Here is a 46366-nt window from a genome sequence, read left to right as displayed (position 1 = left end):
GGGGCGCGGTAGCGCAGATTCTTCGACCGGCGTCGCCGCCGGTGGCTCGAACGTGCACTGAGCTTGTCGCGGATCTGCCCGCCTCGGTGATCAAGTTGGAACGAGTACATGCCGGTGCGACTCCCGCCATGTTCCGCGAACACGGCGATGCCGGTGTGCTTCGAGCCGGGGTCGATGCCGATCTCAACGCCCTGGAGTGTGGAGTCGGTGGCGGCGCGGTCGCGCAACCGGATAACGAACGGTGTGTGGCGGTGAACCACGGCACGACCCGAGCGGAGGAGTTTCCGCGCGTAGGCCGGGCTCGTGGGCTGTAACGGGTGGCCGTGCTTGTCCAGGACGAACACGACCGGGTGGGCTGAACTGCCCGCTCCCTTCCCAGCCGAAGCCGGGTTGGGGTGACGCCGCTGGTTCCGGGTGCCGAAACCGGCGATCTCCCCTCGCCCATGTTCCACGCCGGTTACCGCACCGCTGCCGGTGCGACGCCGGTGCCCCGTTTCGTGCCCACCCTCGGGCTTGTCTGCTGACACCGGTTCCAGAGCAGTGGGCTGAGGAAGCACCCGCTGGTGGGTCTGCTGGCCTACGTGAAACGTAGTCAATCGAATGCACCTCCTTCAGGCGATCGGCTAGGGCTGGTCAACGCGGGGGCTATCGGTGCGCGGCGGGCACCGATAGCCCCGGCCTTCAGGCCGGGTCGTTGACTGCGAACGTTCCTTCCTGGCTCCCGGCGTCCGCCCCGAATACGACGAACGGCTCGCATTGGTCTCCCGTCCTGCCGGAGACACCCACACGAGCCGCCGACCCCTCCTTACGGCACCGGACCGGCCAGGGCTATGGCCCTCATCACCCATGTCTCCAATGCGCGATCCGGAGATGCCAAAGCACATCTCACAGCTCCCGGCTTACGTTTGCAACCCGTTCAGCCCTATCGAGAAGGTCTAACCATGTGTGACAGTCCAACTCCACAATGAGGCGCCCCTCCGACCGCGGGCCCGCGCACTACTCAATCCATGGGATCTGAACTGCTAAAACATAATCACTATCGGCGGATGCCACCTAAGCGATCGCTGGCCACGCGACCTTCACCCCACAGCCCCCAAGCCCTCAAAAGCGACATTCCATCACAAAGAATTCTTGATTGTGATCACACCATATACGGAACTAGTCGATAACCGAAGCCAGCGCAATTGCAGTGCAGGAACACACCACACCGCCGACTCCTCCCCGCACTCCGTCTCTGCTAGCGCCCATCGGTTTCTCCTGACCCACGGACGGAGGGGTCGGGGTGCATGGTCACGTGCCATAACGGCTGACGGCCATCTCACATCCCGCTAGGTGGCCTGTCGCCACCGTGAGGTGAGGGCCCGCGATGACGATGGAGTGGGCCGGCGAAGGAGGCACACGGCGCCGATCGCCCCGGCGATCACGGATGTTCAGCCAACGCCGGCGATCGTCACGGCAGTCCTCACCACAGCGCTGAGGTTTTCCCCTCCAGGCGGGCGGCCATCAGAGCTGCTGGTCAGCGGCCATCGCGGGCGCGGTGATCTCGGGAACGGTCTGATATGAGACGGCCCGTCAAGGTTTTGCCGTCACCGTGTGTCTGGGCGGCGCGGGAGTAGGTGGAGCCTCGGTAGGTGGGAGGGGTCAGCAGGAGCTACGGCGCTGGCAGGGTCAGGCGGAGCTTGAGGGAATCGGAGGGCTCGGAGGGGTGGGGACAAGCCACGGCACAAGGCTGGGTGGGAGTGCGCGTGGGTTGGGTTAGAGGTGTTTGCGGAGGAAGGCGATGTCGTCGGCTTGGCCTTCGGAGGGGGTTTCGACCACGATGGGGGCGTTGGCAGTGCGGCAGATGGTGAGAATCTGGTCGGGGTCTATTTGGCCGGTGCCCAGGTTGGTGTGGCGGTCGGCGCCTGAGTCGAAGCTGTCGCGGGAATCGTTGCAGTGGATCAGGTCGATTCGGCCGGTGATGGCCAGCACGCGGTCGACGATGCCGATGAGGTCCTCGCCGCCGGCGTGGGCGTGACAGGTGTCCAGGCAGAAACCGATCTTGGAAGGGTCTTGGGCGCCCGCGGTCGCCGCGTCCCAGAGGCGGGCGATGGTGTCCAACCGCCGGGTCATGGCGTTCCCGCCACCGGCGGTGTTCTCGATCAGCACCGGAATCGGGCAGTCCATCCGCTCGAACACCTTGCGCCAGTTGTCGAACCCGATCTGAGGATCGTCGTCCTTGTTGAGATGCCCGCCATGCACGATGAGCCCCTTGGCCCCCAGCGACGCCGCCGCCTTCAACTGCCCCTCCAGCAGCTTCCGGCTGGGCATCCTGATCCGGTTGTTGGCCGTAGCCACATTGATCAGATACGGCGCATGGATGTAGACATCCACCTCGGAATCCCGGATCGCATCCGCGCTGGCCGGCATCACCGGGCCCTTCCACCCCTGCGGATCGCCGAGGAAGAACTGCACCACATCGGCGTCTCGCGCGGCGGCGTGGGCCAGCGGATCATCCTGATCGACGTGAGCTCCGATACGCACCATGAAACCGAGCGTATCCGAGCCCTCCGACAGTCTCCCTGCTTTCCCCATCCAGAGGGTGCAGGACAGATTTGTAGGTAAGATCACGTCCGGGGTTGGGGTGGCCTGGCTATCCGGCCCTGGTCTGATTGTTGATCTTGTTGTAGGCGGCGTCCCAGGAGCCGCTGGCGTCCTGGCAGCGGAGTTCGGCGATGGCGTGGGCGCCGGGGACGGCCCAGCGCATGCCGGATTGTTTGAGGCGGGCGCCGATGACGCTCTTGCAGGCGCCCTCGACGGCGCCGGAGCCGATGGACATCCCCAGGTCACGGAAGTGGGCGTAGTTCATTCGGTGGGCGTTGGCCTCGAAATAGCCGATCTTGGTGTCGAGTTCGGTGGCCTTGACGCCGATCAGCGGGTAGGCGCGGGCGGCGTCGATGATGGCGGTGATGTCGCCGTCGTCGAGTTCTTTGAGCCGGTCGGCGCGCCATCGGGCCGGGTCGGGGGTGATGAAGGCCAGGTGGTCGGCCAGATCGTGCAGGTGCTCGCGGGCGTGGTAGAGATCGACGATCTGCGTGGCTTCGCCGAAACGCTCACCTGCCAGGTTCCAGATCCATTTCGCGCCGTCGCCGATGACGATGAGCTGGCGGATGTGGTCGGCGCCGCGGCGGCGGGCTTCGGCGGCCACCAGCGGGGCGAAGTCGGCGGCCGGGTCGAAGGTGGCGACATAACTGGAGGAGTCGCCGTCACGGACGGGGCGGCCGTCGTCGTCGCAGCGGGTCTGGGTGAACAGGCAGGCCAGTTTGATCTCGCGGGTGCGGGCGCGGCCGTCGGCGCCTTTACCGGCGCGGTCGGTCACCTGGTCGGGGCGCATCGGCACGCCGGTGCCGTCGATTTCGATGTAGAGCTTGTCCGGCAGGTCGCCGGCGGGGGGCGGCAGCGGCGTCAACCGGCCGCGGTTGATCGCCTGGGCCTCGGCCACGTTGATCTCGGCGAGCCGGGTGCCGTCGGCCTCGGCGCTGCGGGCCAGCCGGCGCGCGTTCAAGTGCAGACCGGCGCACTGGTTGACCAGCGCGGTGGCCCTGGCGAACGGTAATGCGGCCCCGGCATGGGCCATCATCGCCCGCAGCCCCGGGGTCAGCGAGGCTCCGGCGATGCCCAACTCGGTATCGCGGGGAACCACGCCGCACCCGCACGCCGGGCAGTGGTAGTAGGCCCGCGGCAGGGTGATCGACCCGAGCACGGTATCGATCTTTTTGTCCCGGTAGGAGACGAACTGGGCATCATGCCCCGCGCCGCAGTCGACGACCTGCCCGCGATGCCCGGCATCGGCGGCCAGCAGCCCTTGCAACAGCTCGGCTCCCAGGGACAGCATCGCGGTGCGGATCGCAATCTCCAACTCCACTGCGCCATCGGCGCCGCTGGCGGCAGCGGCCAGCTCGGCCAGGCGGTCCACCTCGGCAGCGAACACCTGTTTGATCGAGGTCAGGAGCCCCCTTTTTCGCCCTGCGGCTCGGGCGGAGCGACCCCGCTCTGGTCCGGAACGGGCCGGGCCTCGCAGATCTTCTCATTGACCTCCACGATCTGGTCGGCCAATGCGGCAAACTGGGCATACCGGTCCAGCTCGGATCGCACTTTGCCCAGCTCATCGGCCGACAGCTGGCGGCCTCGGCTGCGGCCACCGACCGTGCGGGTCCACAGGAACCTCGGCCCGTGACCGGGGTGATCCGGCTGCGCGCACGCGCAGTTCGGTTTGCCGCACCGGCGGTAGTTCTCACTCACCGAGCCCCGGCGAAAGTCGCCGACCTGCGCCAGCTCGGCATACAGTCCGGCTCGCTGGGTCTCCAGGTCCTCCAGTGGGGGGATGGTCATCACGTCTCCGAATCTGGTTGTCTGATCCATAACCAGACTAACGCGTGACCAGGACCGATCACAGGAACCTACGATCGTGTCCTACACCCCCATCCAGACCGCCCGGACAAAGGGCGGCGGAACCCTATGCCTCCTTCAAGAGCGTTTCAAGGTTTCTTCGCCGGGCAGTCGCTGGGGCGGCTGACACGCCCTGCCACCCGCGTGTCGCGACAGAAGGAGATCACATGAACCAACGGATCGGGAGAGCCATCGTGCTGATCTACATACTGGTCGGCATATATGTCGCTTGGATCTACGACTACCTCACCCCCAGGCTCCTGCGCGACATCGCAGAGGCCCTGCTCTCGATCTTCCTGTGGTTCCTCGTCCTCCTAGGAGTAAATCTCAACCTCGGAAGATGAAACCGACCAAGCCAAGCATCACTACATAACGACCACCCACCACCGATGGGCGGGCATCGCGCTGCTCCGCGAGCACCCGCCCATCGCGGTTACCGGACCAGCCCAATAGGGCGTGAGGGCACGGGTATCAGACATTCCACCAGTGCCTATGCGCACCAGCCCAGCAGGGGCGTACAAGCAGAGGTACCGGATCACCCGAAAGGTCCCCCGAACATGGGTACAGACCACGCGGGACGTACGAGCATGTCGTGAGATGAATCAGCAGCCGCGCTCGTCGCTCAGCTGCCGTACCTGCTCCGCCGGAGTTAGGAGAAGCCGCCGTGGGCGATGCCCAGGACGGCGCCGACGAAGGACCCGACGACGCCCATGATGATGAGGCTGCGTTGCGGCGTGGTGACGGAGACATACTGGGAGAACAAGCCGCCGGCGAAGCCGATGATGCCGAGTGCGGTGGCGACGGCGTGGGCGCTGACGATGAAACCCAGGATGAATGCCACGATTCCCACGAGCAAGGTTCCGACCGCGAGGATGTTTTCCATGGTGTGGGGTCTGCCGTCGGTGTTGAGGGTGAAACGGAAGGGCTCGCTCTCGATCGGGCCAAGCATGTGTGGCATACCTGCCACCCCCTCTCCCCGCTAAGGATTCCCGGGTCGGCCGGCGCACAATCCCGGCCCTGGTAGCCTTATTCGGCTGCATCTGGTAAGCGCGTGTGATCACCCGCGCGAACCGCAGCGTCCTCCTGTCACGGCAAGGCGTCGTGACCGCAAGAGTCCAGAGGAGGTTGGATTCCGCATGCGTCGTTACGAGATGATGGTCATCCTTGACCCGTCCCTCGATGAGCGCACCGTGCAGCCCTCGCTCGACCAGTTCCTGACGGTCGTGCGCAACGATGGCGGCACCGTGGAGAAGGTAGACGTCTGGGGCCGCCGTCGGCTGTCCTACGACATCGAGAAGAAGTCCGAGGGCATCTACGCCGTCGTCGACCTCACCGCCGAGCCTGCCACGATCAAGGAGCTGGACCGTCAGCTCAACCTGAACGAGGGCATCCTTCGCACCAAGGTTCTCCGTCCCGAGCTTCACTGACGAACATTGGTCCCGGACGGCTGAAGGGGAGTAGACAGGGAGTTACGGGAAGCCCCGATTTTGTCGGAGGCAGGTCGTACTCTGAGCCCCTGAAGAACCGGGATAGGAAGGCGAAAGCGACCGATGGCAGCAGGCGACACAACAATCACGATCGTCGGCAACCTTGTCGACGACCCGGAGCTGCGCTTCACCCCGACGGGGCAGGCCGTGGCCCGGTTCCGCATCGCATCCACTCCGCGGTTCCTCGACAAGACGACCAATGAGTGGAAAGACGGCGAAGGTCTGTTCCTGACCTGCAACGTGTGGCGGCAGGCGGCGGAGAACGTCGCCGAGAGCCTGCAGCGTGGCATGCGGGTCATCGTGCAGGGACGGCTGCGCCAACGGTCGTATGAGACCAAGGAAGGCGAGAAGCGCACCGTCTACGAGGTCGAGGTCGACGAAGTCGGCCCCTCGCTGCGCAACGCCACCGCGAAGGTGAACAAGACCGCGCGGCAGGGCGGCGGTGGCGGGGGCGGCGGTTTCGGCGGCGGCCCGGCCAACGACCCGTGGGCGTCCGCGTCTCCGGCCCCGCCGAGTGGCGGCGGTTTCGGCGGCGGCCAGGGCGGCGGCGGGGGTTACCAAGGCGGCGGTGGTGGCGGTTACGGCGGCCAGCAGGGCGGCGGCGGTGGCTTCGGCGGCGGCGGGGACTTCAGCGACGAACCGCCCTTCTAGCTTTCACCCACACATCCATAACCGAGCGACCATTCCCGCGTTGAGCGGGGCTCTGAAAGGAGCACCACGATGGCCAAGCCGGCACTGCGCAAGCCTAAGAAGAAGGTTTGCCTGTTCTGCCACGACAAGATCTCCTACGTCGACTACAAGGACACGGCGCTGCTGCGGAAGTTCATCTCCGACCGCGGCAAGATCCGTGCCCGCCGGGTGACGGGCAACTGCACCCAGCACCAGCGCGACGTGGCGACCGCTATCAAGAACGCCCGTGAGATGGCCTTGCTGCCATACACGAGCACCGCGCGCTAAGGAAAGGGGACTCAGCCATGAAGCTCATTCTCACCACTGAGGTCTCCGGTCTCGGCGCTCCGGGTGACATCGTCGAGGTCAAGGACGGCTACGGCCGTAACTACCTGATCCCGCGCAGCTTCGCGATCCGCTGGACGCGAGGCGCCGAGTCGCAGATCGCCTCCATCAAGAAGGCCCGCGACGCCCGCGAGATCCGTGACCTCGGCACCGCCAAGGAGGTCGCCGGCCAGCTCGGCGCGCTCAAGGTGAAGCTGAAGACCAAGGCGGGCGACTCGGGCCGGCTGTTCGGCTCGGTCACCACCGGTGACATCGCCGACGCCGTCAAGGCCGCCGGCGGCCCGCTGCTGGACCGTCGCCGCATCGAGATCGGCAACCCGATCAAGAGCACCGGCTCGCACAAGGTCAGCGTCAAGCTGCACCCCGAGGTCTCCGCGACCCTCGACATCGAGGTCCTCGCCATCTGATCTCCGGCGCGAACGATGGCCCCTCGCCGAAACGAGGGGCCATCGTCATGTCCGGGACTGGTGTTTGGGCGGTTGCGGGCGCCGGTGGCGGCCGATGGTGGGGGCCAGGGCGCTGTGCCGTCGGCCGTACAACTGGTAGACGAGCACGCCGACGGCCATCCAGAGCACGAAATACAGCCAGGTGATGACCTGCAGGTTCAGCATCAGCCATAACGTCGCCACGATGGACAGAGCCGGGACCAGCGGGGACATCGGGACTTTGAAGCCGCGGGGGAGGTCGGGCATGCTCCGCCGCATACTGATCACACCGGCTGACACGATCATGAACGCGAACAGCGTACCGATCACGACGAGCTGTTCCAGGGTGAGGACCGGGCCGAACTCGGCCAGCAGGATCGCGATCGCGCCGATGACCAGGGTCGCCGTTGCGGGGGTGCGGTGCGAGCCGCTGAGCCGCGCCAGCTGGGTGGGCAGCAGGCCGTCGCGGGCCATCGCGAACACCACCCGGGTCTGGCCGACCAGCAGCACGAACACCACGGTGGTGAGCCCGAGCACGGCGGTGATGTTGATCACGTGCACCATGAAGGTCTCGCCGACCAGCCGGAAGGCGTCCGCGAGCGGCGCCCCCTGCGTGATCTTTGAGTACGTCACCATTCCGATCATGACCACCGCCACCGCGATGTAGATCACGGTCGCCGTGGCCAGGGCCCGGATCATGCCCTGCGGAACGGTCCGAGTCGCGTCCTTGGTCTCCTCCGCCGCCGTGGTGACGATGTCGAATCCGAGGTAGGCGAAGGCGATGGCCGGTGTCGCCGCCAGGATCCCGAACCAGCCGAACGCGTGGGTCTCGCCGATGAGCAGGCCGAAGACCGTCGAGTGCAGCGTGTCCGCGTCGGTCACCAGCGGGGCGGGGTCGACCGGGATCTGGGCGATGTTGCTGGGGCTGAAGTGCAGCGCGCCGATGATGATGACCGCCGAGATGCCCACGAGCTTGGCGGAGACCATGACCCACAGGGCACGCAGGCCGACTTTCGCGTTGAACGCCACGATTCCGGTGAGCGTGGTCAGGATGAGCAGGGTGAACAGGTCGAAGCCTTCGGGGCGGCTCAGCAGCGGGGGCACGGCGATGCCGAGTTCGGTGAGCATCTGAGCGAAGTACAGCGACCAGACGCGGGCCACCACGGCGGCCGCGAGCTCCATCTCCAGGATCAGCGACCAGCCGATGATCCAGGCCCAGACCTCGCCGAAAATAACGTAGGTGTAGGTGTACGCGCTGCCGGAGACCGGCATCGTGGAACAGAGTTCGGCGTAGCAGATCGCGGCCAGCAGGCTGGTAATTCCGGCGATCATGAAAGAGAGGATGACGCCGGGACCGGCCATACTGGCGGCCTGTCTGCCGGCGATGCTGAATATGCCCGCACCGATCATGACGCCCAAACCAAGCACGATCAGGTCATTGCGGGTGTAGATCTCCCGCAGGCCTGCCGTACGCAGCACGGTGGCCTCCGTCGCGGGCATGCGACGGAGCACGGAGGTCGATGTGGGCTGGCGTACAGACGTCACGACAGGCCAATCGTCAGAGGCAAGACCGTAGGCAACAGTGCCTCATCTCACTACCGCCGACAAGGGCCCAAATGACTACCCTCCCGTCATTTATTGGACATGTTATGAAGTTGAAGTGTTTGCCCTGGTCTGGACGCTTGGTCGGCCATACTGACCGGCTATGGTTGAACCTTTAATGCTCATGAATGGCCGAGCCGGATTCCATTTATTCACAGCTACGGTCGGCTGTTTGTGCGGTTTCGGCCCTCGGCCCGATGGTCAGGCTCCGCTCACCAGCCAGGCGTCGCCCCGCGCGCGCAGGCCCAGCGTGGCCAGCCGGGCCAGCATCCAGACCCCGATGGCCAGCCACAGCCCGACCAGACTGCCCGCCAGCAGGGCGAACGGCAGGTACGCGAGGGTGGTGACCGCGGCGGCCCAGGCCAGATACCGCTGATCGCCCGCACCGATGAGCACCCCGTCGAGCACGAAGACCACGCCCGCGATCGGCTGGAACAGCGCGACCGTCCACAACACCGCGTCGATCTGCGCGGCCACCGCCGATTCCGCGGCGAAGATCCCCGGAATGAACGGGCGACAGCCGATCACGGCCAGGCCCAGCACCACGCCGCTGACGACGCCCCACATCACCATGCGCCCGGTCACCCGCCGCGCTCCCAGCACGTCGCCGGCGCCGAGCAGCTTCCCGGTGAGCGCCTGACCCGCGATGGCGATCGCGTCGAGCGCGAAGGCCAGCAACGTCCACACCTGCGTGGTGATCCCGTGCGCGGCGACCTCGGCGATACCCAGCCTGGCCGCGATCACGGTCGCCGTGACCAGCACGATCCTCAGGCAAACGGTGCGAATCAGCAGCGCGATCCCCGCGGTTCCCGACGCCTTGATGCCCGCCGGATCCGGCCGCAGCGAAGCCCGTACCCGCCGCGCGCCCCGCACCACCACGATCAGGTACGCCCCCGCGGCCAGCGACTGGGCGGCCACCGTGCCCCAAGCCGACCCCGCGAGCCCCCACCCGAGCCCGAGCACGAACCAGGCGTTCAACGCGGCGTTGAGCGCGAACCCGCCGACCGAGACCGCGAGCGGGGTGACCGTGTCCTGTAACCCGCGCAGCACCCCGGTCCCCGCGAGCACGATCAGCATCGCCGGCGTCCCGACCAGACTGATCCGCAGGTACGTGATCGCGTCGGCGGTCACCTCCGGCGGCGCGTCGATCAGCCCCACCAGCCCCGGCGCCAGCGGCCAGCAGACGACCACCACGCCCACCCCGATCGCCGCCGCCAGCCACACCCCATCCATCCCGCGCTGTACGGCCTGCCGATGGTTGCCCGCCCCCACCTGCCTGGCGACCGCTGCCGTGGTGCCGTACGCCAGGAAGACGCACAGGTTCACGATCGTGGCCAAGATCGTCCCCGCCACGCTGAGCGCCCCCAGCGCGCTCGTCCCCAGCCGTCCCACGATCGCGTAGTCGGTCAGCAGGAACAGCGGTTCGGCGACCAGCGCCGCGAAGGCCGGCACGGCAAGCCGGAGGATCTCCCGGTCGGTGGTCCGGCCTTCACCATGGGTAAGTGGCATGGACCCATTATGCTGATTACCGCAAGATCATCCGTACTAGGGATATACGGGACATTTCGGACCGATTCCCATCGGTGCCTCGACTTTCTTTTCTCCACAGCCGGTGGATATTGTTTCCGCAGGTCACAGTGATTATCCACAGCCTGTGGACAGGTTATCCCCAGGCTCGTCCCCAGGCTTCCCACACCCTGGCGGCAGAAGTGCACACCTTATCCACAGGTCTGTCGACAGGCTTCGTTGCCGGTTGCCCCCACAACCCGGGAAACTGTCGTCCCGGTCCTCTACAACTGGGGGTGGTGCGGCCGGAGTGGAGGGGGACGCATGACCGATCGAATAGCCGGGCACCACGACGGCACACTACGAGATCCCGCCGCGAGGGGTGGCTCTCGTCGCCGCCCCCGAGGGCGTCGGTGCGGTGTTGGTCTGGGGATGGCCGGTTGGCGGCGTGAGCGGCCGCAGCCGGTGTTGGGTGTCGGGTTGCGATGAGCGTTGTCGATTTTTCGGGTGGGCCGTCTGAGCCTTCGTTCGAGCGGACTCCGCCGAACAACATCGAGGCCGAGCAGTCGGTCCTGGGCGGCATGCTCATCTCCAAGGACGCGATCGCCGATGTGGTCGAGGTGCTGCGGTCCGACGACTTCTACCGGCCTGCCCATCAGATCGTCTACGAGATCATCACTGATCTTTACGGGCGGGGGGATCCGGCCGACGCGGTCACGGTCTTCGATGAATTGCAGCGGCGGGGTGATGTGGCGAAGGTCGGGGGTGGGGCATATCTGCACACCCTGACCGTTGTGGTGCCGACGGCGGCCAATGCCGGGTATTACGCCAAGATCGTTCGTGAGCAGGCGGTGCTCCGGCGATTGATCGAGGCGGGGACCCGAATCGTCTCCTACGGTTACGGCGGCCAGAACGAGGAAGTCGACGATCTCGTTGATCGGGCTCAGGCCGAGATCTACAAGGTCACCGAAAGGCGTACCTCGGAGGACTATCTGCCGCTTTCGGAGATCATGCCGGCCGCTCTGGACGAGATCGAGGCCATCGGAAGCCGCGGCGGCCAGATGGTCGGAGTGCCGACCGGCTTCCAGGACCTGGACGCTCTAACCAACGGGCTCCACCCAGGACAGATGATCGTCGTCGCCGCCCGTCCCGCCATCGGCAAGGCGCTCGCCCTCGACACGCCACTGCCCACACCTGACGGCTGGACCACGATGGGCGAGGTCAACGTCGGCGACTGGTTGATCGGCGCCGACGGCCAGCCGGCCCGCGTCGTCGCGGCGACGGACGTGATGCACGGCCGCCCCTGCTATGAGATCGAGTTCAGCGACGGCACGGTGATCGTCGCCGACGCCGCTCACCAGTGGCTGACCGAGACCCGTGCGTCCCGCCGGTCGGCCCAACAGGCCGCCACCGGTCACGTCCGCCATCGCAACGAGCGGACGTTCGCGTCAGTGAAGACGACCGAGCAGATCGCCGCGACCCTGCGTTGCGAGACGGCCGACCGGCGTTTGAACCACGCGGTTCCCGTGGCCAAGACCGCAGCCTTTCCGGAAAGGGAGCTTCCCTTCCCTCCATATGCGCTTGGCGCATGGCTCGGCGACGGGCACAGTGCGGGGGCCCGGCTCACGAGCGCGGATCCCGAGATCATCGCGGAGATCGAGGCAGAAGGCCTGATAGTAACGAAGCAGGCTGGAACGCTGCTCTACTCGATCCGGCTGCCACAGGAAGATCCGATCCCAGCCCGCGCTTGCGCCGTCTGCGGTAAGTCATTCGTCCCGCGGACATCCCAGGTTCGTTCGTGCGGGCGAACCTGCGGAGGGAAGGCGAGATTCCTCTCCGACCCCGTACCCGAGCCGACATGTCCTGACTGCGGGAGTCCTTCTGCGGGTCTGAGGCAGTGCCAGGAGTGCAGGAATCATCACGGGACCGCTCAGGCGATTCTGCGGAGCATGGGTGTTCTGACCGACAAGCACATCCCTCAGGACTACCTGCGCGCCTCTGAAGACCAGCGCCGGGCCCTGCTCGCTGGGCTGCTCGACACGGATGGTTATGTCAATCCCAGTGGGACCGTCCAGTTCGCCGTCACCAGCGAGCGGCTCGCTGAGGGTGCTTGGGAACTGATCCTTAGCCTCGGATATAAGGCCACCTGGACTGAGAAGCCCGTCTCGGGTCGATCCGTGGGGACCTCCACCGCTTACGTGATCACATTTACGCCCGCTGACAAGGTGTTTCGGCTTCCTCGCAAGGTTGCCCGGCAGACCACTCGCGATCACCCGACGACGCGCCTGCGGTACGTCACCGATGTGCGGCGTGTGGAAAGCCGGCCGGTCCGTTGCGTGGAGATCGACAACGCCGACCATATGTACCTTGCGGGCAAGACGTGGATTCCGACGCACAACTCGACCCTCGGGCTGGATTTCGCCCGTTCTGCGGCGATCAAGCATGGCCTGACCACGGTGATCTTCTCGCTGGAAATGTCGCGTAACGAGATCACGATGCGCCTGCTGTCGGCTGAGGCGCGGGTTGCCCTGCACACCATGCGTTCCGGTCTGATGAATGACGACGACTGGACTCGGATGGCGCGGCGCATGGGTGAGGTCGCCGAGGCACCCCTGTTCATCGATGACTCGCCCAACATGTCGATGATGGAGATCCGGGCCAAGTGCCGCCGCCTCAAGCAGCGCCACGACCTGAAGTTCGTCATCGTGGACTACCTCCAGCTGATGAGCTCCCCCAAGAAGACCGAGAGCCGCCAGCAGGAGGTCTCCGAACTGTCCCGAGCGCTCAAGCTGCTCGCCAAGGAGCTGGAGGTCCCCGTGATCGCCATCTCCCAGCTCAACCGAGGCCCCGAACAGCGAACCGACAAACGCCCGGCCGTCTCCGACCTCCGTGAGTCCGGCTGCCTCACCGCGAACACCCGAATCCTCCGCGCCGACACCGGCGCCGAAACCACCCTCCGCGACCTCCTCGACTCCGACACCCGCGACATCCCCGTCTGGTCCCTCGACGACCGCCTCAAACTCGTCCCCCGCACCCTGACCCACGTCTTCCCCAGCGGCATCAAACCCGTCTACCGCGTCCGCCTCCGCTCCGGCCGCGAACTCGAGGCCACCGCAAACCACCCCTTCCTCACCTACGACGGCTGGCACGCCGTAGGCGACCTGGCCCCCGGCACCCGAGTAGCCGTTCCTCGCCACGTCCCTCCCCCGCTGAAGACCACGGGGCATGTCCCTTCTCAGGGGATAGATCTCCCACGCCTCCTCAACGCGACTTCCCTACCAGACGCCGTATTCGGCCTACGCAAGACCCAACTCGCCTTACTTCTGAGGCAACTGTGGGCGAGCAATGGCGAGATCCACTGGGAGGCGAACGCTGGGCTCCCGCGCGAGGGAGAAGCCTCCGCCGCAATAGGCGCAAGACCGGTATATGGGGAATCCGGGTCCGCCCCTGAGGGCGAAACGCTCGCATATGTGCATGGAGGCGGAGCGCATTCAGGACACGTGAGTGCGCTGAATGCGCAGGGTGGGCATGCGAGGCCTGTGGATGTGCACGCCGGACCCGTTTCCGAGGGTGAAGTTCCCGCTGGACACGCGAGTGCGCCGGATGTGCAGGCTGGGCATGCGATGGCGGTGGAAGACGGACGTGTACATGGAAGCGGAGTATTTGCCGGCCAGGTGAACGATGAGGATGTGCTCGGGAGGTATGCGCCTGGTGAAGCGCGGATCAGTTTCGTGGGGAGCCGGGGATTGGTAGATGATCTTGCGAGGTTGTTGCTGCGGTTCAATGTGATGACCCAGATCGTGGCGGTGGGTGGAGCTCATCGACTGATGATCTACGGGCCCGAGAACCAGTTGCGGTTTCTTGAAGATGTGGGAATGTCGGGTGCTGCGGCTGAGATGTGTGCGCGGGAACTTCGGCTGAGGACGGGGACAACCGATCCCGGTCGTCTTCCTCAGGGGATGTGGGACCGGTTGCGCGATGTCTTGATCCAGCCGCATGGACCAGGCCCTCGGCCGGAGGCGAGCACGCTTGGTCAGATGGTCGCGATTCTCGATCGTGAGGATTTGGAGATCACGGCGACCAACGATGTCTTCTGGGATGAGATCGCCTCCGTCGAGGTGCTCGGCGAGCAGATGGTGTACGACGCGACGGTGCTCGGCACCCACAACTTCGTCGCCAACGGCATTTCTGTCCACAACAGCATCGAGCAGGACGCGGACATGGTCATCCTCCTCCACCGCGAGGACGCCTACGAGCGCGAGTCCCCCCGCGCCGGCGAAGCCGACCTCATCGTCGCCAAACACCGAAACGGCCCCACAGCCACCGTCACCGTCGCATTCCAGGGCCACTACAGCCGCTTCGTCGACATGGCCCAACACTGACCCTCGCTTGTGCAGGGCACGCTTATAGGGTCACTAGAATCTTGGCGGAATCTCACCGATCTTGACGGACCGATGGCGGATCCGCCAATTGGGTGAAACGTGGGTATCAGCGTTCCATCCGGCTCGCGGTGCGTGGGGTGAGCAGTCCTCCAGCGAGGAGGAGCAGTCCGGGAAGCAGCACCGGTGTCACGTGCATCAGGTCGTAGGGAATGTCCTGGTTCCGGACGCCGAGCAGGCCCAAAACGTCGTAGTAGACGTTCTCGATGTCGTAGACCACACCCAGTGTGGCCAGTGTGGTGTAGGCCAGGGTGAGCATCCATAGGAACCGGCTGCGCTCGTGGACCGCCAGCGCGATGAGGCCGATCCCGATCGCCAACAGGCCGAAGTCGTTCCTGACGAAGAACGGCCACAGGTAGAACAGCCAGTCCAGCCTCTGCAGCATCGGGGCGAATCCCAGGATCACCCACAGCACGATCGGGAGGAGTTTGGCCGGTCGGCCGCGTCGCGTGTACCACCATTGAGTCAGAACGGCGCCGACCGTCAGCCCCATCAACCACAGGAAATTAAAGGGCGGGAGGTCAGCTGGATGTCCGTAGTAGAGCGGTGCGATCGCCACGGCAACGGCGCCGAAGAAAAGCAACGGGAAGCGCCAGGCCGGTCGAAGAGCGCGCTCGGCGTCGGAGAGCATACGGTCACGGTCGCATCGCAAGGAATCAACATGGGCGAGAAACTGAGGAAAGCGCCATATCGGTGAGACAAATCCACCGCCACGTATCGGAGACGGAACCTATCGTCCCTGGTCACACGCTCGGCAGAGCTACGCGGACTTCGATCAGGACGTAGCAGCGACGTTAAGCTTTCTGATCAGCATGGTGTCCGCGTGAGCCATCGCTCAGGGGCTGGTCTGACGGGCGCAACGCGGGCCGGAGGGATCGGCTGCGTCGTGGCGAGAGATTTCTTCGGGACTGTGTCGATCCGCGGGCCGTTCGTTCGACGAGTGGGGTGCGAGGGCCGAGAGGCGGCCCCGCCGAGGAGGAGAACACGATGCCGAAGTACATGCTGATCATGCGGGGCACCGATGAGTCGAACGCGGCCATCAGGGCCGGGTTCGAAGAGTTGGCGGCCACGACGTACCACTACATCGAGGAGCTGGTCAAGGCTGGCGTGTTCGTCGCGGCCGAGGGACTGGACGATGCGGGCCAGGGCGTCGTGGTCGACTTCAGCGGCGAGACCCCGGTGGTCACGGACGGGCCGTACGGCGAGACCAAGGAACTGTTCGGGGGCTACTTCCTGCTCGATGTCGCCTCGAAGCAGGAGGCGGTCGAGTGGGCCAAGCGGGTCCCGTCGGTCACCGGATCCAAGATCGAGGTCCGGCGGGTGGCCGGAGACGACGAGATGCCGCAGGACAACCAGGGGTCCGTCGAGGAACGGGCCGGGAGCGAAAGCACCGGCCGGATCTGATGGGTACGGCCGACGTCGAGGCTGTCTGGCGGATCGAGTCGGCGCGGATCGTCGCCGCGCTGACCCGGTTCACCGGCGACTTCGGGCTGGCCGAGGACGCCGCCCAGGAGGCGGTGGCCGAGGCGCTGACGTCGTGGCCGCTCACCTCTCCGGCCAATCCGGGCGGCTGGCTGATGGCCACGGCCCGGCGGCGGGCCATCGACGCGCTCCGCCGCCGGACCGCCCTGCAGGACCGGCACGCCCTGCTGGCGGCTGACCCGGTGGTCGACGAGGACATCGACCCCGACCGGATCGACGACGACATCCTGGCGCTGATGTTCGTCAGCTGCCACCCGGTGCTCTCCCCCGAGGCTCGGGTGGCGCTGACCCTGCGCGTGGTCGGCGGCCTGTCCACCGAACAGATCGCCCGCGCGTTCCTGGTACCCGTGCCGACCGTGCAGGCCCGCATCACCCGGGCGAAGAAGACGATCGCGGCGGCCGGGGTGCCGTTCGAGCTGCCGCCGGCCGGTGAGCGCCGGGAACGGCTGGGCGGCGTGCTCAGCGTCGTCTACGTGATCTTCACCGAGGGGTCGACGGCCACGTCGGGCGACCGGCTGCTACGCCCCGACGTCGCGTACGAGGCGATCCGGCTGGCCCGCACGCTGGCCGCGCTGCAGCCGGACGAGCCGGAGGTGCACGGTTTGCTCGCGCTGTGCGAGCTGACGGCCGCGCGCTTCCCGGCCCGGACCGGCCCGGATGGTTCGCCGATCCTGCTGGCGGACCAGGACCGGCGGCGGTGGGACTTCTCGGCGGTCCGCCGTGGGCTGGCCGCGCTGGCCAAGGCATCGGTTCGCGGGCTCGGCCCCTACGGCCTGCAGGCTGCGATCGCCGCCGCCCACGCGTCGGCGCCGTCGGTGGAGGCGACCGACTGGGACCTGATCGTGGTGCTCTACGAGGCGCTCGGCCGGGTCGCGCCCTCGCCGGTGGTCGAGCTCAACCGGGCCGTCGCCGTGGCCATGGCCTCGGGTCCGGCGCAAGCCCTGGCCATCGTGGACGAGCTGATCGCCTCGGACCGGCTCCCCGGTTCGCATCTGCTTCCGACCGTACGCGGTGAGCTGCTGGCCCGGCTCGGACGGCGACCGGAAGCGCGCGCCGAGCTGGAGCTGGCGGCCCGGCTGTGCGCCAACCAGCGCGAACGCTCAGTGCTGCTGGGCAAGGCGGCCGCGCTGGGCTGACTTCTCCAGCGCGGCCCGGCTTTCATGGGGTGGGTGCCGTCGCGGCGAGGGTCAGGGCTCCTACCAGGCCGGCGCGGGGGCCCAGGGTGGAGGAGCGGATTTGGACGCGGTCGCTGATCGCGGGTTGGGCGAAGCGGCGCAGGGATTCGCGGACTCCGTCCAGGAGGGGGTCTCCTGCGGTCGCGAGTTCGCCGCCGATGATGAGCATCGCGGGGTCCAGGGCGTTGCACAGGTCGGACAGGACCCGTCCGAGCCGGCGTCCCGCGTCGGCGACGATCCGGGCCACGACCGGGTTGTCGACCAGGGCGTCCAGGAACAGGTCGTCGGGCCGTTCGGAGGGCGGCAGGCCCGCCGCGATGAGCTGCCTCCACACCTCGTCGATCGACACCACCGATTCGAGGCAGCCGCGCTGCCCGCAACGGCACTGTGCCCCGCCCTCCTGGACCAGCGTGTGCCCGATCTCCCCTGATGCCCCGTACGCCCCGGTATACCGCCTGCCTGCGAGGATCAACCCGGCTCCGATGCCGTGGGACGCCTTGACGTAGATCAGGTCGGACACGTTCTGCCCGGTCCCGTGCGTGTGCTCGGCCAGCGCGGCGAGCTCCGCGTCGTTCGCGATCACCACCTCCCCGCCCAGCCGGGCGATCAGCTCCTGCCGAGGCCGGACCCCGGCCCAGCCGGCGAGGATCGTGGCCGACTGGATCTTGCCGGTCGCCTGGTTGATCGGCCCCGGGATCCCCGCCGCGGTCCGCCGTACCGAACCGGCCGGGACGCCCGCCCGGGCCAGCAGGTCGGCGACCAGGATGGCCGCCTGGTCGAAGGCGTTGCTCGCCGAGGCGTCCACGTCGAGGGGCACCGTGCCCTCGACGACGATCTCCTGCGCGGTCGAGGCGAGCGCCGCCGAGATGTGCGTGTGCCCGAAGTCGATCCCGACGAGATGCCCCGGCGGGCGGCGCGGCGACAGCCGTGAGGTCGGCCTGCCGCGTCCCGTGTGGTCGGCGGACTCGTGCTCCTGCACCAGCCCTTTGGCCAGCAGGCCCCGGACGATCCCCGCCACCGTGCTCGGCGCGAGGCCGGTCCGGCGGCTCAGCTCCTGCCGGGTCGCGGGGAAGGACTGGTTCAGCGCGTCGAGGATCGCGCGCCTGCTGCGTTCGATCCGCTGGTTCGGCGTGGTGGACACCGGCCAAGCGTAGCTAATTTGGATGCTTAATGCACTAATTAATAAATATTAAGAGTGTTGACCAGAGTCTTTCCTGCCATCTACCGTCACGGGACAGCGGAATCTTCACCATCGCATCAGCACCCCCGTTAGAAGAGGCATGCATGGAACGTAAGAAGGCCGAGCGGAGAAGACGACGGGCGGGACTGCTCTCGATGACGGCGGCCATCCTGGTCTCCGGAGGGATCGCGGCGGTGCCGGCGCTGGCCGAGGAACCCACACCCGCCCTCACCGAGGAGAGCGCTCAGGTCGTCGAGTCGCCGGACGGTGATCTGCGGGTCGCGGTCACCACCGTCGGCGGGCGTCTCACCTACAGCGTGACGAAGCATGACAAGACACTCGTCGGCGCGTCCGGGCTCGGCATGGATCTCGCGGGACGGCCTAGCCTCACGCAGGGCATGGCCATCGAGTCCGTCGAACGGCGCACGATCGACGAGACGTGGCAGCCGGTCTGGGGGACGTCCAGCAAGGTCAGGAACCACGCGCGGGAGCTCACCGTCCACGCGGTCCAGGCCGGCACGGGGTTCAAGCTCGACCTGGTGTTCCGGGTCTTCGACGACGGGGTCGGCTTCCGCTACCGCTTCCCCGACCAGCCCGGCCTGGACGCCTACACCGTCACTGCCGAGCAGACCGAGTTCGCCCTCGACCCCGGCGCGCGGAGCTGGTCGATCGCCGCGGGCAAGACCTGGTCCGCCGACGAGCAGCACTACCGCGACCTGCCCCTGTCCGGCGTCTCCACCGCCCAGACCCCCATCACCGCCTCCCTCGCCGCTGACTCCTACGTGGTGGTGCACGAGGCCGACCTGACCGACTACCCCAGCATGACGCTGAAGGCGGTGCCAGGACGGCCCGGCCGGTTCTCCAGCGACCTGATCGCCCTTCCCGACGGCACCAAGGCCAAGCTGAACGGCGCGTTCGCCACGCCCTGGCGCACCCTGACCGTGGGCGAACGCCCCGGCGACCTGGGCGAATCCCATCTGATCGAGAACCTCAACGACCCGTGCGCGAGCTGCGATGACACGTCCTGGATCAAGCCCGCGACGTACGTGGGCGTCTGGTGGGAGCTCCAGCGTCGGCAGACCACCTGGAACGCCGGGCCCAAGCACGGCGCGACCACCGCACGGCTCAAGCAGTACATCGACCTGGCCAAAGCGGCGGGCGCGAAGTTCGTCCTGGCCGAGGGCTGGAACACCAACTCCGGCGGGTCCTGGGCGGGCCAGGACTTCCTGACCCCGCAGGCCGACTTCGACCTCCCCGAAGTCCTCCGGTACGCCGCCGACAACGGCATCGGGTACATCGCGCACAACGAGACCCGGGGCGACATCGACTACTACGACCAGAACCTGGAGAAGATCTTCTCCCGGTACGAGGAACTCGGCATCCACGCGATCAAGACCGGCTACGCCACGAAGTTCCTGCTCGGCGGCGTCAACCGCAGCCACTACGACCAGGAGGCCGTCCGCCACTACCAGCGGGTGATCGACGCGGCGGCCCGGCACCGCATCACGATCAACGCCCATGAGGCGATCAAGCCCACCGGCCTGTCCCGCACCTACCCGAACATGATGACGGGCGAAGGCGTCGCGGGCATGGAGCAGCAGAACTACATGGGCGTCAACGGCAACCCGCCCGCACAGGCCACGATCCTCCCCTTCACCCGGTTCATGGGCGGCCCCGCCGACTACACGCCTGGCGTCCTGAACGTCACCTGGGACCCGGCCCGGCTCGGCACCCGCGTCCAGACCACCTCGGCCGCGCAACTCGCGCTGTACCCGACGTTCTTCAGCCCGCTGCAGATGCTCGCCGACACCCCCGAGAACTACACCGCCCACCCCGGCTTCGCCTTCCTCAAGAACATGCCCGCCACCTGGGACGAGACCCGCGTCCTGGACAGCGTCATCGGCGACTACACCACGACCGCCCGGCGCAGCGGCGACACCTGGTACCTCGGCGCGATCACCGACGAGAACGACCGGACCCTCCAGGTGCCGCTGTCGTTCCTCCCCAACGGCACCTTCGTCGCGGAGACCTACGCCGACGCCCAGGAGGCCACCTGGAAGGGCGATCCGCTGCCCGTCGAGATCCGCAAGACCCTGGTCAGATCATCCACCCGGCTGTCCATGTCGCTGGTCGCCGCCGGCGGCCAGGCGGTCAAGATCAGGCCCGCGACCGCCGAAGACCTCGCCGACCTCCCCTGGTACGCCACGCCCCGCGCCGGTTACGGCATCCCCGAAGCCGTGCTGGACCCGGCCACCCAGCAGCTCACCGTGAAGGCCCAGCTCACCAACACCGGCAGCACCGTGGCAGAGTTCCAGACCCAGGTGTTCCTCGACGGCCGCGCCGCCGGCGATGCCCAGCGCGTCCGCGTCGCGGGCGGCGGCGCCAGGACCGTCGAATGGACCCTGCCCGCCGCCGAGGTGCCCGACCAGGACTTCCGGGTCGCGGTCGGCGCCCCCACCGGCGAGCGCGGTGAACCGGTCCTCACCGCACAGACGCGTTCGCTGCTCGGCCTCGTCCGGGAGTTGCGGAAGTCCGGCGAGGTGACCTCGTCCGCGATGGCGCTTCTCCAGCCCACGATCACCAGGGCCGAGGCCCTGCTCCGCCAGGGTGACTCGACCGGCCGTCTCCTGGCCCTCCAGGAAGTACGCCTCGCCCTCTACGGTCTCCCCCTCACCGAGGTGACCTCGCCGGCCCGCACCGCCATCGACGACCTGCTCACCACCCGGCTCGGCGCACCGGAAGCGCTCTTCTCCCTCGCCCTGAAGGTGCGGCTGGCAACAGAGACAGGCGCCCTCAGCCCGGACCTGTCCGGCAGGCTCGCCCTCGAGGTCAAAGCCGCGATCACCGCAGCGGTCGCCAACGACCCGGCGGGGATGCGGGAAGCCCTCAACCGATTCACCGCCCTGGTCAACGCCGAGCCGATTGCCCAGGACGTCGCGGCCGACCTGCTGTCCGTCAGCGGGCTTCTCGCCACCGGCCCCCGCACGATCGAAGCGGAGTCCGCACAGCTCGTCAGCGGCGCGTGCCGGCGCACCGACCACACCGGCTACACCGGCACCGGTTTCGTGGCCTGCCTGAAGACCAAGGACAGCGGCGTACGCTTCAACGCCCCCGTCACCGCCGACGGCCTCTACACCATCCGCCTCCGCTACGCCAACGCCATGGGCGCCACCCAGACCATGACCCTCTCCAGCGGAACGCAGTCCCTCCAGCTCCGGCTGCCCACCCTGCAGAACTGGGACACCTGGTCCGAGCACCAGGTCGAGCTCCGCCTCACCACGACCACCCCGCTGACCTTCGTGTACGGCCCCAGCGACAACGGCAACGTCAACCTCGACTCCATCAGCCTCGAACCCAACCCGGGTGTCATCCACCGATAACCCAGATCACTGTCCCCGCGCGATCGGGTTGATCGCGCGGGGACGGGCGTCGGCCTCTGCCTCGAAGGCGACCAGAGCCCGGATGAGATCACACCGTCGGTGAGGTTGGAGTCTCCTCTAGCTTGTAGTCCAGCAGGACCAGCCGCTGGTCGAGCACCTCGGTGGACATGAGCCGCAGGTTGACATCGGGCAGGCCCTGCAGGAAGCGCTCCTGTCCGCTCTCGCCGAGCACCTGCGGGAAAACCATGAGGCGCAGGCGGTCCACCAGGCCGAGCCGGAACAGGCTGCGGACCAGGGTCGGGCTGCCGATCACTCGCATCGGATCGCCGGGCTCGTCCTTCATCGCGGGTACGGCCACCGCGACGTCCTCGGCCACCAGCGACGTGTTGCTCCACGTCAGGGGTGGCTTCAACGACTTTGAGAACACCACTTTGGGCAGCTCGTCCATACGCTTGAACGCGGGAGACTCGGCCGGCATCGTGGGATCACCGCCGGAGGCGGCGATCTGTACCAGCGCCGTGTAGGTGTTGCTTCCCATCAGCATCACGTGCGGGAGGGCGACCTGCTCGTCGATCCACCCCTGCAGGTCGGGACCGGCGTACCCGAAGTAGCCGGGTGAGTTGCGGCCCGAGAGCCAGCCGTCCACCGTGCAGAACAGGTCCACTGTCAGCTCTCGCATTGGTTCCTCCGTGACCGTAGAGATTCAGGAGAGTTTCGCCAGGTAGGCGGCCAGGGCCTGGTAGGACTCCCGGGCGCCGTCCGCCATGCCGGAGGACACCATGCCGTCGCGGTCTTCCTTCGTGTCGAACCGGGTGAGGCTGGTGACGGTCGTCTTGCCGTCTTCCTCGGTCAGCCCCAGCGTCTCCACGCACACGTGGCCGGGCATGCCTTCGAACTCGAAGGTCTGCACGATCCGCTCCGGCGCCTGGATCTCCCGGTACTCACCGCGGAAGGCGTACTGCTCGCCGTCCGGCGTGTGTTCGACGAAGCGGTACGTTCCGCCCGGGCGGAAGTCCATCACGCAGTCGAGCGGGTTGCCCCGGCCCCACCAGTGCTTGAGGTGCTCGCAGTTCGCGTGCGCTTCGAAGACGAGCGCGCGCGGCGCGTCGAACACGCGCACCATTTTGATCTCCAGGTCGGACGGCAGGGTCACCGTCAGGTTGTCGCTCATCTCACTCCTCCTGTTGCCTTCTATCCTTCTGAAGCTGTTGCAGGTACTCGCCGAGCCGGTCGTAGCGCTGCTCCCAGAACCGCTGGTAGTCGGCGATCCAGTCGGCAATTTCGCGCAGCGGCCCCGCGTCGAGGCGGCACGGCCGCCACTGTGCTTCCTTGCCGCGGGTGATCAGCCCTGCCCGTTCCAGCACCTTCAGGTGTTTGGAGATGGCCTGGAGGCTGATCGGGAACGGTTCGGCGAGCTGGTTGACCGTCGCCTCGCCCTCCGCCAGCCGGGCCAGGATGGCCCGCCGGGTCGGGTCGGCGAGGGCGCTGAACACCTCGCTCAGCCGGTCCACTGTCTCCGCCTTTCTCAACCGATCGGTTAATTAACTTGTAGGTTGAATATGCGTCCCGCCGCAGCTCGTGTCAACCCCTTCAGGAGAAGAGCCCTAGGGCAACGGAAGTGCTCGGTAGTGGGTCGTCAGCTGGCCGTTGTCGTAGATGTGCAGGGCGAGAGCAGGTGGGAGGTCCAAGCTCACTGGGGGTTGGGTTGTGCATTCGAAGGGTGGGAGGCCGGTGCTGACGACGCCGGGCGCGACCAGATGGGGACGGTTGGCGAAGGTTGTGGCGGCGCCGGTGTGGGCGTGGCCGACGAGGGTGGCGACAACGTGTGGGTGGCGTTCGAGGATGGCGGCGTAGCGTTCTGGCTCACGTAGGCCGATGCCGTCCACGTAGGGAATCCCGAGCGCCGTCGCCGGGTGATGCATGCCGACGAAGACAGGACCGGTTTCGGCGGCGAGCGTGTCGTCCAGCCAGGCGAGCGTCGTGTCGTCCAGACGTCCTTCGGCGCGACCGGGAATGCTGGAGTCACACAGAATGATCGTGGCTCCAGGAATCCTCAAGACCTGGTTGATGGGCTCGACAACGCTACTGGCACCGCCAAGAACTCCGGAGCTTGGTGGGTCCCCAGCACCGCCATCAGCGGCATCCGAGTCGAGCATGACCTTGCGGAAGGGCTCCCGGCTGTCGTGGTTGCCAGGGCAGATGATCGACGGGTGGCGGGTTTTGAGTGCCGCGCGGGCGATCGTGTATTCGTCCTCGGCGCCGTTGTCCGCGATGTCGCCGGTGACGATGACCGCTGAGACGTCCAGTCCCTCCACGTACGACATGACGTGCGCGGTCCGCTCGGTGTTGCGGTCGCTTCCGTCGATGTGGACATCGCTGACGTGAGCCAGAACAATCATGAGCACTCCTCAAAGACCGGACTGCCAGCGTCTCATGGGGAGCGGCTGACAGCTCCCGGTGACCATACGCAGGGGAGTCTCAGCTTGCGGATTCCGCTGGGGCCAGGCGTTCGGCCAGGATGCGGCCTCGGGCCAGTTGTACCTTGCGCGCCTCGCCCGCCGCGTACCGGAGGAGGAACCAGGGAGCCCGCAGGTCGAGCCGGTCCTCGATCCGGGTGCGTTCCCCGTCCGCGTGGAGGTCGAACCGGTATCCCATCCGGATGTTCCCCGGGCTGCGTACCTCCCCGTACAGCGACAATCCCTCCGTGAACAGTTCGACCTTGATCGGGTTGTCGTGGGTGATGAAGCCGAGGAAGCGGAAGCGTTCGACGGCCGTGTAGCGGATCACTCCGGGTGACGAGCGGTCGACGTCGTGGACGGCGATCACGATGGGGGACAGGCCCACATAGTTCTCGGGGGTGGTCAGATGTTCGAACACCGCCTCGGGGGTGGTGTCGACGTGGAACGTGTTCGTCAGTACCGTTTCCGGCACGCCTGCCTCCAGCTGTGGAACAATGATCTAATCCGCGAATTGTGACATCTCACGACGCGTCTGATCATCAGCGGGAAAGAACGATTCGATAGCCAACTCGGCAACGGTTACATCCAGCGGCGTCCCAAAAGTCGCAATCGTGCTTAGAAACGACAATTCGCGATTGCCGTACCGGATCCGCAACGGGATGAGGATGTCGCCAGGCCCGGGCAGTTCGACCTCCGGCTCCGGCTGGTCGCACGGGTACGCGCGCAGCTCGCCGTACAAATCGGAAAGTTCAGGATCCGCTGTGACGGCGATCTGCCGCCGCAGCCGGCCGAGCAGGTGCGCCCGCCACTCGCCCAGATTGACGATCCGCGGCGCGAGGCCCTCAGGATGCAACGACGCCCGCAACACATTTCCCAACAAATCCGGATCTATTCCGGAGGTCAGGTGGGTGATGCCCCGGTTCCCGTCCACCAGGTTCCACCTCCGGTCCACGACCACCGCCGGATAGGGGTCGTGACCGTCGAGAATCCTCCGGATCGCGTCATGCACCGCCGCCATCCGCGGCGACCCCAGCCCCGACTCCCCGTACACCGGCGCGAACCCGGCCGCCAGCAACAACCGATTCCGCTCCCGCAGCGGCAGATCAAGATGATCCGCGAGCCGCAACACCATGCCCCGGCTGGGCTTGGCCCGCCCGGTCTCCAGGAAGCTGATATGCCGGGTCGAGATCTCCGCCTGAATCGACAGCTCCACCTGGCTGAGCCGCCGATGCTCCCGCCACCGCCGGAGCAACTCGCCCACCGGCCGCTCAGTCACCGTCACAACCCCGAAACTACGCCCCCCAACGGAATGCCCGCGATTACCTCGAACGTAAACGACCCCCGCCAGGAGGCGGAGGCCGTACCAGATCAGATGGGGTTACTCCCAGCGGAACCACCGGGTGGCGGCGACGATGCCGGCGGCGGCCCAGAAGACCATCACCCCGAGGTGCAGCAGGCTCGGCGCGTGGTTTCCCAGCACGTCGGTGAGCGCCTGCCCGAACGCGCCCGTCGGGCTGTAGTCGCTGACCACGAGCAGCCATTCCGGCATCAACGGCCGGGGCAGCCACATACCGCCCAGAAAGAGCAGCGGGAACATGATGCCCGCGCCGACACTCTGCACGACCCGCGAGTTCGGCGCCACCGCCGCCAGCGCCAGACCGATCCCGAACATCGTCACCGAACCCAGGACGAACACCCCGGCGAAGGCCAGGAACATGCTCGGGTACGGAACCTCCAGGATCAGATGCCCGAAGATCAGCATGAGCGCGGTGGCCAGGATCGACGTCACCGCGTTGATCACCAGCTGCACGGTCAGCACCGAGATCGGCCGCACCGGCGTGGTGGACATCCGCCGCAGCACGCCACGCTCCCGGTAGATCACCAGCGCGGAGGGCATCACGCTGAACGCCACCGTCAGGATGGAGAGCAGGATCATCATGCCCGGCAGGTGGGTGTCGACCGGCCGGGCGCCGCCCATGTCGGCGGCGGGCTCGCGGAAGTCGGGGATGGCCGCACCCAAGATCAGCAGCAGCGCCAGCGGCAGCCCGATGGCGAAGAAGGTGGCGAGCGGTTCGCGCAGGTAGAGCTTGATCTCGGTGATCGCGAGCCGGCGGGGGAAGAGTGCGGTGGTGGGCATGGGGGGGCTCCTTCGGAAAGAGTCAGACGGCCGAGTGGCCGGTCAGGATGAGGAAGGCGTCGTCCAGCGTGGTGCGCTCGGTGCGCAGGTCGGCGATCCGCCCGGCGGGGAGCGCGGCGACGACGGCGTGCAGCACGTTCGCGTTGCCGGTGACCGTGACCAGGTCGCCCTCGATGACGACCGAGGCCACCTCGGGCAGCGACTTCAGTAGCTCCACCGACCCGGTGGTCCGGAAGATCACCCGGTCCGAGCCCTCGGCGCGGGCGATCAGACCGGCCGGGGTGTCGACCGCGAGGGCCCTGCCCTCGGAGATCACCGCGACCCGGTCGCAGAGCCGCTCGACCTCTTCCATGAAGTGCGTGACCAGCAGCACGGTGACGCCGCGCTCCTTGATCCGCTCGATCAGGTCCCAGGTCTCGCGCCGGGCCATCGGGTCCAGGCCGGTGGTGAGCTCGTCCAGGATGGCGATCCGCGGGTTGCCGACCAGGGCCAGCGCGATCGACAGCCGCTGCCGCTGGCCGCCGGAGAGCTTGGCGAACGGCACGCGCGGGTCGAGGCCGACTTCGGCCAGCAGGTCCGCGGGGGAGGCGGGGTTGGCGTAGAAGGAGGCGTACAGGCTGAGGGCCTCGCCGACGCGTAGTTTGTCCGGCAGCGAGCAGTCCTGGAGCTGCACGCCCACCTGCTGCTTGAGATCGGCGACGACGTTGATCGTGCCACTCGTCGGGGTACGCAACCCGGCCACACATTCGACCGTGGTGGTCTTGCCGGCGCCGTTGCGCCCGACAATTCCGAAGATCTCCCCTTCTTCGACGGCGAAGGAGACATCGCTGATCGCTACCTTGTCGCCGTACCGCTTGTGCAGGTTCTCGACCGTGATGATTTCCATACGTCGAAAGGTAGAAATTCGGCGTCCGCGGCAGAATGCGTCTGGCGACCCAGTGCGGGTGTACCTACCCCCACCCCTCTTGTACGCCTTCGCCCACTGCCTTGACGAAGGCGATTCGTCCAGACTTGGGGTCATGAAGCACATCAGGGCACTCGGCCACGGGCTGGCGTTGTTCGTTTTGGTGCTCGTCCAGGTGCCGACGGCGATGATCGCGCTGCTCGGCGTCGTCCTGTCCTTCGTTCTGGGGATGGTGTTCCTGCTGTGGCCGTCGGTCCGCCTGATCCGCTGGGTCACCGCTCTGGACCGGCGTCTCATCCACCGCTGGGGCGGCCTCAGAATCGAGGAACCCTACAACCCTGCGCCCCCTCCCCCCGTACGGCAACGCGACGGCTGGTACCGAGACGGACGCACCCTCTACCGCAAACCCACCATCCCCGCCTTCAACGCACGCCTGGGCTGGCTCGTACGCGACCCGGCCACGTGGAAGGAGCTCGTCTGGCTCCTCATCGACCCCTGGAGCCGTACCGTCCTTGCCGCAGGCCCCACCCTGCTCATCGGGTACGGCATCTACCAGACCTGGCAGGGCAACCTCTGGGGTCTGCTGTTCGCCGTGGCCGCGGTCGTCATCGCCCCCTGGGCGCTGCGCGTCTACAGCCTCTACGCGATGGCCATGCTGGGCCCGAACCACGCCACCCACCTCGTCGGCCAGGTACGCCACCTCAACCAGGTACGCGTGGAAGCCGCCGACTCCCAGGCCGCCGAACTGCGCAGAATCGAACGCGACCTGCATGACGGCGCGCAGGCGCGGATGGTCGCCGTGGGCATGACGATCGGCGCGGCCGAGCAGCTCCTGACGACCGACCCGGAAGCGGCGAGGGCGCTGCTGTCCAAAGCCCGGGAGTCCTCCGCGACCGCGCTGGCCGAACTGCGGCAGTTGGTCCGCGGCATCCACCCTCCGGTGCTGGCCGAGCGCGGTCTGGGCGACGCGATCCGGGCGCTCGCGCTGGACAGCCCGCTGAAGGTCGAGGTCTCCATCGACCTGGACGAACGGCCCGAATCACCCGTCGAGTCCGCCGTGTACTTCGCGGTGGCCGAACTGCTCGCCAACGCCTCCCGGCACGCCGCCAAGGTCACCATCGACGTCAGCCGTCGTGACCGGGTGCTGCGCGTCACCGTCGCCGACGACGGGCCCGGCGGCGCCACCGTCATCCCCGGCGGCGGTCTGGCCGGGATCGAGCGCCGGCTGGCGACCTTCGACGGGGTGCTCGCGCTGAACAGCCCGCCCGGCGGTTCCACGGTCGCCACGCTGGAACTCCCGTTCGCGCTGTCCGCCATGGAGCCCGAGTCTCCGGTGAGCGGCCGCCGGGCAGCGGCCATGGCTATCTGCTGGAGCCTGTGCTGGATCCCGCTCATCCCGCAGGGCATCGTGAGCGGATTCATGCTGGTCTTCGGCGCCCCCACCAAGTCCTGGTTCCTGGCGCTCCACATGCCCGCGCCGCTCCAGTGGCCGACCGTCTTCGCGATGATCGCCCTGGGCGCCGGCATGCTGGCCGGCGGAATCCTCCTGGGGGCCTCGGCCAACGAAGAGAAGGCTCTAAGCTGCGGATCATGAAGGTCGTCCTCGCCGAAGACCTGCACCTCCTCCGCGAGGGCCTGGTCCTCCTCCTGAGAGCCCACGACTTCGAGGTGGTCGCGGCCGTCGAATCCGGCCCCGACCTCCTCGCCGCCCTGCTCACCCACCGCCCCGACGTCGCCGTCGTGGACGTACGCCTCCCGCCCACGTTCACCGACGAGGGCCTGCAGGCCGCTCTGGCCGCCCGGCGCAAGATCCCCGGCCTGCCCGTCCTCGTCCTGTCCCAGCACGTCGAACAGCTCTACGCCCGGGAACTCCTGGCCGACGGCACCGGCGGAATCGGCTACCTGCTCAAGGATCGCGTCTTCAACGCCGAACAGTTCATCGACGCCATCCGCCGGGTAGCCGCGGGCGGCACCGCCATGGACCCCGAGGTCATCGCCAAACTCCTGGCCAGCAACTCCAGAAACGAACCGGTCGCCCGCCTCACCCCCCGCGAACGCGAAGTCCTCGAACTCATGGCCGAAGGCAGATCCAACGCCGCCATCGGCCAGCGCCTGTTCCTCAGCGAGAGCGCGGTAGGCAAACACACCGCCAACATCTTCCTGAAACTCAACCTCGCCCCCAGCGACGACGACAACCGCCGCGTCCTGGCCGTCCTCGCCTACCTGAACGACAAGTAGCCGCTCAGAATTCGAGAAGAGCGCCAGGCCGCCTTCGAACGTCTGCTCGCGACCATCGAGCTCAGAATTCGAGAAGCACGGCGGGGTCGAAAGAAACCTCGAAGGATTTGTCCGCTTCGATCTCGCTCGTCAGTATCGTCCCCGCGATCACTGCAGGTGTGGCCGTATAGCCGTGCTCGCCGAGCGTCAGCACCTGCACGCGGGGGTTCGGATGATGGTCCACTATCCAGTACTGCGAGATGCCGACGGCAGCATACTCGCCGACCTTGCGCACTCGGTCGTTGCGCTCGCTGCTGCTTCCGGGCGAGACGACCTCGACGGCCAGCAGCACCTCTCTGCCGGGGATCACCTTCGGCGATTCATCGATGATCACAGCCCGGGCGACTTCACGGGGGATGACGAAGATGTCGGGTTTGCGGATTCCTGCCGGGGTACTGATCTCCCACTCGCCGCCGTCACAGACGATCACGGCCGCCCCGAACCGCGTCGCGGTAGCTTCGATGATTCGGGATAGGTTCCGCACCGCCCAGTGGTGCGGGGAACCACCCGCCACCTCGATCAGCCACCCGTCCTCAAGCTCGAACCCCTTGCCGTCCTCAGGAAGCTCGTGCAGGTCCAAGACGGTGTACGGCCCGAATTCCACCTCGTGGGTCAAACCCTGTCCACCCATGATCGCGCCTCTCGTGACGACCGTGGTCGCCGGTTCGATGCCATCCCCGTCACCCGGGCGACCGGATCGCGGCCGGCGCGGAGTTGGGATCGGCGAGAACAAGCCAGATAACCTACGCCAACAACCTCACCGAAGGCCCTTGTGTCGCCCAAACGCAGATGTCCCAATGAGAGCATGGGCTGGTAGGGAGAACCCAGACATTGGCTTCGAATTCGCATCCGGCAGCCCACTGCCGTTGGTCGTATGTGGGAATTGGCTCGGCCGCGCCTGTGTCTGGACTGAGGAACGCAGGTCGCGAAGCGGCCGGAGTGACGAGGGAAGACGCAGGCTGAAGGCGGCCGAGCCCGCCGATCCGGAGGATCGGCCATAGACACTGTTCTGTCGGTGGTGGTGGGTAGCTTGGCAGCGGAACTTGTGGCTCGAGGGAGGTTGCGGTGAAGGTTCAGGTCAACCGGGATGTGCTGGGTGAGGCGGTGGCGTGGGCGGCTCGGGTGATTCCGGGGCGGCCAGCTTTGCCAGTGTTGTCGGGGTTGTTGCTTGAAGCGGGCGAGGGGCTGCGGGTTTCGGCGTTTGATTATGACGTGTCGGCGCGGGCCGAGGTGGAGGCGGAGGTTGCCGAGCCGGGGCGGGTGCTGATTCCTGGGCGGGTGCTGGCGGAGATCACGCGGAGTCTGCCGGGGAAGCCGGTGGAGATCGTGACGTCGGGGTCGGAGGCGGTGCTGACCTGTGGGAGCGCCGAGTTCGGGCTGCTGACGTTGCCGGTGGAGGATTTTCCGACATTGCCGGTGTTGCCGCCGAAGATCGGCGCGGTGGGCGGGGGCGTGTTCGCGACGGCGGTGGCGCAGGTGGCCGTGGCGGCCAGCCGGGATGACACCCTGCCCATGTTGACCGGAGTGCGGATGGACATCGAAGGGATCAACGTCTCGATGGCCGCCACGGATCGTTACCGGATCGCGGCTCGGGACTTTCTCTGGTCGCCGGAGTTCGATGACGCGGCCCATGCCGTCGTCGTGCCCGCCAAGGTGCTCGTCGACGTGGCGAAGTCACTGCGCGGCGGTGAGGTGTCCGTGGGGTTGGGCAACAATGTCGCGGGCTTCGAGAGCCAGGGCAAGGCGACCACCGTGCGGCTGCTGGACGACCAGTTCATCGACTATCGGGCCCGCCTGGCCAGTGACTGGCCGATCTGCGCCACCATCCCGGTCGCGGCCTTCATCGAGGCGATCAAGCGCGTCACCCTGGTCGCCGAGCGGAACACGGCCTCGGTCCGGTTGACGTTCTCCGGTGGCGAGGTCCTCATTCAGGCAGGCGGCGGCGACATCGGCCGGGGAGCCGAGGTGGTCGAGGCCGAGCTGGACGGCGACGACATCGTCATCGCCTTCCAACCCCAGTTCCTGCTCGACGGCCTCGCCGGCGTCGAAACCGAAAAGGTCCGCCTCAACATGGACTCGCCCACCCGCCCAGCCCTCATCACCGAGGAAGGCGACGACCCGTCCTTCCGCTACCTGGTCATGTCCCTGCGCTTACCGTGACCGGTCACGGGTTAGCTGACGTCTTGGGCGTCGGTGAGGGCGATGAGGATGTGTTCCATGCAGGCGTGGCCGGCATGTTCGGCGGCTGCGGCGTCGCCGGCGGCGATGGCGCGGACGATGCCGTCGTGGGGGATGTAGTTCTGTTCCAGGGTGCCGCCCGCGGCCGCGATGCTGGCGCGCAGGGCGGCGGAGAAGTCGGCGTAGAGGTCGATGAGGACGCGGTTGTGGGTGGCCTGCACGACGGCGACGTGGAAGGCCAGGTCGGCTTCCACGAAGATGGTGGGGTCGCCCCCGGACCAGGCCTGCTCGCGGCGAGCCAGGGCGGTCTCCATGGCCACGATGTCGGCGTCGGTCCTGCGGGTGGCGGCCAGGCGTGCGGCCTCCACTTCGAGCGCACGCCGTACCTCGAGGATTTCGAGCTGTTCGGCGGTGCGCAGGCGGCGAGCCATCGCGCCGGACAGTTCGCTGGTGGCGCGGACGTAGGTGCCGTCGCCCTGGCGGCAGTCGAGCAAGCCCGCGTGGGTGAGCGCGCGGACGGCCTCGCGAACGGTGTTGCGCCCCACGCCCAGCTGCTCGGCGAGCACGGTCTCGGTGGGGATCTTGCCATGCAGCTGCCATGAACCAGAAGTGATCTGCTCCTTGAGCTGGTCGATCACCTGGTCCACGAGAGACGCCCGCTGCGCCGTACGCAGACTCACAGTCCGCCTCCTCCGGGGAAACCGGTCTTAAACCCATAAGTCATCCCATGAGTCAATGACTGGTCGACCCTAATTATTCCAGGGTATCCAGCACAAATCCGGGTGCCCTGGGAGGAGCTATCGGGTGAGCACCGCGGGCACCGCGGTGCCCGGCACGTTCGCGTGGATGCCCACGGCTTCGAGCGCCCTACGATACGCCCTGGCCTGGTTCTCCCGCGCACCGGCCTGGCCCCAGAGGTCGCCGAGCTCGCGCCAGGTCCTGGCGGTCTCGCGGTCGGGCTGCCGCCCGGCCACGCTGAGCAGCTCCTGCGCCCGGCGCAGCTCGCCGCCGGCGTCCTGAGATCGGGACAGGGCCACTTCCGCCAGCACCAGATAGGCCGCCGCGGGAGTGGTCCCCCGCACGCCCACCAGGCCGTCGAGCGCCCGGTTGGCCAGTTCCCCGGCCTCGTCGGGGTTTCCGGCGCGAAGCCGTACGTGAGAAAGCACGATCAGGCTGCGGGCGTGCTCGAGCATTTCCGCGGGGAAGGTCGCGAAGACCGAACCGGCGGCGGTGGCCAGCTCGTTGGCGCGGTCCAGGTCCTCGTCCGCGCGGTTGACCACGGTGATCCTGGCCCAGCGCATCGCGATCCTGGCCATCCTGATGGCCATCCGGGCGGGCCGCCCAGCGGCGATGGCGTCCTCGGCCAGCTGCACGGCCAGCGCGGAGTCCTCACCTTCGGCGGCGGTCACGCTGGCCTGCCAGAGCGCCAGGATCTCGTTGCTGCGGTCGGCGACCGGAGTCACCCCGTTGGAGGCGATCACCCGGTCCACGAAGGTCAGCCCGGTCTCGGTCTCGACCAGCGCGGCGGCCAGGTCGACCGCGAGCTCGCCCTGGTCCACGCCCAGCTGATCCACCTGGGAGAGCGCCTGCGCGCCCAGGTCGCGGGCCCGCTGCAGGTCGCCCGCGCGCTGGTAGCAGCGGCACAGCGCCACCGTCAGCGGCAGCCCGGCGAGCCGCTCGGGATGCGCGGCGGCCTCCCGGCGCAACCGCTCGAACGCCTCGACCGCGCGGCCGATCCGGCCCTGCGACTCCAGCGCCCGGGCCCGGCCGAAGCGGGCGTGGGCCGCGAGCATCGCGTTCTCCTCGCCCGCGGCCTTGACGATGTCGCTGAAGCGGTCAGCCGCCATCGCCGGGTCGCCGTGGAAGAGCTCGAGCTCCGCGTGGCGCAGGCTCAGTTCGGTGTCGATCCGCTGCCGCGGTTCGATCCCGTGCAGCAGGAATTCCGTCGTGCAACCGAGTCTCTCGGCCAGCAGGCGCGCGACGACCGGCGTCGGCGTTCGCTTACCCGACTCGATCAGCGAGACGTAACTGTCGGACAGATCCGGCCCGGCAAGTTGGGCTTGGGACATGCGCCTGCTCAACCGCAGGCCTCGGACGCGGTCACCTATGGTTCCCTGACTCGGCATCTGGTCTCTCAGGGCATGGGAATGGTCAATGGTCCCGCCATGATGGCACGAAGCCCCTCAATCGGGTAACCCTCCCGTCAAGAATCCCGAGGGCGAACCTTTGTCCACACCTCGGGATTCGACCAGAGAAAGCGACAATTGTGGACGTCAGTCGTCCGAGTCGTCCTTGCTGGGGAAAATCATTTGGCAAACTTCGAGGTACAGCGTCTCCGGGTAAGGGATGTATGGGACCGACCGTAAGGCCTGATCCTGACCGGCCGATTCCATGACGAACTCACCGTAGCCAAGCATGCGTCCGAGCAGGTCGCGCTGGAAGCTCATGTCGGTCACCTTGCCGAGCGGCATCATCGCGACCTTGCGCGTGATCAGCCCGGTGGTGAGGAGCATGCGCGCCGAGGTGACCACGAAGTAGTCCACCGACCACTCCGCCACCTTCCAGACAAACCGGATCAACAGCAGCAGCCAGGCCCACCAGATCACGACCAGGGCGTTGCCCCCGTTGTTCTCCCCCAGCCACTTGCTCAGCAGGCCGGCCAGGATGAGGCCACCGAAGATCTCGGCCACCGGGCGGAGCAGCACGGCCGGGTGACGCCGGACCATGATCACCTGGTGCTCGTGGGGGAGGAGGTAGCGGTTGACCGACGACGGGGCCGAATCCCCGTGGGTCACGAGCCTCATGTGAGACGCGCGAAGAATTGGGCCACCGAGTCCGCCGCGTTCATGACGCCGGTCACGGCGCCCGTCACGGTGTCGGCTGCGTCATGCGGCCTCGACAACAGGTAGAACGCCACCAGGGCCACAGCTCCCCACTTAAGGATCTTCTTGACCTGCACTGCCGTCACCACTCCCATGAGGTATAGATTACCCAGGCACCATGTTCGGTAAAGCGGAAAAAGTCGAACATCCGGCGTCGATATGACCCCTGCTTATCCGCGTTGCGCGGCCGCGAGGACCTGCAGGTGTTTCCGTGCGATCCGCTCCACCAGCCCGGGATAGGCGTGACCCGTCACTTCCACAGCGCCATGGTGGGCGGCCTGAATACAGCGCGTGACGGTCGTGGCGGGGTGCACCCCCGCGAACTCATCTAGGAGCGCGGCCTCGACCTGCTCGTAACGATCACTATTGTCCGGAAGCTGACTCATGGCTCTCCCTGGCACGCGCCCGTCGAGTGACGCAAAAGAGACGTCGTCATTACTCTACGTACCCGTGTCGGCACGCGCTGTAACTATGACGAGGGAAAGCCCGAGATCGGAGTGCACAGCGGGCGATCAAGCCCGAATTCAGACGACCCCGTACAGGCGGTCGCCCGCGTCGCCGAGGCCGGGCAGGATGTAGCCCTGGTCGTTGAGGCATTCGTCCAGGCCGGCCGTGACCACCCGGATCGGGCGGCTGGAACCCTGGAACATCCCGTCCAGGTGCGCTAGGCCTTCCGGGGCCGCCAGCAGGCAGAGCGCGGTCACGTCCTCCGCGCCGCGGTCGAACAGGTACTGGATGGCGGCGGCGAGGGTCCCGCCGGTGGCCAGCATCGGATCCAGCACGTAGCACTGCCGGCCGGAGAGATCCTCGGGCAACCGCGTCGCGTACGTGGACGCTTCGAGCGTCTCCTCGTTGCGGATCATGCCGAGGAAACCGACCTCGGCCGTCGGCAGCAGGCGCATCATCCCGTCCAGCATCCCCAGGCCGGCCCGCAGGATCGGGACCACGATGGGGGCCGGCCGCGACAGCCGTACGCCCTGGGCCGGGGTCAGCGGCGTCTCCACCGTCACCGCGGAGACCCGGACGTCGCGTGTCGCCTCGTACGCGAGGAGGGTGACCAGTTCGTCGGCCAGCCGGCGGAATGTCGGCGAGTCGGTCCGTACGTCGCGCAGCGTGGTCAGCTTGTGGGCGACAAGCGGATGATCAACGACAAGGGTCTCCATGACAGCAAAATTTACCGCCAACCGCTAGCTCCGCCGGAAGCAGCCCGGCTGTTTTGATCACAATTTGGCGTGAGCACCGGACGGCATCGGTGCACTTCTGGGACCATGGCCAACGTGAAGACCGCGCCGGTGGAGCACCGATGACAGACGAAGACGCGCTTGACTTCGCCATTGTGGTCTACCGCGAGGACGATCACTGGGAAGCCGAGATGCTGCCGGTGGCGCTGACCTCCGACCTCCGCGGCCTCATCCAAGCTCTCCGCCAGCAGCCCAGCGACGGCGGCACGATTGGCTTGGTCGCGGTGGGGGATGACTTCTTCGTGGCGTTACGGGTCTTCGGCGAACGCGTCAGTGTCTTCCTCTCCGACATCACCGCCGCCTGGGAATGGCCGCTGGCCCGCCAGGTGCTCGACTACCTCGATGTGCCCGTGCCCGAGGAGGAGGAGCTCGACAGCGTCCTGCCCTGCGGCGACCTGTCGGTCTTCGCCGACCTCGGCCTAGACGAGATGGAACTCGGCGCCCTCTCCGGCGACGACGACCTCTACCCCGACGAGGTGCTCTTCAGCATCGCCGCGCGCCTCGGATTCCGCGACCCCTTCGAACGTGCCGTCGACGCCGCCACCGGCTGACGTCGGGAGCTGGACATGCCACCGAGACCGAATCTCTTCGCCGCCGCTTTCCTTCGCAACGGCTCCGGTTGGACCGGGGCCGAAGTCGACCTCACCGAAGCGGAGATCGCCGACGACGTCGGCGACGCCGTCCAGGAAGCCCTCGGGCTGACCGGCGACGAGCTGGCCGTGCTCTGCGTCGAGGTAGAGGATGAATGGTTCGCCATCGTCCGGTACGACGGGGAGGCCGATCCACGTGTATTCCTCTCCGACGCGCAGGCCGGTCTGGCCGACTCGCTGGGCGAGCTGTTCGCCGAGCTGGCCGGGGTGGCGGTGGACAAGGAGACCCCCGATCTGGGGGTACGGCCCGCCGGGGACTTCGAGTTGCTCGCCGATTTCGGGTTGAGCGCGGAGGAGTTGCTGGAGCTCAGCATGGAGGAGGGCATGCTTCCCGCCGACACGCTCTCCGTCGTCGCGGAGCGGCTGTCCTTCGGGGACGAGCTCGACCGGTTGCGGTGACGTACGAGGACGCCATGCGGGTGGCGTTGGCGCAAGCCGTACAGGCGGGGGAGCGCGGTGAAGTCCCCGTCGGCGCGGTCGTGCTCTCCCCCGCCGGCGAGATCCTCGCCGAAGCCGGCAACGCCCGGGAGTCCACGCACGACCCGACCGCGCACGCCGAGATCCTCGCCATCCGCGCCGCCGCGCGCGCCGACTGGCGCCTCACCGGCTGCACGCTAGTCGTCACCCTCGAACCGTGCACGATGTGCGCCGGCGCCGCCGTGCAGGCCAGGCTCGCCCGCGTCGTCTACGCCGCCCCCGACGAGAAGTCCGGCGCCGCCGGTTCCCTCTGGGACGTCCTGCGCGACCGCCGCCTCAACCACCGCCCCGAAGTCCTCATGGGCGTCCTCGCCGACGAATCCACCGCCCTGCTGCGCACCTTCTTCGCAGCCCGCCGCCCCTGAATGCAGGCGCACCCACCCACCTTTGTCCGGTAAGCTGCTGCGCGGTGGTGTCTCCTAGTGGCCGATGGAGCGCGCCTCGAAAGCGCGTGTAGGGCAACCTACCGTGGGTTCAAATCCCACCACCACCGCCACCCGAAATGAGCCGTTGATCTGCGTGCGCAGGTCAGCGGCTCTCTTGCGTTTCGTGGCCGCCCTTGTTCTGTCGGTCCGATGTGTTAGACCTGGCAGCTCTCCGGACGTTGGAGGGACACGAGTGCTTTCGCAGCAAGATCAGTGGGGTGAGCTGTGGACCTCCGCTGGTGCTCCCTACGGCTCGTTGCACGCCAGTAAGTGCAAGGAGCAGTTCAGCCTCGCCTTCACACATGCGATCACAGCGGCCAGCCGGTGCAAGATCTCGGACCTCAGGGTAGACGACGAGCGCGTCGACTACACGATGCGTCAGGTCGCCAATCATCGTCGTTTCAGCTCGTCCACGGTGGATGTGCAGATGAAGTGCACCGAGCAGGATGTCCTGAGGGACGATGGCGTGCACTGGTCTCTAGATCGCAGTCACTATGACGCCCTGCGTGATCTGAGGACCTACAACCGGAAGATTCTTGTCGTTCTCCTGGTGCCCCACCGGCTTGATCGATGGCTGGAGACGCAGGAAGAGGGCATGCTGCTCCGCAAGACTGCATATTGGGTGTGCCTCGAAGGGCATGAACCCATCGAAACCGCGTCGAAGACCGTGGTCCTTCCCAGGGTAAATGTCTTCAATGTCGAGCAGCTCCTGGGGATACTTCAGCGTGTGGGTGATGGAGGACAGCCATGAACACCACGAGTGACCACGCTGCCCGGCCACTGATCCTCACCGAAGATCTGTCGCCCGCGGCGATCGAGGCTTTCCTTGAGGTGAGCGGATGGGCTCAGACCGACGTGCGGGATGGTCTGTTCTCGATCTGGGAGAACGTGCTGGCGGACGCCAGCCTGATGCTTCCGTACGATCGCTCGTACCATGACTTCTCCGCGCGCCTGGCGGACGCCTTGGCCACGATCGCGGACGTCTATGGCATCGGCAATCAGGAAGATCTTGCCCTGGAGATCGCGAGCGCTCGCAGTGACATTCTGTTGCTTCGCACGGATCAGCAGACCCTTGACGGATCGATACCGCTAAGTGAGGCGCAGGAACTGCTGAACGGTGTGAGCCAGATGCTCACGGCGGCCGCCTGCAGCGCCATCAGGCCACGTGCCTCGAATCCGGGGCGACGTCCTGACGCGGTGAAGGAATTCCTCGCCGAGGAGGTCCGGATGGGGCACACCCTGCGGGGCAGCTTCGTCCTCACCATTCTTGCCCGTCATGTCGATACCAGGTCAGAGGAACTTCCTGAACCTGACGCCGACGATCAGGCGGTCATCGGCACGTACACACGTCGGGTGATGACGACGCTGGCGACGGGGCTGGCCGCCGCGCGCGACTTGCTCGCGGACGGTTCGGAGGCCGAACTTGACGACGCGGTTCAACGCGGTGCCAGCGCAGAATTGATCGACTCGCTGGAGAAGATGAGTCAGCAGCCAGGTGTCCGCGCCCTGGATATGTCATTCCGCTGGTCGCCAAGCCAACCCCCGCCGGAGGGCACGCTGAGCCGCGTAATCCTTCCTCGTCCCAGTCCAGCCCGCCTGGAACGAGTTCAGGAGTCGCTTCGTGGCCGCCCGGTCGTGGAGCAGGATGACGTCCTTGGCCAGGTAATCCGTCTGGAACGGGCCGAAGGTCAGGACGAGGGCATCGTGGTGGTCGACGGATATCTCGGCCGGACCCGACGCCGGATAAAAATGAGACTTGCCGGGGATGACTACCGACTCGCCATCCGCGCTCACGAAGATCGGCGCCCAATCATCGCCTCAGGCGTCGTGACTCTGGCAAAGCGATCGTGGTGGCTAACCGCACCCGTATCGATACGGGTGCCACTCGATGAAGCCACCAACGGGTAAGTACAGCGCAGCTCGGAGAAATCTTCTTGGCAAGAAAGCGTTCGGTCGCCGAATCACCCGCTTGCCGGCTGTCCACATGTGGACACTCGACGTATTCGCCTGCGGTTAACGGACCGTTCCATCTACCGTGCCTTGTCACACTAGCCACTAGCGCATCAGGGCGGACATAGTGAGTGAGCAGACCGCAGCATCGAATGTGGCCGAAGATGCGCCCGTTCCCGTGAAGGCGACCGTCACCAAGGCGGCCCTTGCGAAGAAGGTCAGCCCCTCCTCGCGTACGGTGCCAAAATGGGAGACCGATGCCCGCGACCGGGTTCGAGCGGCCATTCGTCGCTACTCCAAGCCTCTCGCCGACCTCGTCGCTCGCGATGCGAACGAGGCCGAAACCCGGCTCCTCATCACTGATCTTCTGTGCGACGGTCTCGGCTACGACAAGTACGAAGAGCTGACCATGGAATACCAGGTCAAGGGTGATTTTGCGGACTACGGGATTCGCATCGACAAGCAACTGGTCGCCTTCATCGAAGTGAAGCGCTGCACGCAACGGCTCGGTATCAAGCACCTTCGGCAGGTGCAGATGTATGCCGTGAATGAGGGAGTCGAGTGGCTGATCCTCACCAATGGTCAGGTCTGGCAGGTCTACCACCTCACCGGAGGTTTGCCAGTCCTCGTCGACCTGGCTCTTGAAGTCGACCTGCTAGGCGAGGACTCTCTTGCCGTAAAAACAGATGGACTGTTCTACCTGAGCAAGGACGCATTCAAACGCCGGCTCATCGACAGCCTCTGGAAGGCGCGGGCCGCGACTTCGCCGAAGTCCTTGGCTCAGGTGATTCTGTCCGACTCCATGCTGGAGAGCATCCGGTTGGAGATACGTCGCCAGACCAGCCACAACGCGGATACCAAGGATCTTGCTCGAATCCTTCGCGACGAGGTGATCCGGCCTGAGGCGTTGGCTTAAGGGGCGTGTGGGGCCCAGGGGCTGAGTTGGGATCGGCCAGAGGAACAACGTTTGTTTGTTCCGGCTGGCCGACGGGGGGTTAGTTTTCTAGTTCCAGGACTCGGGCGTGGAGGACGGAGCGTTGGTGGAGGGCGGCGCGTAGGGCGCGGTGGAGGCCGTCTTCCAGGTAGAGCTCGCCCTGCCATTGGACGACGTGGGGGAACAGGTCGCCGTAGAAGGTGGAGTCTTTGGCCAGGAGGGAGTGGAGGTCTAGGACCGCTTTCGTGGTGACTAGTGTGTCGAGTCTGACTTGTCTGGGTGGTATTTGGGCCCATTCGCGATGGCCAAGGCCGTGTTCGGGGTAGGGGCGTCCATCGCCGACCAACTTAAAGATCACGCTACGTAGTTTAGGAGAAAAGGGGCTGCTTTGCCTGCTGGTCAGGGAGTGCCGGAGAAGGTGTCGCAGCGGGCGGGGTCGCCGGAGTCGTAGCCGATGCTGAACCACTTCTCGCGCTGCGCCGAGGTGCCGTGGGTGAAGCCCTCGGGGGTGACGTAGCCCTGGGTACGCCGCTGGATGCTGTCGTCGCCGACCGCGGAGGCGGCGCTGAGCGCTTGGTCGATGTCTTGCTTGCTGAAGGGTTCGGTGTAGAAGCCGGTGCGCAGCGCGTTGTGCGCCCACACCCCGGCGTAGCAGTCGGCTTGCAGTTCCAGCCGGACCGCGCCGCTGTTGGCGCCCTGCCGGTCGTTGCCGACGCGCCGCATGGTGCCGAGCAGGTTCTGTACGTGGTGACCGTACTCGTGGGCGATGACGTAAGCCTGGGCGAAAGGTCCGCCTTGTGCGCCAAAGCGGGTTTCGAGCTCGTTGAAGAAGCTTAGGTCTAGATACACCTTTCGGTCGGCTGGGCAGTAGAAGGGGCCGACGGAGGAGTCGGCTTTTCCACAGGCTGTGGATACCGTTGTGCGGGTGCCGCCGAAGAGGTGGGTACGCGCGGGGGTGTACGTGCGACCGCGACCGGCGAAAGCTTGTTTCCAATAGGTCTGGATGCTGTTGACGATTCCGACTATTCGGCAATCTTCGGATTGGTCGGCGTCTGCGCCGAATTTGCAGCGGTCGGCTAGGTTTCCGCTGGGTTGGGGCTGGCGGGGCGAGGGTTCGTACCGGTTGCCGTACTCCCCGGAGAAGCCGTTCAGCAGAGGCTGGCCGAGCAGGAGGATGGCGCCGAGGCCGATGATGACGAGCAGGCATCCGCCTTTGCCGCCGATCGGCAGCGCGCAGCCGGGCATCGAGCCGCCGCCGCCCGGTTGCGGACCCGACGCCCTGGCGTCCTCGACCTGGGACGGGTCCAGCTCGGCGTCGTCTTTGAAGTCCATCCGCGCAGTCCTCCTGAACACCCGGGCGATTACTCTTCGTAATCATCCCCATGCTTGGGGGGTTCACGCGGGGCACATCCGAGAAGATCACCTTGTGGGCTGATCTTCCCGGATGTGCAGTGAGGGGTGATTATGCGAGGGGGCGGGTCGGTGTCAGGAGCTGCTCCAAGACCTGACTGGCGTTCTTGCGCCATCCGGGGTGTCGCGACCACACGGCGGGGAGGATCACGCCCAGCATGATGAGCGGGAAGATCCAGGGCGAGGATGGGCGCTTCGGCGCCGCTCCCCTGATCAGGTGAGAGCTTCGGTTGCCCGCTGGCGGAGCAGGGCTTCGTGGTCCGGGTCGGTGTGCAGCGTTATGGTCAGCCCGGTGTGGGCGGCCTCGGCCAGGATGCTCAGCAGCGTGGCGAACTGTTCGGGAGGTTCGGCGCTGAGGAGGTCCTCGGCGTGTTCCACGACAAGGGTGAGTGTCCCGGCACGGGTCGCATCGCCGAGGGAGTCGGCGAACGCGTCCCAATTGCGGCCGAAGTAGTCGGGGAAACGCAGAACCCGTGCCGCCTCCTCGAAGAAGGCGGCGCGGGTCCGGCATGCGCGTCCGTCGATGACCGCCGGCGCCGGGCCGGTGGAGACTGTCAGCCATTGCGGCAGCGGACGTGCGGCGGTCATGGGAGTTCCTAGAGCCGGTAGAAGTCGGTGTAGTGGTTCGGCGAGAACCAGGTCACGCCGGTGCTGCGGTTGACGACGATCCGGTAGGCGTCACGCGCCGCCCCCCGCGCCCGGGAGTAGACGTCGTACTCGTAGTAGGTGGCGCCGCTGGGCAGCTGGCCCTCGCGGTTGTAGTGACGCCCGCCAGTGTAGTTGTACCGGCCGTCCGGCCAGGAGTACCAGCCGCTGGTGGTGGGGTAGCCCTTGGATCTCCAGGTCGCGTTGGCCGAACGCGCGTCGGAGCATCGGGAGATGGTGCAGGAGTTGTAGACCGACGCCTCGGCGGGGGTGATGCCGGCCACACCGGTCAGGGAGACGATGGCGGCGAGCACGAGGGTGAGCCGTGCCGGCCACCAGGGTCGGGGGCGATGCGGGGTGTGCACGAAGCCTCCATGAGGGAAAGCGAGGGCAGTAGACACCCCTGATGATCACCTTTGACTCGTGTCAAGTGAAGAGAAAGATCGTCAAAGGGATGGTGAACTCTTCGCGGCTGGGGAACGCCCGCGACATCACCAGGTGGCCGACACGTTGACTACGCAGAAACGGATCAGCATGCGTGGTGTGGGTGTCGTCTTGACGCATGTGGTTAGCGGTTAGGTTAGCGCTTCCGCTTGCGATGCACGCGGCCCGGTGGCCGCCTGATGAGGTGCCAGGGACCTACCTGTCGGTCTGCGCGACCGAGGGTGTCAGCGAGTTGCCAGCCCGGTTCGCGATAGTGCCGCGCGCTGCGGGAGCGGAAGGGGAGGCGGATCGACACAGGCAATGTCGCTCCCCACAGCTATGGGAGGGGCGGCTTACCGAGCCCCAACACACCCAGTGAGGTGTCGACGGCGCCCGCAAAAATGGCCCGCCGTTGACATGAGGGATCTACTCGCGGAGACAGGTCTCGGAGGGTGCTTGAAGAAGCAACTGGAGACCCAAACTGAGGACCCAAAGACGCACGAAAGGGCCGGTTGGATCGACCGGCCCCTGCGTGTTTCTGCTGCTCAACCAAGCGCGGAGGATACGAGATTCGAACTCGTGAGGGGTTGCCCCCAACACGCTTTCCAAGCGTGCGCCCTAGGCCAACTAGGCGAATCCTCCGTCGAGAAGCTTACATGACCCAAGGGATGCCGCGCCCATTCCGAGGTGGCCTCACGCACTGCCGGGCAGGGCTAGACTATGTCAGGACCCCTCGCGCGGCGTCATCCTGTGAACCTCCCCAGGGCCGGAAGGCAGCAAGGATAAGCGGGCTCTGGCGGGTGTGCGGGGGGTCTTCTGGTTTTGGGATCCTCGCGATCCCAGGGCCGACCATCGGCGACGCTCTCCCCGAGGAGACCGTATGAGTCTCGCGCTCTACCGCAAGTACCGGCCAGGGACGTTCGCAGAGGTCAAGGGGCAGGAACACGTCACCGAGCCGCTGCGCCAGGCGTTGCGGAGTGGGCGGATCAATCATGCGTATCTGTTCAGCGGGCCGCGTGGCTGCGGGAAGACCTCCAGCGCCCGGATCCTCGCGCGGAGTCTGAACTGTGCGGAAGGGCCGACGCCCGATCCGTGCGGGGTGTGCGAGTCGTGTGTAGCGCTGGGGCCGACGGGGCCCGGCCATCTCGATGTGATCGAGATTGACGCGGCGTCGCACGGTGGGGTGGACGATGCCCGCGATCTGCGGGAACGCGCGTTCTTCGCGCCGGTATCCGCGCGGTTCAAGATTTACATCATCGACGAGGCGCACATGGTGACCCGGGAGGGGTTCAACGCGCTGCTCAAGCTCGTCGAGGAGCCGCCGCCGCATCTCAAGTTCGTCTTCGCGACCACGGAGCCGGAGAAGGTCATCGGGACGATCAAGTCCCGGACCCACCATTACCCGTTCCGGCTGATGCCGCCCGCGACGATCCGGCAGATCATGGAGGAGATCCTGGAGTCGGAGTCGGTGCCGTACGAGGCGGCAGCGCTTCCGCTGGTCGTCCGCGCCGGGGCCGGTTCCGCTCGTGACTCGCTCTCCATTCTGGATCAGCTGCTCGCGGGCACTGACGACGCCGGCATCACCTACCAGCGCGCGGTCTCGCTGCTCGGTTACACCGACGGTGACCTCCTGGACGAGATCGTCGACGCGTTCGCCCGTCGGGACGGCTCGCTCGTCTTCCATGCCGTGAACCGCGTCATCGAGGGCGGTCACGATCCGCGGCGGTTCGCGATGGATCTGCTGGAACGTTTCCGCGATCTGGTCATCCTGGCGAATGTGCCGGAAGCCGCGGGTAACGGTCTTCTCGATCGGCCCGCCGACGAGCTGGAGCGCCTGCAGGGGCAGGCCGCCTCCATGGGTCCCGCCGAACTCACCCGCGCCGCCGAGGTATTCAACGCCGGCCTGACCGAAATGCGTGGCGCGGCCTCGCCCCGGCTGCTGCTGGAACTTATGTGCGCCCGCCTCCTCCTCCCCGCCGCCGCCCAGGGCGAAGCCGCCCTTCTGGCCCGCCTCGAACGCCTCGAACGCCTCGAACGCGAAGGCCCCCGCCCCTCATCCAGTACGGCTCCCGCCACAACCTCGGCCCAAGCCGGACCCAGCACGCCTTCCATCGGTCACGCCACGGCCCCCGCCGGGCCTGGTGCGGCCTCCGCTGCCACCTCCCGCCCCGACCATGAACCAGGTGCGACCTCCGGCTCCCGCCCCGGCTATGAATCCGGTACGGCCTCCACCCCCTCGGCTGGCGCCGTTCCTGAACCTCGCAGCGGTTTGTCAACCAGCTCGACGGGTGGCCGTACCCAATCTGACGACGACTGGCCTGCGGCGGCTCGTCCGGGTATGCCCAGCCCGCAACCCCCCGCCGCCGAGCCCGCGTCCGCGCCTGCGGAATCTGCCGGGATGGGCACTGTCATGCAAGCGTGGCCGCACGTCCTGGAAGCCGTCAAAACCCGCCAGCGAGTCGCTTGGATGATCCTCAACGCCCAAGGCCGCCTCCTAGGCGCCGAAGGCAACCTGGTCACCGTGGGCTTCGAGAAGCCCGGCGATGTCCAAGGTTTCCTCAAGGGCAAACGCGACGAGGTGGTTGCGGCGGCCCTCGGCGATGTCCTCGGCGGAAACTGGCGCGTCGATGTCGTTGTCGGCTCAGGCCCAACCGGCGGCACCTCCCGCCCACCTGTGGCCCCCCCACCCAGCGGCTCTCCATCAGGTACGGCAACGCCTCCTCCTCCAGCACATCAAACCGCCCCAAGCCAGCGCCCCCAGACCACCCCCACCCAACCCTCCGCCGCTGGCACAAACGGCACTCCCACCGCCACCCAAGCCGCTCCAACCGACACATCAGCTCCAACCACGCCCCGAAGCGCCGCATCCACCCCCAAACACCCAACCCCTCCCGAACCCAAGTCGGCCCAGCCCACAACCACCGACGAATCCTGGCCCGACGCTCCATCAGACGACTTCGACGCCCCCACCCCCCCACCACTCTCGGCAGGACCCACCACCGGCATCACCGCCGCCAAATCCGCAGCCCGAGCCGCCGCCCAATCCGGCCCACGCCAGGCCTGGCCAGATTCCATCCCCCCACGCAAAACCGCATCCGACCCAGACCCCTTCAACGACACCAGCCCCGAAGAACTAAGCGGCCTGGCCCTCCTCCAACGGGAACTAGGCGGCCGAGTAATCCAAGAAATCGACCACTCTCACCCCTAACGAGTCCCCCCACCAACCCACCCGCGACTAACGGTGGTTCTTCCCCAC

Annotated in this window: 47 protein-coding genes, 2 tRNA genes and 1 other RNA gene; 21 read left to right on the top strand and 29 right to left on the bottom strand. The window is 66.8% G+C overall.

Annotation, left to right across the window (positions count from 1 at the left end; translation table 11 throughout):
• The 4 genes from ABGB08_RS46045 to ABGB08_RS46030 all read right to left on the bottom strand — a co-directional run.
• Nucleotides 1–452, bottom strand: a 452-nt coding sequence (locus ABGB08_RS46045; RefSeq protein ID WP_347604162.1) for an RRXRR domain-containing protein, incomplete at its 3' end; no start/stop codon positions are given.
• Nucleotides 453–1755: 1303 nt separating this feature from the next.
• On the bottom strand, nt 1756–2526 hold the full coding sequence (locus ABGB08_RS46040; protein WP_347604160.1) for a deoxyribonuclease IV: 771 nt from the start codon (nt 2524–2526) through the stop codon (nt 1756–1758).
• Between the two features lie 106 nt (nt 2527–2632).
• Nucleotides 2633–3970, bottom strand: coding sequence for an ISKra4 family transposase (locus tag ABGB08_RS46035; protein ID WP_347604158.1), 1338 nt, complete (start codon nt 3968–3970; stop codon nt 2633–2635).
• Between the two features lie 14 nt (nt 3971–3984).
• Nucleotides 3985–4371: a DUF6788 family protein gene (locus tag ABGB08_RS46030; RefSeq protein WP_347604156.1), complete on the bottom strand. Its 387-nt coding sequence runs from the start codon at nt 4369–4371 to the stop codon at nt 3985–3987.
• A 224-nt stretch (nt 4372–4595) separates the two neighbouring features.
• Between ABGB08_RS46030 and ABGB08_RS46025 the strand changes: the two genes are divergently transcribed.
• Nucleotides 4596–4772, top strand: coding sequence for a hypothetical protein (locus ABGB08_RS46025; RefSeq protein WP_170321454.1), 177 nt, complete (start codon nt 4596–4598; stop codon nt 4770–4772).
• A 305-nt stretch (nt 4773–5077) separates the two neighbouring features.
• On the opposite strand, the gene ABGB08_RS46020 is transcribed toward ABGB08_RS46025, so the two are convergent.
• Nucleotides 5078–5386 (bottom strand): hypothetical protein, encoded by a 309-nt coding sequence (locus tag ABGB08_RS46020; protein ID WP_347604154.1) that lies wholly within the window; start codon nt 5384–5386, stop codon nt 5078–5080.
• Nucleotides 5387–5564: 178 nt separating this feature from the next.
• Here ABGB08_RS46020 and rpsF point away from each other — a divergent pair, with 178 nt between their 5' ends.
• The 4 genes from rpsF to rplI all read left to right on the top strand — a co-directional run bounded on the left by rpsF (nt 5565) and on the right by rplI (nt 7336).
• Nucleotides 5565–5855: a 30S ribosomal protein S6 gene (gene rpsF / locus ABGB08_RS46015; protein ID WP_155344977.1), complete on the top strand. Its 291-nt coding sequence runs from the start codon at nt 5565–5567 to the stop codon at nt 5853–5855.
• A 123-nt stretch (nt 5856–5978) separates the two neighbouring features.
• On the top strand, nt 5979–6566 hold the full coding sequence (locus ABGB08_RS46010; protein ID WP_347604152.1) for a single-stranded DNA-binding protein: 588 nt from the start codon (nt 5979–5981) through the stop codon (nt 6564–6566).
• Between the two features lie 69 nt (nt 6567–6635).
• The gene (gene rpsR, locus ABGB08_RS46005) at nt 6636–6872 is read left to right on the top strand and encodes a 30S ribosomal protein S18 (protein WP_061256131.1); all 237 of its coding nucleotides are present in this window, start codon (nt 6636–6638) and stop codon (nt 6870–6872) included.
• Between the two features lie 17 nt (nt 6873–6889).
• Entirely contained in the window at nt 6890–7336 is a 447-nt protein-coding gene (gene rplI / locus ABGB08_RS46000) for a 50S ribosomal protein L9 (protein ID WP_347604149.1), read from the top strand.
• A gap of 45 nt (nt 7337–7381) precedes the next feature.
• Here rplI and ABGB08_RS45995 read toward each other — a convergent pair whose 3' ends face one another.
• A complete protein-coding gene (locus ABGB08_RS45995; RefSeq protein WP_155353535.1) occupies nt 7382–8854 on the bottom strand; it encodes an amino acid permease in 1473 nt (490 codons plus the stop codon).
• Between the two features lie 303 nt (nt 8855–9157).
• A complete protein-coding gene (locus ABGB08_RS45990; protein ID WP_347604147.1) occupies nt 9158–10465 on the bottom strand; it encodes an MATE family efflux transporter in 1308 nt (435 codons plus the stop codon).
• A 482-nt stretch (nt 10466–10947) separates the two neighbouring features.
• On the opposite strand from ABGB08_RS45990, the gene dnaB reads away from it, so the two are divergent.
• A complete protein-coding gene (gene dnaB, locus ABGB08_RS45985) occupies nt 10948–14844 on the top strand; it encodes a replicative DNA helicase (protein WP_347604145.1) in 3897 nt (1298 codons plus the stop codon).
• A 106-nt stretch (nt 14845–14950) separates the two neighbouring features.
• Here the strand turns inward: dnaB and ABGB08_RS45980 are convergent, their stop codons facing one another.
• Nucleotides 14951–15532 carry a hypothetical protein gene (locus ABGB08_RS45980; RefSeq protein ID WP_347604143.1) on the bottom strand — a complete coding sequence of 194 codons (582 nt, stop codon included), beginning with the start codon at nt 15530–15532 and terminating at the stop codon, nt 14951–14953.
• 356 nt (nt 15533–15888) lie between these two features.
• On the opposite strand from ABGB08_RS45980, the gene ABGB08_RS45975 reads away from it, so the two are divergent.
• The gene (locus tag ABGB08_RS45975) at nt 15889–16305 is read left to right on the top strand and encodes a YciI family protein (RefSeq protein WP_347604141.1); all 417 of its coding nucleotides are present in this window, start codon (nt 15889–15891) and stop codon (nt 16303–16305) included.
• Entirely contained in the window at nt 16305–17519 is a 1215-nt protein-coding gene (locus ABGB08_RS45970; protein WP_347604139.1) for a sigma-70 family RNA polymerase sigma factor, read from the top strand. The genes ABGB08_RS45975 and ABGB08_RS45970 overlap by 1 nt, the downstream gene beginning before the upstream one ends.
• Nucleotides 17520–17541: 22 nt before the next feature.
• Here the strand turns inward: ABGB08_RS45970 and ABGB08_RS45965 are convergent, their stop codons facing one another.
• Nucleotides 17542–18699 (bottom strand): ROK family transcriptional regulator, encoded by a 1158-nt coding sequence (locus tag ABGB08_RS45965; protein ID WP_347604137.1) that lies wholly within the window; start codon nt 18697–18699, stop codon nt 17542–17544.
• Between the two features lie 143 nt (nt 18700–18842).
• On the opposite strand from ABGB08_RS45965, the gene ABGB08_RS45960 reads away from it, so the two are divergent.
• Nucleotides 18843–22118, top strand: coding sequence for a glycoside hydrolase family 97 catalytic domain-containing protein (locus tag ABGB08_RS45960; RefSeq protein ID WP_347604135.1), 3276 nt, complete (start codon nt 18843–18845; stop codon nt 22116–22118).
• 88 nt (nt 22119–22206) lie between these two features.
• Here the strand turns inward: ABGB08_RS45960 and ABGB08_RS45955 are convergent, their stop codons facing one another.
• From ABGB08_RS45955 to ABGB08_RS45920, 8 genes are all read right to left on the bottom strand, one after another.
• On the bottom strand, nt 22207–22797 hold the full coding sequence (locus ABGB08_RS45955) for a dihydrofolate reductase family protein (RefSeq protein ID WP_347604133.1): 591 nt from the start codon (nt 22795–22797) through the stop codon (nt 22207–22209).
• 24 nt (nt 22798–22821) lie between these two features.
• A complete protein-coding gene (locus tag ABGB08_RS45950) occupies nt 22822–23289 on the bottom strand; it encodes an SRPBCC family protein (RefSeq protein WP_347604131.1) in 468 nt (155 codons plus the stop codon).
• 1 nt (nt 23290) lies between these two features.
• Nucleotides 23291–23629 carry a metalloregulator ArsR/SmtB family transcription factor gene (locus ABGB08_RS45945; RefSeq protein WP_347604129.1) on the bottom strand — a complete coding sequence of 113 codons (339 nt, stop codon included), beginning with the start codon at nt 23627–23629 and terminating at the stop codon, nt 23291–23293.
• A 93-nt stretch (nt 23630–23722) separates the two neighbouring features.
• Complete coding sequence (locus ABGB08_RS45940; protein WP_347604127.1) at nt 23723–24517, bottom strand: metallophosphoesterase; 795 nt, start codon at nt 24515–24517, stop codon at nt 23723–23725.
• 79 nt (nt 24518–24596) lie between these two features.
• Nucleotides 24597–25049 (bottom strand): SRPBCC family protein, encoded by a 453-nt coding sequence (locus ABGB08_RS45935; RefSeq protein WP_347604125.1) that lies wholly within the window; start codon nt 25047–25049, stop codon nt 24597–24599.
• Between the two features lie 27 nt (nt 25050–25076).
• Nucleotides 25077–25859: a helix-turn-helix transcriptional regulator gene (locus ABGB08_RS45930; RefSeq protein ID WP_347604123.1), complete on the bottom strand. Its 783-nt coding sequence runs from the start codon at nt 25857–25859 to the stop codon at nt 25077–25079.
• Nucleotides 25860–25955: 96 nt separating this feature from the next.
• Nucleotides 25956–26714 (bottom strand): ABC transporter permease, encoded by a 759-nt coding sequence (locus ABGB08_RS45925; RefSeq protein ID WP_347604121.1) that lies wholly within the window; start codon nt 26712–26714, stop codon nt 25956–25958.
• A 22-nt stretch (nt 26715–26736) separates the two neighbouring features.
• Nucleotides 26737–27600, bottom strand: coding sequence for an ABC transporter ATP-binding protein (locus ABGB08_RS45920; RefSeq protein WP_347604119.1), 864 nt, complete (start codon nt 27598–27600; stop codon nt 26737–26739).
• Between the two features lie 133 nt (nt 27601–27733).
• Between ABGB08_RS45920 and ABGB08_RS45915 the strand changes: the two genes are divergently transcribed.
• Nucleotides 27734–29212, top strand: coding sequence for a histidine kinase (locus tag ABGB08_RS45915; RefSeq protein WP_347604117.1), 1479 nt, complete (start codon nt 27734–27736; stop codon nt 29210–29212).
• Entirely contained in the window at nt 29209–29856 is a 648-nt protein-coding gene (locus tag ABGB08_RS45910) for a response regulator transcription factor (RefSeq protein WP_347604115.1), read from the top strand. Before ABGB08_RS45915 ends, ABGB08_RS45910 begins: the two co-directional genes overlap by 4 nt.
• A 61-nt stretch (nt 29857–29917) precedes the next feature.
• Here the strand turns inward: ABGB08_RS45910 and ABGB08_RS45905 are convergent, their stop codons facing one another.
• Complete coding sequence (locus ABGB08_RS45905; protein ID WP_347604113.1) at nt 29918–30475, bottom strand: Uma2 family endonuclease; 558 nt, start codon at nt 30473–30475, stop codon at nt 29918–29920.
• Nucleotides 30476–30960: 485 nt separating this feature from the next.
• On the opposite strand from ABGB08_RS45905, the gene dnaN reads away from it, so the two are divergent.
• Nucleotides 30961–32055 carry a DNA polymerase III subunit beta gene (gene dnaN, locus ABGB08_RS45900; RefSeq protein WP_347604111.1) on the top strand — a complete coding sequence of 365 codons (1095 nt, stop codon included), beginning with the start codon at nt 30961–30963 and terminating at the stop codon, nt 32053–32055.
• Nucleotides 32056–32066: 11 nt separating this feature from the next.
• Here the strand turns inward: dnaN and ABGB08_RS45895 are convergent, their stop codons facing one another.
• The 6 genes from ABGB08_RS45895 to upp form a co-directional block, all read right to left on the bottom strand.
• The gene (locus ABGB08_RS45895; RefSeq protein WP_347604109.1) at nt 32067–32753 is read right to left on the bottom strand and encodes a FadR/GntR family transcriptional regulator; all 687 of its coding nucleotides are present in this window, start codon (nt 32751–32753) and stop codon (nt 32067–32069) included.
• A 117-nt stretch (nt 32754–32870) separates the two neighbouring features.
• Complete coding sequence (locus ABGB08_RS45890; protein ID WP_347604107.1) at nt 32871–34199, bottom strand: helix-turn-helix transcriptional regulator; 1329 nt, start codon at nt 34197–34199, stop codon at nt 32871–32873.
• Nucleotides 34200–34346: 147 nt separating this feature from the next.
• Nucleotides 34347–34877 (bottom strand): PH domain-containing protein, encoded by a 531-nt coding sequence (locus tag ABGB08_RS45885; RefSeq protein WP_155339877.1) that lies wholly within the window; start codon nt 34875–34877, stop codon nt 34347–34349.
• A complete protein-coding gene (locus ABGB08_RS45880; protein WP_155344952.1) occupies nt 34874–35050 on the bottom strand; it encodes a hypothetical protein in 177 nt (58 codons plus the stop codon). Before ABGB08_RS45880 ends, ABGB08_RS45885 begins: the two co-directional genes overlap by 4 nt.
• Nucleotides 35051–35125: 75 nt before the next feature.
• A complete protein-coding gene (locus ABGB08_RS45875) occupies nt 35126–35341 on the bottom strand; it encodes a hypothetical protein (protein WP_155344951.1) in 216 nt (71 codons plus the stop codon).
• Nucleotides 35342–35479: 138 nt separating this feature from the next.
• A complete protein-coding gene (upp, locus tag ABGB08_RS45870; protein ID WP_155353512.1) occupies nt 35480–36118 on the bottom strand; it encodes a uracil phosphoribosyltransferase in 639 nt (212 codons plus the stop codon).
• A 140-nt stretch (nt 36119–36258) separates the two neighbouring features.
• Here upp and ABGB08_RS45865 point away from each other — a divergent pair, with 140 nt between their 5' ends.
• The 7 genes from ABGB08_RS45865 to ABGB08_RS45835 all read left to right on the top strand — a co-directional run bounded on the left by ABGB08_RS45865 (nt 36259) and on the right by ABGB08_RS45835 (nt 40614).
• The gene (locus ABGB08_RS45865) at nt 36259–36747 is read left to right on the top strand and encodes a tRNA adenosine deaminase-associated protein (protein WP_155344949.1); all 489 of its coding nucleotides are present in this window, start codon (nt 36259–36261) and stop codon (nt 36745–36747) included.
• Nucleotides 36748–36762: 15 nt separating this feature from the next.
• Entirely contained in the window at nt 36763–37245 is a 483-nt protein-coding gene (locus ABGB08_RS45860; RefSeq protein WP_155344948.1) for a tRNA adenosine deaminase-associated protein, read from the top strand.
• A 14-nt stretch (nt 37246–37259) separates the two neighbouring features.
• Nucleotides 37260–37688: a tRNA adenosine(34) deaminase TadA gene (gene tadA, locus ABGB08_RS45855; protein ID WP_347604164.1), complete on the top strand. Its 429-nt coding sequence runs from the start codon at nt 37260–37262 to the stop codon at nt 37686–37688.
• Nucleotides 37689–37731: 43 nt separating this feature from the next.
• Nucleotides 37732–37819 (top strand) — tRNA-Ser (locus tag ABGB08_RS45850).
• 122 nt (nt 37820–37941) lie between these two features.
• Nucleotides 37942–38499: a DUF4365 domain-containing protein gene (locus ABGB08_RS45845; RefSeq protein WP_347604103.1), complete on the top strand. Its 558-nt coding sequence runs from the start codon at nt 37942–37944 to the stop codon at nt 38497–38499.
• Complete coding sequence (locus ABGB08_RS45840; RefSeq protein ID WP_347604101.1) at nt 38496–39656, top strand: hypothetical protein; 1161 nt, start codon at nt 38496–38498, stop codon at nt 39654–39656. Before ABGB08_RS45845 ends, ABGB08_RS45840 begins: the two co-directional genes overlap by 4 nt.
• A gap of 169 nt (nt 39657–39825) precedes the next feature.
• Nucleotides 39826–40614 (top strand): hypothetical protein, encoded by a 789-nt coding sequence (locus ABGB08_RS45835; protein ID WP_347604099.1) that lies wholly within the window; start codon nt 39826–39828, stop codon nt 40612–40614.
• Nucleotides 40615–40693: 79 nt separating this feature from the next.
• Here ABGB08_RS45835 and ABGB08_RS45830 read toward each other — a convergent pair whose 3' ends face one another.
• From ABGB08_RS45830 to ABGB08_RS45810, 5 genes are all read right to left on the bottom strand, one after another.
• The gene (locus ABGB08_RS45830; RefSeq protein WP_155339870.1) at nt 40694–40990 is read right to left on the bottom strand and encodes a type II toxin-antitoxin system VapB family antitoxin; all 297 of its coding nucleotides are present in this window, start codon (nt 40988–40990) and stop codon (nt 40694–40696) included.
• Nucleotides 40991–41031: 41 nt separating this feature from the next.
• Nucleotides 41032–41964: a neutral zinc metallopeptidase gene (locus ABGB08_RS45825; RefSeq protein WP_347604097.1), complete on the bottom strand. Its 933-nt coding sequence runs from the start codon at nt 41962–41964 to the stop codon at nt 41032–41034.
• A 291-nt stretch (nt 41965–42255) separates the two neighbouring features.
• Complete coding sequence (locus tag ABGB08_RS45820; RefSeq protein WP_347604095.1) at nt 42256–42630, bottom strand: barstar family protein; 375 nt, start codon at nt 42628–42630, stop codon at nt 42256–42258.
• A gap of 8 nt (nt 42631–42638) precedes the next feature.
• Nucleotides 42639–43052, bottom strand: coding sequence for a ribonuclease domain-containing protein (locus ABGB08_RS45815; protein ID WP_347604093.1), 414 nt, complete (start codon nt 43050–43052; stop codon nt 42639–42641).
• Nucleotides 43053–43666: 614 nt separating this feature from the next.
• Nucleotides 43667–43752: transfer RNA gene (locus ABGB08_RS45810), tRNA-Ser, on the bottom strand.
• A gap of 82 nt (nt 43753–43834) precedes the next feature.
• Between ABGB08_RS45810 and ffs the strand changes: the two genes are divergently transcribed.
• Together ffs and ABGB08_RS45800 are read left to right on the top strand one after the other, a co-directional pair.
• Nucleotides 43835–43930, top strand: an RNA gene (gene ffs, locus ABGB08_RS45805) — signal recognition particle sRNA small type.
• Nucleotides 43931–43990: 60 nt separating this feature from the next.
• Nucleotides 43991–46318 (top strand): DNA polymerase III subunit gamma and tau, encoded by a 2328-nt coding sequence (locus ABGB08_RS45800; RefSeq protein ID WP_347604091.1) that lies wholly within the window; start codon nt 43991–43993, stop codon nt 46316–46318.
• Nucleotides 46319–46366 lie beyond the last annotated feature (48 nt).

It is taken from the genome of Acrocarpospora sp. B8E8, assembly GCF_039871605.1.
Taxonomy (GTDB): domain Bacteria; phylum Actinomycetota; class Actinomycetes; order Streptosporangiales; family Streptosporangiaceae; genus Acrocarpospora; species Acrocarpospora macrocephala.
The sequence above is the reverse complement of the archived record's forward strand: the minus strand, read 5'-3'. Positions and strand labels throughout refer to the sequence as shown.

Coding starts and splice junctions, on each gene's coding strand:
- ABGB08_RS45995 (WP_155353535.1), bottom strand. CDS start 8,854: ATGCCCGCGACGGAGGCCACCGTGCTGCGTACGGCAGGCCTGCGGGAG.
- ABGB08_RS45975 (WP_347604141.1), top strand. CDS start 15,889: ATGCCGAAGTACATGCTGATCATGCGGGGCACCGATGAGTCGAACGCG.
- ABGB08_RS45950 (WP_347604131.1), bottom strand. CDS start 23,289: ATGAGCGACAACCTGACGGTGACCCTGCCGTCCGACCTGGAGATCAAA.
- rplI (WP_347604149.1), top strand. CDS start 6,890: ATGAAGCTCATTCTCACCACTGAGGTCTCCGGTCTCGGCGCTCCGGGT.
- ABGB08_RS46025 (WP_170321454.1), top strand. CDS start 4,596: ATGAACCAACGGATCGGGAGAGCCATCGTGCTGATCTACATACTGGTC.
- ABGB08_RS45925 (WP_347604121.1), bottom strand. CDS start 26,714: ATGCCCACCACCGCACTCTTCCCCCGCCGGCTCGCGATCACCGAGATC.
- ABGB08_RS45920 (WP_347604119.1), bottom strand. CDS start 27,600: ATGGAAATCATCACGGTCGAGAACCTGCACAAGCGGTACGGCGACAAG.
- ABGB08_RS45825 (WP_347604097.1), bottom strand. CDS start 41,964: ATGGACTTCAAAGACGACGCCGAGCTGGACCCGTCCCAGGTCGAGGAC.
- ABGB08_RS45800 (WP_347604091.1), top strand. CDS start 43,991: ATGAGTCTCGCGCTCTACCGCAAGTACCGGCCAGGGACGTTCGCAGAG.
- ABGB08_RS46010 (WP_347604152.1), top strand. CDS start 5,979: ATGGCAGCAGGCGACACAACAATCACGATCGTCGGCAACCTTGTCGAC.
- ABGB08_RS45875 (WP_155344951.1), bottom strand. CDS start 35,341: ATGAGTCAGCTTCCGGACAATAGTGATCGTTACGAGCAGGTCGAGGCC.
- ABGB08_RS45890 (WP_347604107.1), bottom strand. CDS start 34,199: ATGCCGAGTCAGGGAACCATAGGTGACCGCGTCCGAGGCCTGCGGTTG.
- ABGB08_RS45980 (WP_347604143.1), bottom strand. CDS start 15,532: ATGCTCTCCGACGCCGAGCGCGCTCTTCGACCGGCCTGGCGCTTCCCG.
- ABGB08_RS45865 (WP_155344949.1), top strand. CDS start 36,259: ATGACAGACGAAGACGCGCTTGACTTCGCCATTGTGGTCTACCGCGAG.
- ABGB08_RS45860 (WP_155344948.1), top strand. CDS start 36,763: ATGCCACCGAGACCGAATCTCTTCGCCGCCGCTTTCCTTCGCAACGGC.
- ABGB08_RS45955 (WP_347604133.1), bottom strand. CDS start 22,797: ATGCGAGAGCTGACAGTGGACCTGTTCTGCACGGTGGACGGCTGGCTC.
- rpsR (WP_061256131.1), top strand. CDS start 6,636: ATGGCCAAGCCGGCACTGCGCAAGCCTAAGAAGAAGGTTTGCCTGTTC.
- ABGB08_RS46040 (WP_347604160.1), bottom strand. CDS start 2,526: ATGGTGCGTATCGGAGCTCACGTCGATCAGGATGATCCGCTGGCCCAC.
- ABGB08_RS46030 (WP_347604156.1), bottom strand. CDS start 4,371: ATGACCATCCCCCCACTGGAGGACCTGGAGACCCAGCGAGCCGGACTG.
- tadA (WP_347604164.1), top strand. CDS start 37,260: ATGCGGGTGGCGTTGGCGCAAGCCGTACAGGCGGGGGAGCGCGGTGAA.
- ABGB08_RS45910 (WP_347604115.1), top strand. CDS start 29,209: ATGAAGGTCGTCCTCGCCGAAGACCTGCACCTCCTCCGCGAGGGCCTG.
- ABGB08_RS45820 (WP_347604095.1), bottom strand. CDS start 42,630: ATGACCGCCGCACGTCCGCTGCCGCAATGGCTGACAGTCTCCACCGGC.
- ABGB08_RS45990 (WP_347604147.1), bottom strand. CDS start 10,465: ATGCCACTTACCCATGGTGAAGGCCGGACCACCGACCGGGAGATCCTC.
- ABGB08_RS45915 (WP_347604117.1), top strand. CDS start 27,734: ATGAAGCACATCAGGGCACTCGGCCACGGGCTGGCGTTGTTCGTTTTG.
- rpsF (WP_155344977.1), top strand. CDS start 5,565: ATGCGTCGTTACGAGATGATGGTCATCCTTGACCCGTCCCTCGATGAG.
- ABGB08_RS45970 (WP_347604139.1), top strand. CDS start 16,305: ATGGGTACGGCCGACGTCGAGGCTGTCTGGCGGATCGAGTCGGCGCGG.
- ABGB08_RS45880 (WP_155344952.1), bottom strand. CDS start 35,050: ATGGGAGTGGTGACGGCAGTGCAGGTCAAGAAGATCCTTAAGTGGGGA.
- ABGB08_RS45885 (WP_155339877.1), bottom strand. CDS start 34,877: ATGAGGCTCGTGACCCACGGGGATTCGGCCCCGTCGTCGGTCAACCGC.
- ABGB08_RS45940 (WP_347604127.1), bottom strand. CDS start 24,517: ATGATTGTTCTGGCTCACGTCAGCGATGTCCACATCGACGGAAGCGAC.
- upp (WP_155353512.1), bottom strand. CDS start 36,118: ATGGAGACCCTTGTCGTTGATCATCCGCTTGTCGCCCACAAGCTGACC.
- ABGB08_RS45840 (WP_347604101.1), top strand. CDS start 38,496: ATGAACACCACGAGTGACCACGCTGCCCGGCCACTGATCCTCACCGAA.
- dnaB (WP_347604145.1), top strand. CDS start 10,948: ATGAGCGTTGTCGATTTTTCGGGTGGGCCGTCTGAGCCTTCGTTCGAG.
- ABGB08_RS45960 (WP_347604135.1), top strand. CDS start 18,843: ATGGAACGTAAGAAGGCCGAGCGGAGAAGACGACGGGCGGGACTGCTC.
- ABGB08_RS46020 (WP_347604154.1), bottom strand. CDS start 5,386: ATGCCACACATGCTTGGCCCGATCGAGAGCGAGCCCTTCCGTTTCACC.